The sequence below is a fragment of the Methanomassiliicoccus luminyensis B10 genome (assembly GCF_000308215.1).
Taxonomy (GTDB): Archaea; Thermoplasmatota; Thermoplasmata; order Methanomassiliicoccales; family Methanomassiliicoccaceae; genus Methanomassiliicoccus; species Methanomassiliicoccus luminyensis.
Genome location: NZ_CAJE01000014.1, coordinates 1 through 56930 on the forward strand (window position 1 = coordinate 1; position 56930 = coordinate 56930).

Consider the following 56930-nt stretch of genomic DNA (forward strand, 5'->3'; position numbering starts at 1 on the left):
CACCAGGTTCTTGGCGCCGAGGTCGTTCACGATGATCACGGCCTTTCCATATTTCTGATTGAAATATTCGGCGAACGCGATCATGCTCGTGGTCTTTCCAGCGCCGAGGAAGCCGCTCACTACCATGAATTTGCGCGCTTTCATTGTTTGACCTCTGAATATAATATTTGATATAGAAATCAAACTATATGTATATAGCCATAACGATTGATGACAAAGGGGAGCCCGCTCGCTTGCTCCGTTGATGATCTGCGAGTTGCAGTAAGAACCATCGCCGGCTCGATGGATGGGGCGGGCCCTGTGATGTTGAAAAATGGCTGCCCCGGCAGAGCATTGCGCAGAGCGCACCAGAGGTTGGCCGATACTGTTGGGACCTGCCTGCCGATCGAGCATGGCGCTCTGGACTGATTGAGAGTTCTGGATGCTCCTTCCAGAAGTAAGGGGGGGGGAGGCCCCTCGTTAGACTCACTTCTTCCGCAGTAACAGCACGCCGAGCAGCGCGGCGATGGCTATTGCCACCCCGGCTCCGACGTACAGCAGGGTATTGTCCCCTGGCACATCATCCTTGTCGGTGGTGCCGTCTCCGCCGGGTGTGTCTGAGGGGTCGTCATCTCCAGGATCGGTGGGATCGTCGGTTTCCACGGCCCCTAGGCTCATTGGGTCCAAGGTCTTGTCCTCTCCCGGCGCGAGGGTCACGCTTTGCTCCATGGGGCGGTAGCCTTCCTTGGTCACGTTGAGCGAGTACGTTCCAACGATGACGTTATCGAACTCGAAATATCCGGTGGCGTTGGTCGTCGTTGACACGGTGCTGTTCAGCCTTACCGTGGCGCCGGAGATGGGGTTGCCGTCAGCGTCCTTGACCGTTCCAACGATGGAGCCGGGTTCGGCCTCCAAGCTCGCCCCGAACACCGAGTACCCGCCCGGGAGGCTCGGCAGAGGGTACCATGAGATGGTCACGTAGCCCTCCTTCGCCATGGTGATGGTGTAGTCACCTGAGGGGACCTTGTCGAACTCGAAGTAGCCAGTCTCGTTGGTCGTGGTGGTCATGCCGTTGCTGAGCGTGACGGTGACGCCTGGGAGGGGGTTATACTCATGATCTGTGATCTCGCCATAGATGAGGCCCTCGTCCTTCAGGGTGGTGAACTGCCAATCGGGCTCTGCGAGATCGTTGCCCGCCATGTCCTTCCCGGTCACCGTCACCGTGTAGACGGTGTCGTAATCCAGTGCGGAGTCAGGGGTGAAGATCGCAGTGTTGCCGTTCCAAGAAATAACTCCGGGGATCGAGGTGGCCCCGTTGCTGACGACGATGTTCACCGAGTTCTGGCTCATAGCTTCCGAGAAGGTGACGCTTATCACGTCCTCGATCCAGACATCATCCTCTACGGGGCAGCGGTCCGTCACGGTCGGCGCGATGTCATCTACAGTGAACGATATTGTGTCCACCGCCCAGTTCCCCGCGGCGTCGGTAACGTTGATGTATACTGTGTTGAGGCCGTCAGGATAGCTGGAGGTGTTGCTCGTTCCCGTTATCGGCGTCCAGTTCTCCCCGTCGGTGCTGATGCGGACGGCGGTGACGTCAGAGCTGCTGGCCCATGTCACCGTAACTGAGGAGATGGCGAACACGGTGCCGGGTCCCGGAGAGATTATGCTCACGCTGGGGGGCGCGGTGTCATGCAGCTCTGGGTTCACAATGTTGGCCCCCGAGGTCGCCTGCACGTTTTGCTCCCAGGGCGCATATCCATCTTTGCTGACCGCCATGGCGTACGTTCCAGGCGCGACGCCACTGATCGTGAAGGCCCCGTTCTCGTCCGTTGTATCGATCTGGCCGCCGAACGATATTGTGGCCCCGGCGATCGGGAGACCGGTGGCGTCGTCGGTGACCACGCCGGAGATGACGGCGCCATCAACAGTGGTGAAAGTCCAAGAGGTCGTTCCGAGAGGGTTCCCGGCGACGTCCTTCCCGGTCACGCTGATGGCATAAGCGGTGCCATATGCCAGCGCCGGGTTCGGAGTGTACGTCGCGGTATTGCCGTTCCAGGCGAGCTCGACCTCTTCACCGTTCAGGGTCATGACCACCGAGGTCTGGTTCATGGCCTCGTCAAATGTCACGCCTATCGTGCCGCCGACGGCAACTTCGGCTCCCTCGGGCGACCTGGCCGTCACCGTGGGAGCGACGGTGTCCACGGTGAAGGAGACCGTGTCCGTCCCGAAGTGATAATCGTTGTCGCGCACCCACACCTGCACCCTGTAGGTGCCGTCAGGGAGGTCATTGAAGGCATAGCTTGTAGTGGGCATCTCACCCAGGTACACGCCGTCGCGAGACACCTGGTAAGCGAGCTCCCCGGCCGCCTCTACGCCCCAGTGGACGACGACGTCATTGGTTTTAACGCGCGAGCCGTCGGCGGGGGACGTGATCGTGAGGCCGAACAACCTGACCGACACGGTGGCGCCCTGGCCGTTGCTGTATTCATTGCAGGCCGTTACGCTAAAGGTGTAGATCGAACCATAGGCCAGGTCGGTCACGGCGTAGGTAGGGGGGCCGTCCGCGCTGACAGTGGCGATCGGCGCCCCGTTCTGAGAGATCGCATAGTGGGTGATGTCCGCGCCGCCGGTGTAGACCGGGGCGGACCAGTTCAGGACAACACTGGTGCCGTCGACGGTGGCCGTCAGGCCGTTGGGCGCGGTGGCCCCGACACCCAGCATGGTCGTGGGCGCTCCGCCATACGTGGCGCCGAAGCCGGTAGCGCCATCGTGGCAGAAGACCTTAAGATCTGGGCTAGTGCCGTAGAACTCCACATAATCGTCCAAAAGCGACGGGGCGTTGCCCTCGAACACCATCGCGATGAGGGAAGAGCACCCATAGAACGTATAGTACAGCGAGGGCACGCCGCTGCCCACGATCACACTGGTCAGGGCGGTGCATTCATAGAACGCTCCTTCTCCCAGGTGGGTGACGCTGTTCGGTATCACGATGGAGGTCAGAGCGTTGCACCCATAGAACGCGTAGTCCTCGATCGTTACCACGCCCTCGGGAATAGTGATGGAGCTGAGGTCGCTGTCACTGAACGCAGTGGACGAGATCGTTCGGACATTCGGGGAGATATCGTATGCACCGATCTTGCCCGAGGGGCACATCCAGAGAGTAAGGGTTCCTCCTGAACCGCGGATGTGCAGGACGCCATCGATGTCCACGTACTTTTCATTGCCATCATCGACGAAAATGTTGTCAAGAGAGGGGTTGGACCCAAACGCCGCTCTCGGGAGGGTGTCCACGCCGCTGCCCAGGGTCACGGACACCAGGGCGGTGCAGAAGGAAAAGGCGTTCACGCCGATGGTGATTACGCCGCTGCCCATGGAGATAGAAACAAGGGAAGCGCCCCTGAACGCGTCGGCATGGATAGTGGAAACACTGCCCGGCACCTCAAATGAAGCCCCCGCCCTCGCGAGGGGGTACTTCAATAGAACGGTCATGCCCTTGCTGTACAGGACGCCACCCTCGCTCTCGTAGACCATATTGCCGGCGGCGACATTGATCGCGGTCAGGGCGGTGCAGCCGTCGAACGCGTTGTCCCAGATGACGTTGACGCTGGCCGGTATGTCGACAGAGGTCAGGGCGGCATTCCCGTTGAACACATTCAAGAGGAGAGCGGTCACAGGCTTTCCGTCGATCTCACTGGGTATCTCCACGGCACCGCCCAGACCGTTATATTTTGTTATCTGGACCTCGGCACCCCCATTGATGAGGACATACTCGAAGTCATCCTCCGGCGCGGCGGACGCCACGCCCACCGGCCCTACGGTCACTACGGTCGCGGACAATACCATCAGAACAGCTAGCATCAGGCCTGACAACTTTTGATCCATCTCAGCACCAACTTGACTCCTCGAAATCCCGAAAAGTGGGTTCGGATGTTCTCGCGGAATATTATACTTGATTATTCCATAGATATGACGGACACCGATACATCGGCCCTCAGAAATCGGACCTTCGGAGCTCAGGCCGCGGGTTTTTGTATATGCATTATCAAGAACAACATCATCCTTAAACAATACATTGGAAGAGCGGCGGCCCACGCTCCCGGGCATTACCTTCCCAGCATGGCAGGTAAGTGAATGCTGATCAATATCTTCTGATAATTGAACAGTGCCCTTGCTCTGGGAGCAAGGTGGACCCCTGCAATAACAATGATGATCTTGTGGGCGGCCCCAGGGGGGGTCTTGCGGCGACCGTCACAGGCGGTCTGTACCTCCCATGAATACCTGCCGGATCCCACATTCAACTCGGGGCCATTGATCTTTCCGCCACCCTAAATTTGGCCTCAGTCCCGGAGCATGAACTCCTCGACCTTGTCCTTGGCCGCCTCCCTCTTGACCTGGTGGTCCTCGATGAAGGTGACCATGCTGTCGGCCAGGGACTTCTTGCACTCCCCGCACAGGATCTCGCCCCTGCGGCACTTCTCGTACAGCTCGTCCAGCTTCTTGTCGTTCTTCTCGAAGAGGTAGAACTTGTACTTAAAGACGGAACAGACCTCCGGCTTCCCGCCGCACTTGCGCTGCTCCTCCACAGAGACGCAGCCCCCGGTGAAGGCGGACATGATCTTCTTCCTGACCAGCTTGGGGGGGTCGGTGGTGTAGATGGTGCTGTTCGGCTGCGACGAGGACATCTTGTCGGTGCCCTGCAACCCGGGGAACATCTTGTTGTGCAGCAGCGCCGGCTTATAGTAGCCGAGGACCGGGGCGATGTCGCGGGCGACCCTGAAGTGGGGGTCCTGGTCGATGCCGCAGGGGATGAGGCAGGGGACGTTCTTCCCGGCCAGCTCGGAGCCCAGGAAGGCCGGGGCGGCCTGGACGCTGGTAAAGAAGATCGTGCCGATGTTATTGGAGTTCTCGAACCCGAACACTGCCCGGGCGGTGGAGAAGGTGATCCTCTTGGCCACCTTCAGCGCGATGGGGTAGAGGTGGTGGATGTACTCGGTGTCCACCATGATCTTCGTCAGCTTGGGATCGAAGTCCAGGGCGATGACGTCCAGCAGGTTCTGGTACGCCATGTCGGTGGTGTCCTTCAGGGTGAGGTTCTCGTTGAACAGGAACTTCTCGTCGTTGGTAAGCTGGAAGTACAGAGGGACCTTGAAGGTGTCCTGCAGGTACTTGGTGAAGATCCAGGGCATCAGGTGGCCCAGATGGGTGTGGCCCGACGGCCCGCGCCCGGTGTACAGGTAGAACTTCTCCCCGGCGTCGTAGCGGTCCAGGATCCACTCCATGTCCCGGTGGGAGTACACCACCCCGCGCCTGAGGAGGGGGTGGAGCTCGCCGTACTTGGACATGCGCTCCAGCAAAGCGTTGTCGATCCTCTTGGTCCCGAACTTCTCCACCAGGAGGTCGTAGTCCACTTCGCCGCTGACCTCCCATGGGGTGACCTTGAACTCCGCGTTCATCTTACCGCGCCTAGAGTGCTTGAAGCGATTAATACCTTTTCACATCGTCCAGACGGTGCCGGCGCGGCCATGTGTGCAAACGCTTCCAGCTCAAAAAAGTCGACCGTTAACTTCTCCGCATCCCGCCAGGGCCCGATTTCGTTGTTGATATCAACAATGTCCGATTATATATTGGATAATTAATATCTTTCTCTTCCTGGACCGCCGCCTACCCGGCGGCCAGGCCGTGGGGGTCGGATCGTGCTGCGGGCCGGGCAAGTGGACGAGGACCGCTGGGAGCGGGAGAGGCGCATCAAGTGGCTGGACCTTGAGAAGCTGCGGGGTTCGCGAGTCCTGGTGATCGGCGCCGGGGCGCTGGGCAACGAGGCGGTGAAGGACCTGGTGCTGGCGGGCATCGGGCACATCACCCTCGTGGACATGGACCACGTGGTCCGCTCCAACCTGAGCCGGTGCGTGCTGTTCAGGGAGAGGGACCATGCGGAGAGGAGGCTCAAGGCCGAGGCGGTGGCGGAGCGGGCCGTCGACCTCGATCCCGGTGCGTCGGTGACCCCCGTGGCGGGGAGGGTGGAGGACCTCCCGCCCGAAGTATGGAAGGAGCACCGTCTGGTCCTGGGATGCCTGGACAACGTGGCCGCCCGCCTGCACGTGAACTCCCACGCCTACTTTCACGGCGTCCCTTACGTCGACGGCGGCACTGACGGGTTCTCCGGCCGGGTGCAGGTGGTGGTCCCCCCGGCCACGCCGTGCCTGCAGTGCGGGCTGAACCGCACCCACTACAAGATACTGGAGAAGCGGTACTCCTGCACCGGCGCGGAGGTGGCGTTCTACCAGCCCAAGGTGGCCGCGGAGATAACCACCACCTCGATCGTCGCGGCGGTGCAGGTGAGGGAGGCCATCAAGCTGCTGTGCGGCCTGGAGGACCGCACGATCAAGAACGTGCTGCACTACGACGGGCTGCGGGGAAGATGGGACGAGCTGGAGCTCTCCTTCGACCCCGAGTGCCCCATGCATTCGCTCTGATTACTGTAGCCTACATGTAGGCCCACAAGCTTTTTACGTCACTGAATAATTTTGACGACTGGATATTATGCCTCTCAGAGTAAAGGTCAGGAACGCCGAGTCAGGCGCCAGCGTGGACATGGAGCTGGAGGCGGAGAACACCGTTGTGGAGATCATCGAGGGCGCCGCGGGGTACTGGGAGAAGGACGCCGGCGCGTACGTCCTCAGGAGGGGCAAGAAGCTGCTTCGGGGCCAGCAGACCGTGGCCGAGGCCATGCTCATGAACAACGATGAGCTGGAGCTTATCCCCGACCCCGAAGGCGGTGCCCATGCCCCTTCCCGCTGATATCCTCGTCATCAGGCTGAGGAACGAGCTGTCGGCCTGCCGCAGCTATATCAGGGACATGCCGGACCTGTCGGCGCCGTCCAGGGTGCGGTTCCCCGTGGAGGTGGAGGTCGAGCTCGCCAAGGTCCCCGGGCCCATTATCGAGGAGGGCAAGGTCGGGAGCACCTACCTGCACCGGTTCAGCATCAGCATCGGGAAGAACTACCCGTTCGAGAAACCGACGGTGAGGTGGATGTCCCCCATCTTCCACCCCAACATCATGATGCCCGACGACGGCGGGCACGTCTGCACCAAGCTCCTGGAGGAGTGGGGGTTCAACTCCACCCTGATATCGTTCATTAAAGGGGTGGAGTCCCTGGTCATGAACCCCAACCCCGCCAGCCCGTTCGGCACCGACAGCTGCACCGCCGCGGCGGAGCACTTCAACTGCGCCGAGGTCAAGCTGCCGCCGATGCTCAAGCCTCCCGCCCCCAGGGTGGTGAGGCCCTGAGCGCCCCCACCATCACCGGCGTCCAGGATGTCGAGGTCAAGGAATCGCCGCCCCCGCCGACGGAGAGGACGAAAGCGCATGGGTGGCTGAACGCCAACCGCCTCAGCGCCTACGAGGAGGCGCGCAAGGAGGGGCTGGAACTGTACATATCCAAGGTGGCCGAAGAGAAGATGCGCAATCATGCCCTGGCGCACGTGAACGAGCGCAAGGAGGTCATGGGTCTCATGCTCGGAGGGGTGTACCGCCACAACGGGAGGGAGTACGCGCTGGTGCGCGACGTGGTCACCACTGACCTCGACGCCACCGAGGTGAGCGTGCGCTTCGACCGCGACGCCTTCGAGAAGCTGTTCGCCTCGCTCGACGAATCGGGGTTCCGGTACATCATCGTGGGATGGTACCACTCCCACCCGTCCTATGGCTGCTTCCTCTCATCCACCGACATCCAGACCCAGAGGGCCATGTTCAACCGGAGCTTCCACTCCGCCCTGGTCATCGACCCGGTGAACCGCGAGATCGACGTGTTCCGCCTCCGGGACGGGCGCGTCGAGTCGCGGCCGTTCGCAGTGTACTGGGACCCCTACCAGGAGCCCTATGCCAGCAAGGTGGTGCGCTTCAGAAAGCAGGTGAAGGGCCCGGAAACGGCGATCCCTTAGACCCAGATAGCGTGCCGGCGCCGCAGGGAGGCTTCGTTCTGCGAGGTCCGCTCCATTATAATGGGGACGAGGGAATCGAACAGCACCAGCGCGGTGTCCTCGAAGATCGTCCCCAGCGGCGCGTACTTCCTCTTCTGCTCGTCTTTCACCAGGGGTATCTCCAGTATCAGATTGGAGGCGTGCCCCAGCTTGGAGTTGGGGTTCGACGTCACGGAGATTACGGTCGCGCCGACCCGGCGCACGATGTTGGCGGTCTGCACCGCCGACATGGTCTCCCCGGTGTTAGATACTATAATAACGAGGTCCTCCGCATCCACGATCGGCGTGGTCATGTCGCCGACGAAGTGCACGTTGAAGCCCAGCTGAACGAGGCGAACGGCGAAGGCCTGCCCCACCAGCCCGGAGCGTCCGACGCCGTAGATGAAGATCTTCTTCGACCCCACTATGGCAGCGATGGCGCCGTCCAGGGCGGAGGGGTCCATCTTCTCCAATGCTTCCTGCATCTCCCGAAGGATGTAGCGGAGCGGCTCCTGCATTCCCGCCTCACTTCTTTTTCTTGGCCGGGGGTTTGGGGGTCGGCTTCTTCTCCGGCTTCTCCGCCTTGGGCCGGGGAGCGGGCTTGCGCTCCGGACGCTCCCTTGTGGTGATGGACTGGAATTCCTCGAGGTCGGGGGTCTCTATCTCCACCTCCTCCTCTTCGTCCTCCTCGTCCCCATCCTTGGCGCCCTTCTTGTCGCTCTTCTTGCCCTTGATCTCCTTGGCCACCCTCTTGGTCAGCACGCGCTCGTAGATGACCTTCATGTACATGGCGTCGTGCTCCAACAATGGAGAGGAGGAGATGACGGTGATATTGGGGTTCTCTTCCGCCAAGAACTCGGCCAGAGGCTCGAACTTGAGATCACCCTTCTTGATGGGGGTGATCCGTTTCTCGTTCCCGCCCTCGTGCTCCACGCCAGAGAAATGAGTATAGAAGTGCCCGTTGACGTAGTCCTTGACCTTGTCAAGCAAGGCGCCGAAGTCCTGCGGCTCCCTGAGCCCACCTGATTCTCGGGCATGCACGTGGGCGAAGTTGATCACCGGCACGGTGCCCTTGACCTCGTCGCACAGCTCGAGAACTTCCTCCAGCGAGCCGAAGACCTCCTGGCGCCCCGACATCTCCAGCCCCAGCTTGGGCCTGAGCTTGTTGTCCTCCCACCATTCCATGACCGCGGCGATGTTGTCGGTGATGTTCTTCTTGGCCTGCTTCTTGCTGCCTTCGCCATACAGGCCGAGGTGCGTCACCACCATGGTACCGTCCATCTGGTCGGTCATCGTCCCCGCCCACCGGATGTTGTCGATGCACCGCTCGGTGAGCTCGGAATTGCTTGACAGGTCCATGTAATAGGGGGTGTGCATGGACAGCTGGACGTCCATCTCCTTGCCCATCTCCCCCAGCTCCTGCAGCTCCAGGAAGTTCTGCGCGAGCCCTGAGGCCAAGGTGATGAGGGTGTCGTCCTCCTTGATCTTCTCGGTCGGCTTGGTCAGCCGGACCTCCTTCTTTCCTTTGACCCGGTTGATCTCCATGATGAGGTCGCTCTCCACCTCCAGGGGGGTGAGTCCTACCTCCTCCTCATCGGGGAAGCGGTCTATGACGTTGACGCGCACCATCTGGACCTCCATGGCGTTAAGGCCGAGGCTGTGCACGTCCTCTATGCCGTCGCGCAAGGTCCTGCCTTTGCATGAAAGTGGAATACCGGCCGGGCCAAATCTTATCATAACGACACCACCATAACAACCCCCCTAATCCATTTTTCCCCTAGGATATAGTGATTAAGCTATAGTGATAATAATATGTATCGCTGGAAAAAGTACCTTTTGAAGAAAAATATTACACGTAGCTAGATGTATCAAATCGCTAAATCAGCGATTCCTAATCCGATGTTCCGCACCGTCAAGATACTATTGGAGCACACCGTCGAGCTCGTTGAGACGGTCAGCCTATTTAATCAGGCGTGCCAGCGTGTCTTGGATTGGGGCCAGGCAAACAAGCAGCATAATAAATACAAGCTGGACCGCGCGACATACTATGATGCGAGAGAAGAATTCCCCTCGCTACCTTCACCACTAGTGCAAACGGCCAGAGATCAGGCAAGCGACATGCTCAAGCGCGATAAGTTCAAGCATAAGATCAGGAAGAAACCATCCAGTTCGATTCGTTACGATAAGAGAACGTTAAGGGTCTTCCTGCAATCCGGATACCTCAGCATAAGCACAGTATCCGGAAGAAAGCGGTACGACTTCATTCTACCCGACTACTATCGGCAATACCAATCATGGATGGTGCAGAACGCACAGCTTATCATCGGTCGGTACGCTTGCTTCCTCAACGTCCAGGTAGAGGGCGAAACTCCGCCGTTCAACTGCGGGAATCGTCGCTTAGGAATCGATCTGGGCATCAACAACATCGCGGTGTGCTCAGACAACACTTTCTACAGCTCCAAACATCTCAAGAACGTCAAAGGCCAGTATCGCCATCTCAAGGCTGAACTGCAGTCCATAGGCACTCGCTCCGCTAGACGAAAACTTCGTGAAGTAAGCGGGCGAGAGAGACGGTTCGTTCGGGACTCGAACCATTGTGTGGCCAAAGAGGTAGTGAGCAAGCCGTATGACGTTTTCGTGTTCGAGGATTTGAAAAGTACCAGGGAAATCAAGAGGAGCAGGGAGTTCAACCCCAAGCTGGGTAGCTGGTCGTTCGGCGAATTAATTCGGTTTGTTAGGTACAAAGCTGAAGCTCTGGGAAAACGAGTAGAGGTGATCGATCCTCACTATACTTCTCAAACCTGCTCTCGATGCGGTCACGTGTCCTCAAGTAACAGAACAGGAAGGCAGTTCGAATGCGTTCAGTGCAGGTTCACGCTGGACGCCGACTTGAACGCCAGCAGGAACATCGCCGCCTTCTCTACATGGGAAGGCGGCAGGCTGTCTGTCAGCCAGCCAAATGCAGCGAGTGGTGAAGCCAAAGGCCATATGGCACTTGAGGCTGAGTTTAGCTGCAAGCCCGTGAGCATGCTCGTGGGCAGCTGACATAATTGCTGTCGCTGGTTTTCTTGTCTAGACTGACCGGGGTCGGGGCCCCGCCCGGCTTACTGTTATCGTTTCAGCGAGAAGAAAATCATATAGCAAACTATATCCCCCGTCCGACCCGTGTCTGACATATTCGGGTTGGGATAGGGATGTTCACTCTAGACGACAAGACATTAGATGCCCGTATAGAGAGATGGAGAAAGAACCTCATCGACACCAGCTTGAGGAACAGCCTGCTGAACCTCCGGGAGGGGAGGCAGGGCTGCCTGAAGCTGATGAGGCCCCATCCGCAAGCGATCTACGACCGCCTGGTCAAGAACAAGAGCGATTTTGAGCTGTACTTCGGCGCCGATGACGGGACCGAGCAGTACGAGAACAAGGTGCTACCAGATCTCGGACGCGACCGGGCGGAACGCTCCCTGCTGAGCATGCGCACCAAGGCCCGCGCGGCGGTGAGGGAGCAGGGCACCAACATCTTGTTCCTTACGGTCGGCGCGCTGGAGTGGTCCCATGCCGTCACCGATGGAGAGCGCATCCGTTCCCCCCTGGTCCTGATCCCGGTGGAGCTGGTCAGGGAAGGTCCGCTCCGCCCCTACCGCCTGGTGCACACCGGCGACGACATCTCCGTCAACCCCACCCTCGCCCAGAAGCTCAAGCTGGAGCTGCGTCTGACGCTCCCCCAACTCCCCGAGGGGGACCTGGACATCCAGAAGTACCTCGATGCGGTCGCCGATTCGGTCGCTCCGCTGAAGGACTGGAAGATCACCAGCGAGGTGCGCCTGGGGCTGTTCAACTTCCCCAAGATGTGCATGTACGACGAGCTTGCCACTTACCGTTCCGTGGCCGCCGCCCATCCTGTCATCAGGTCCATGGCCGGCGACACCGGGGCGTCGCACGCCACCCTGCTGGAGGAACCTACCTCCCCTCTGGACAGGGACCTGCCGGCTGGATCGTTCCAGATCCTGGACGCCGACTCCAGCCAGCAGGAGGCGGTCGCGCTCGCCGCCGAGGGAGCGAGCTTCGTGCTGCAGGGCCCCCCCGGGACGGGCAAGTCGCAGACCATCACCAACATAATATCCGAATCGCTGGCCAAGGGCCGCACCGTGCTGTTCGTCTCGGAGAAGATGGCCGCCCTGGAGGTGGTGAAGAGGCGCCTGGACGAGAACGGCTTGGGCGACTATTGCCTGGAGCTTCACAGCCACAAGGCCTCCCGTCAGACGGTGGCGAACGAGCTGTCCAAGTCCCTGACCCCGGTCCCGGTGCAGCCGCAGCAGGTGCAGGCACTTCACGAGCTCGAGGGGTCGAGGGCCCGCCTGGACAGCTATGTCGACGCCCTGCACCGGACCCGGGACGGCCTGGGCATGCCGGTGTTCCAGCTCCTGGAGGAACTGGTCCGCCTGAAGGACGCTCCCGAGCTGGTCATCTCGCTCCCCAACATCGAGAAGCTCAGCTGGAAGGAGCTGGAGGCCATGGCCCCGCTGGTCCGCGACCTTCAGAGATACGCGCCGGTGCTGGCGCAGAGGTCCGACCACCCCTGGACCGACTGCCTGGTGGACTCCTGGAAGCTGGGCGCCCAGTCGGAGATGGTGCACCGCCTGTCGGACCTCAAGTTCGCCCGCACCCGCCTGAACGAGACATCATCGCGGTTCGCCCAGGACCACGGGCTCCCCGAGCCGGCCGCCCTGGGGGACGTGGAGCAGATGGTGGGGCAGTTCAGGCACATCCTGCTGACCACCTACCCCCTCCCGAGATGGATCGAGAAGGACCCTGTCCCCCTGCTCAGGGCGATGGACAACATGAAGGAATCCTACTCCCAGCTCAATGAGAGGATGACCTGGCTCCGCGCCCGGTTCAACGAGGACGTCCTCGCCCTGGACCTGGCGTCCATGCAGGAGCGGTTCACCGAGAAGTACAGCTCATTCACCAGGTCATTCAACTCCCGCTACCGCCACGACCTGGACCTCCTGCGTTCGATGTGGCGCGGGGACCGGAAGCTCACCTACGACGAGGTCATGGCCGAGCTGCCGGAAGTGATCAACATCGCGCACCTCGCCGACCGGGTCCGGTCGATGGAAGCGGAGTGCACCTACGCCTTCGGCAAGTACTTCCAGGGCCAGAGGACCGACTGGGAGGCGCTGCACCGCTCCGTGGAGTGGGCCAGGCAGTACTACGAGAAGTTCGGGGAGCCGGCCAGCGACGAAGTGCGCTCCCTGCTGTGCGACGGGCCGGAGAAGCTCATCGGCCTGAAGGGCCGAATCGACGAGCTGGAGACCTCCTGCCTCAGATTCCAGGAGGCCCTCTCGGCGCTGTCTCAGTATTTCACTCTCGACAAGCTCGCCGGCGGGCGGCCTCTCCACGAGGTGCCGTTCGAGGAGCTGGGGCAGTGGGCCCAGTACCACCTCGACACCGCCTCCTCCTTCCGGGAGTGGGCCGAGTCGAACCGCGTCAGGAGGCAGCTGGAGCAGGCCGGCCTGGGAGACCTCGTCATCCTGGCGGAGCGCTCCGCTCTGCCTGGGGACCTGTGGAACGGCATCCGCAAGCGGCACCTCACGCTGTGGTACGACCTGCTGGTGTCCCGCGACCGCCTGCTCCGCGACTTCAACCGCGAGGAGCAGGAGAGCGAGGTGGCGAGGTTCGAACGCCTGGACGGGGAGATGCTCCGCACCGCCGCCTCCAGGACCCGCGCCGTTCTCGACGAGAGGAGGAGGGAACTGTGCGAGGACGCCTCCCCCGCCCACGGCAGCGGCCTGTGGGTGCTGAAGCACGAGGTCAACCGTAAGAAGAACATCCGCCCCCTGAGGGAGCTGTTCCAGCAGGCCTGGGAGCCCATCCTGGCCCTGCGCCCCTGCCTGCTCATGAGCCCGCTGTCGGTCTCCATGTTCCTAGACCCGTCCAAGATCAAGTTCGACCTGGTCATCTTCGACGAGGCGTCGCAGATCCGCCCGGAGGACGCCATCGGCTCCATCATGAGGGGAAAGCAGGTCATCGTGGTGGGCGACGCCAAGCAGCTGCCCCCTACTGACTTCTTCCGCGAGGTCAGCTACGACGACGAGGACGACATCCCCGACCTGGAGAGCGTGCTGGACGAGTGCTCGTCCTCCATGCCCCAGAGGATGCTGCGGTGGCACTACCGGAGCAGGCACGAGTCGCTCATCGCGTTCTCCAACCACTACTTCTACAACGATCGGCTGAGCACTTTCCCGTCATCGGTCAGCCATGAAGGCCTGGGCGTTTCGTTCGTCCATGTGCCCGAGGGCGAGTACGACCGCGGCAGGAGCCGCCGGAACCCCGTGGAAGCGGCCAAGGTCGTGGAGCTGGTGTTCCAGCACTTCCGGAGCGAGGCGCCCGGCTCCATTGGCGTGGTGGCGTTCTCGGAGGCCCAGCAGATGGCCATCCTGGAGGAGGTGGAGAAGCGGCTGAAGATCGAGCCGGACATGGCCCCGTTCTTCAACGAGGGGAAGGAAGAGGAGTTCTTCGTCAAGAACCTGGAGAACGTGCAAGGTGACGAGAGGGACGTCATGATCTTCAGCGTCGGCTACGGCAAGGACGCCCAGGGCCGCATGCACCAGGGCTTCGGCCCCCTGAACCGCCCCGGCGGGGAGAGGAGGCTCAACGTCGCCATCACCCGCGCCAGGAGGCAGGTGGTGCTGGTATCGTCCCTGCTTCCGGAGGATATCGAGGGCACCGCCCCCGGCGCGGAGATGCTGCGCAACTACATTGAGTACGCCATGAAGGGCGGCGACAAGGGTTCGCTGCCCAACAGGGAGGACGCGTTCTCGTACCCCATCGAGGAGGATATCCGCAACGCCCTGGTGGCCAAGGGGCTGAAGGTCGACCGTAGGGTCGGCTGCTCGGAGTTCCGCATCGACCTGGCCGTCCAGGACGGCGACCGGGAGGGCAACTACCTCCTGGGGATCATGTGCGACGGCGCTTCGTACCGCTCCGGCAAGACCACCAGGGACCGCGAGCGCCTCCGCCGGGAGGTGCTGGAGGGCCTGGGCTGGAACGTCATGAGGATGTGGTCGCAGGACTGGATCCACGACCCCGAGAAGGAGGTGGAGAGGGTCATGGAGGCCCTCAAGAAAGCGAGGGAGAATGCTGCCTGGGAGGAGGGCAAGAGGGCGCTGATCAAAGCGTCCAGGAGCCTGGAGGCCACCGCCCCCGCCGTCCCGCTTCCTGCAGCCCCCGAAGCGCCCGCTGCTCTTCCCGCCGCTGCCCCGGCCAAGGAGGTCATGGTGGCCGCCCTGTCCGACGGCCCCGCCGCCAGGAGCGCGGCGGACGCCTGCCCCCTGTACCAGGCGGTGGACTTCCGGGAAAGGGAGGACCTGTTGGAGAAGTATGCCGACGACCCGGCCGAGGGGCTGAGGGACGCGCTCCTGCTGGTGGTCAATGAGGAGGGGCCGGTCCACGCATCGGTGGCCAAGGCCCGCATCAAGGACTACATCCGCCTGGCCGGCGGGAAGATGGCCGCCCTGGACCGCCGCTTCGACGAGGCGGTCAAGTCCCTGGACGGCTACTCCGTCACCATGGACGGGGAGTTCCTGTGGCCGTGCGGCATGACCGCCCCGGCGGTGCGCCGGTTCCCCGACCGCCACAGCCTGGACCTCGTTTGCCCCCGAGAGCTGGAGGAGGCGGTCCTGTACTGCCTCAGGGAGGGAGCGTGCCCGGAGAAGGAGGTGGTCATGAGGACCTCCGCCCTGTACGGGTACAAGCGCCCCACCCCGGCCATGAAGGAGAGGATCCTCTCGGCCGCCTGCGATCTCGTGAACAGGGGCATGGCGTACAAGGACACCGAGGGGCTCCGCAGGGCCGAGGAGGAAAAGGCCGCCCCGGAGGAGGATGCTGGAGAGGCGCCCCTCGCCGGGACCCCCTGAACATTTTTCCCAAATCTCTTGAGACCAATCCCTTTTTGTGCTAGCTCGGCCCTTAGCTACCGAAATGGGGACGAACGCTACCACGCTGGACGAGCGCATCGAACGCTGGCAGCAGAACCTTCTGGACCTTACTTTACGCAACAGGCTGCTGAACTTCAAGCCCTCCTCGGCGATACGTGTGGCCGCTCCCGGTCCGCCGCGGGTCTTCGACATGATGACCGCCGACAACGCCACCCTAACCATCAGGGAGCTGGGGCCGAAGGAGGACATCTCGGCGGCAGCGAAGGCCGTGGCCGGCAGCGAGGTGCTGGTGGAGCCGGACCCCACGTCGGGACGGCTGCGGCACATGCGGCTCAAGGCCCGCTCCGCGGTCCGCGAGCAGGGAGTGAACATCCTGTTCCTGTCGTTCGGCCTGCTGCGGTGGTCCGAGAAGGATGATCCCTCGACGGAGCTGCTCGCTCCCCTCATCCTCGTCCCGGTGGAACTGGTGAAGCAGGGGCCCATGCAGCCCTTCCAGCTCAGGATGGCGGAGGAGGATGTGGTCATCAACCCCACCCTGATACACAAGCTCTCCACCACCTTCGGGCTCAAGCTCCCGGAGTGGGCGGAGGGCGACGCTCCCGCCGGGTACCTGAGCAGGGCGAGGGACGCGATCGCGCCTAACGAGGGCTGGAAGATCGATGACTGGATGTACCTATCCCTGCTGTCGTTCTCCAAGCTCTCCATGTACCAGGAGATGCGCGCCTGCCGCGACGATATCGTCCGGCATCCTTTGCTGAGGGCCATCTCCGGCGACCCGTCCCTCCTCCCCCCGGTGCCGGACCATCCGGCCTCGGACAGGCTGGACAGCGAGGTTCGACCGGCCCAGTCGTTCCAGATCCTGGACGCCGACTCCAGCCAGCAGGAGGCGGTGGAGATGGCCAAGAGGGGCATGACCTTCGTTCTGCAAGGGCCGCCGGGCACGGGAAAATCGCAGACCATCGCCAACATCATCGCCGAGTCGCTGGCGTCCGGCAAGAAGGTCCTGTTCGTCTCGGAGAAGATGGCCGCCCTGGAGGTGGTGAAGAGGCGGCTGGACGAGAGCGGGCTGGGGACGTATCTCCTCGAGCTGCACAGCCACAAGACCGCCAGGTCCGAGGTCATCGAGGAGCTGCGCGAATGCATGGCCCCGTTGACGCTGGAAAAGGTCAGGGGGCACGACCTGGAGAAGCTGGAGGAGCTGAGGAACCGACTGAACGAGTACGTGCAGGCGCTGCACGCCGCCAGGGAGCCGCTGGGCCGGTCGGTGTTCTGCGTGCACGGGCGGCTGGCCGCGCTGGAGGACGCCCCTGTGCTGGCGGTCCCGGTGCAGGGCGCCTCGTCCATGACCATGGACGACCTGGAGACCCGGGCGCGGCTTGCCAAGCAGGTGCAGCTGCTGAAGGAGCCGGTGGGGCGGGTGGACGTCCACCCCTGGCGCGATCTCAGGATGGAGGGTTGGGAGCCGGAGCACCAGGTCATGGTGGAAGCCTCCCTTCGCGACCTGGAGGACGGCACCCGGAAGGTGAGGGAGCGGGTGGCCCGCCTCAGCTCGATGGCCGGACGGGAGGCGCCCTCGGACCTTCACGAGATAAGATCGCTGCTGGAGCAGATGGGGCGGTCCGTCTCCACGCCCCTGCCGCTGCGGGACTGGCTGGTGGCCGGTACGCCGGACCGCCTGCTGAAGGACCTGGAAGATGCTCGCACATACTACGAGCGGAGGGCGAAGAACGAGGCGTGGGCCCTGGAGAACTACGACCGCGGAGTGCTGGCCCTTGACCTGGAGGCAGTGCTGGAGCGAGTCAGGGGGGCGAAGTACCTGGGCCCCCTGAGCGAGAGGTACCGCATCGACCGGTCCATCCTCCGGGAGTTCGCCAGGGACAAGGGGAAGAGGCGGTACAGGGAGGTGGTCGGCGACCTGGAGCGGCTCATCGAGATCAAGAAGGACGATGCCCGGTTCGAGGAGTTGGCGAAGCTGTCAGCGGAGCGGTTCGGCCCCCGGTTCAAGGGGGACCGCACCGACTGGGGAGAAGCGCGCACCGCCCTGATGTGGACCTCGTTCTACCTCAAGGACTTCGGCGAGCATATCACCCCGAAGCTGATGGACCTGCTGTGCGATCCCCGGGCAGCGGCCCGCCTCTCCGGGCCGGTCAGGGACGCCGAGGCGGAGGTGTCCCGCCTCAAGGACGTCCTGAGGAACCTGCAGGCCCGGTTCTGGTCCAAGGGGGCGGCGTCGCCGGCGCACGCCACCGACCTGGCGTTGCTGGAGAAGTTCGCCTCCGACCATCTGTCGGAGCTGCCGTCCCTGAAGGAGTGGGTGCGCATCTGCGCCCTGGAGCAGGACTGCCGGGAGAACGGGCTGGAGGCGCTGTTCGCGCTCGCCCGGAGGAAGGGCTTGCCAGAGGGGGACCTGGGGGATGCGTACCGCAAGAGGGCCCTGCAGGCCTGGCTTGAGACCATGCGGGCCACCGACGGGCGGCTCCGCTCGTTCCGCTCCGACGAGCACCGCCACGCCATAGAGCAGTTCCGGAAGCTGGACCAGGAGCAGATGGCCATCGCCCGCCGGAGGCTGGTAGGGCTGCTGAACGACGCCCGGGCCAGGAGCCTGGACCCCGATTCCGCCAACGCCGTCGAGATCGGCATCCTGAAGCGCGAGCTGGAGAGGAAGCGGCACAAGCAGGTGCGCCAGCTGTTCTCGGAGTGCCCCAACCTGATAACGCAGCTGAAGCCCTGCCTGCTGATGTCCCCGCTGTCGGTCTCCATGTTCCTAGACCCGTCCAAGATCAAGTTCGACCTGGTCATCTTCGACGAGGCGTCGCAGATCCACCCAGAGGACGCGGTGGGCTCAATCATGAGGGGGACGCAGGCCATCATCGTGGGCGACTCGAGGCAGCTGCCCCCCGCCTCGTTCTTCCAGGCCGCGATGGGGGAGGAGGACGAGGACTACGGGCCCGAGGACCTGGAGAGCATCCTGGACGAGTGCTCCGCATCGGCGATCAAGCAGCACATGCTGCTGTGGCACTACCGGAGCAGGCACGAGTCGCTCATCGCGTTCTCCAACCGGCACATCTACGGCAACCGCCTGTTCACCTTCCCCTCGGCCGCCCCGGGCGGGGGCGTGAGCCACGTCAGGGTCGACGGCGTCTACGACCGGGGAGGATCGAGGACCAACCCCGTGGAGGCGGAGAAGGTCGCCTCCCTCGTCTTCGACCACTTCGCCAAGAGCCCCCAGAGATCACTGGGCGTGATCGCGTTCTCCGAAGCGCAGCAGATGGCCATCCTGGACCGCATAGAGAAGCTGAGAATGAAGCACCCCGAGTTCGAGAGGTTCTTCGAGGAAGGGGCCTCGGACGAGTTCTTCGTGAAGAACCTGGAGAACGTGCAGGGGGACGAGAGGGACGTCATCATACTGGACGTGGGGTACGCGAGGGACGCCCGGGGCCGCATGACCCAGAACTTCGGGCCGCTGAACCAGCTGGGCGGGGAGAGGAGGCTCAACGTCGCCATCACCAGGGCGAAGCAGCAGGTCATGGTGGTCTCTTCCATCGGCGCCGATGATGTGGAGGGAGGGTCGGCCGGTCCGAAACTCCTCAGGGACTACCTCGCCTACGCCGCCTCCGGCGGGGACGAGGGGATGCTGGCGGGCGCGAGGGAGCGCCGGGCCGAGGAGCCCCTGGACTTCCAGTTCGAGGAGGAGGTGTTCAAGGCCCTGACCGTCGAAGGCCTCATCCTGCGCAAGAGGGTGGGGTGTTCCGGCTACCGGGTCGACCTGGCGGTGGAGGACCCCAACGCCCCCGGCTCGTTCGTCCTGGGAATCGAATGCGACGGCGCTTCGTACCGCTCCGGGAAAACGGCCCGGGACCGGGACCGCACCAGGGAGCAGGTGCTGCGCGGACTGGGGTGGAGGCTGCACCGCATATGGTCCGCCGATTGGGTGGATGACCGGGACCGGGAGGTCGTGAAGGTGAGGCGCATCCTGAAGGAGGCGGGCTATCCCCTCGCGGCGGCGAAGAACGGCGGCATGCGGGTCATCATCAGAGCGGCGAGGCCGCCGGTGAAGGCAGAAGAGCGTCCAGACAGGCCGGCGGAGAAAGCGTGAGCTTGGGAAATGTTTATTAAAGACATCTCCATTAGCGCATTTTACCAATGTCGAGGGAGTCAGTATGAAGAATACACTCAAGACGGACCCCAACCTGGTCGCCCTCATCTCCGATCTGAAGAGGGAGACCCGGGATGGGAATGCCGCCATCTGGCGAGACATTGCTCTGAGACTGGAGAAGCCCAGCCGAAACTGGGCCGAGGTCAACCTGAGCAAGTTGGAAAGGAACTTGAAGGACGGGGACATCGTTATCGTCCCCGGCAAGGTGCTTGGCGCCGGCAGCCTGAACAAGAAGGTCACCGTCGCCGCGTTCCGCTTCTCGGAGAGCGCCGCCAAGGCCATCGAGGCTGCCGGCGGGAAGAAGCTGACCATCGCCGAGCTGGTGAAGGAGAACCCTTCCGGCAGCGGCGTGAAGATCATGGGGTGAACTAGATGGCTGTTGTTATCAATGCGGAAGGGCACATCCTGGGACGCCTCAGCACCAATGTCGCGAAGCGGCTCGTCAACGGGGAGCAGGTCATCGTTGTCAACGCCGAGAAGGCGATCATCACCGGCAACAGGGACGTCATCCTGGACCGGTACCACCAGAAGTACAAGAGAGGCAAGATCATCAACGGGCCGTTCTTCCCCAAGAGGGCCGACCTCATTCTGAAGAGGACCGTCCGGGGAATGATCCCGTTCAAGAACGCCCGCGGCCAGGACATCTACCGGAACCTGACCGTGTATGTCGGGGTCCCGAAGGAGCTGGCCTCCTCCCAGATGGAGAAGGTGGAGCACGCTACGAACCTGTGGACCAACAAGTACGTCACCCTCGGCGAGGTCGCGGAGTGGCTCGGAAGCAGGCTGAGGTGAGCAAATGGCAAACGTAGTCAACACCAGCGGCAAGAGGAAAGAGGCCGTGGCCAGGGCCGTCGTGAGCGAGGGTTCTGGCAAAGTCAGGGTGAACAATGTTCCTATCGAGATCTACAACCCTGAGCTCGCCCGCCTCAAGATGATGGAGCCAATGGCCCTGGCCGGCGACAAGGCCGCCAAGGTCGATGTCAGCGTGAACGTTGAAGGCGGCGGGTTCATGGGTCAGGCCGAGGCCACCAGGACCGCCATCGCCAAGGGTCTCGTGGAGTTCCTAAAGGACAACGAGCTTGAGGCAATGTTCAAGCAGTACGACCGCTCTCTGCTTATCAGCGACCCCCGCAGGAAGCTTCCCAAGAAGCCCCAGGGACGTGGCGCTCGCAAGAAGAGGCAGAAGTCCTACAGGTGATGCTGAAATGATAATCCCAGTAAGATGCTTTACGTGCGGCAAGGTGATCGGTGGAGTTTACCAGACGTACCTCAAGAGGGTGCAGCTGGGAGAGGACCCCCAGCAGGTCCTCGATGATCTCGGCCTGCAGCGCTACTGCTGCCGCCGCATGATCGTCGCGCACGCCGACCTGGTCGACGAAGTTATCCCTCTGGGATGAAGGGCTAAACTCTTTAAACCCCTTCCTCAATCCCCCTTTTACCACATGGGTCTGTGGGGTAGCTTGGTATCCTTCCAGCTTGGGGTGCTGGTGACTCCGATTCAAATTCGGACAGACCCACCATAATTCTCATAACTCCCCCATAATGCATTCATACGTTCTAATTATCTCTGATATCAAATACGATTCTTCTAGCAAAAGCAATAAGTTGAGCGGGCACGTGAGAAAGCCCGTTCATGGAAGAGAAGCCCCAGCGCAACGAGTTCGAGATCAGGATGTGCTTCGACTATGTCAACCAAATCAGGGACAGGGAGCAGAGGGCGAAGCAGCATAACGTCACCATCCTAGTGCTGTTCTTGGGTGCTATCTCTTGGGCGCTGTTCTCCAGCGTCAACCTCGATCTTCCCCTCAGGCTGCTGCTGGTCGCCCTGCTCATCCTCCCCGTCGTCATCATTCTCTATACGAGCCTAAAGATGAGCAGGACCGACCTGCAATGCCAGACGCTGCAGGCCATGATACTCAACGGCACCATAACGAACGCCAAGGAGTTCATCGAGGCGTTCGACCGGACGGTCGCGAAGGAGCGGACCAGAATCAACCAGTGGATCGAGTCGGCGGTCGAGCTCGTCGATGAACGGAAGACTGAGGAATGAGCGAGGCGAGTCGACCCTCAGTATCTCTCGACGGGGTCTCGCAAGGCCTGCCTGCATCCCTGAGTTGTACAATTCGATGAGATATATTATGAACTCCTCCCAGGCGATTTCTGGCATGAATCCCCCCATAATAACGATTATTGAACTCTACGTGGGTAGGCTCCAATGAATGTTGGAACAGATAGGAATTATTGTATTACCAACCATGATTCCAATCATGGAAATGATAAGTATGCAGATATTTTTTCCATCAGCATGAAGCAGCTCTATCCATCGTACGAGCTTTCGTGGAGAACAGAGGAAGATGAAAAATTCCGAGGGAGCGCTGCCTGGAAAAAGATACGCCTCCGCATCCTGGAGCGAGATGACTTCACCTGCGCATACTGTGGTTATCGCTCTGAGAAGAGACAGCAGGTCAATCATATCGATGGTGATCCAAAGAACAACGAAGATGAGAACCTCGAAACGATCTGTCCAGACTGCCACAGGGTAATGCATTCCGGGCTTTGGTGCACCAAGATGCATACCATGAGGTTGTATAGCCGATCAAATTATTCTCAAAACGACATCATCAGGATAACCAGGGAAATGCGTTCCCAGGGGCACAGCGACGAGGGGATTGTCAAGCATCTTGGCCTCGAAGGACCATTGCCTTGGATGCAAGACCTGGAGTATCTAAGATCATTGTACGCGTTCAACGCCTCAGGTGTGCCGATGCCGACGCCCAAGCGGTTCTTGACCGAGGAAGAGCAGAAGGCCCGCCTGAAGAATCGCGATAAATGGTGATTTGAGCCCTCCGCCTCACGGTTAATCGGTTGATAGCGAGTGCATTCCTCCCAACCCCTCAACCGCCCCACCGATCGTCCCCGAACCATTTATAGCTATTCAGCGGCATAGGCCCTCCGGAGGGATAGTGGGGGCATGCCGCGGCTCGCTAGCATACGTACCAATAGGGCTCTGAAGTTCGCGGCCCTGTCGCTGTTCTTCCTCGCCCTCACATTATTCCTGTTCCGCAACCTCATCGACGGCGAGTACATCACCGGCACCGATGCCATGTCCACGGTGCTGTGGCCAAAAATGCAGGCTGCCGGCGATTCCTTCTTCTCAACCTGGGACTACTTCGTTTCCGCCGGCATGCTCTCATACCAGTCGCCCGCCTACGCCGCCTCCAACGCCATAATGCTCGGCCTGCTACAGATCCCCGCTGTCGTCTACGCCAAGCTCCAGTTCACGGTGTCATTCTGGCTCGCCGGCATGCTCTCGTTCTACGTCCTCCGCGCCATGACCTCCTCCGACAGGGCGGCCTTCCTAGGCTCGCTGGTCTATATCGGCAACGGCGCGTTCATAGGCCAGATCGTAGAAGGCCACCTGGGCTTCGTCACCGCCTATCCCTTCCTGATCCTCATCTTCTACCTCTTCTACGACGCCTACATCAACGGCATATCGAAGAAGACCATCGCCCTGCCGGCCATCTTGCTGCTGTACGGAGGGTTCGCAGCGCCGCACATGGTCTTCCTGGCGGCGGTGATGATGATCGCCTACGCCGCGTCAGACCTGATATTCCGCTTCCTCGCCCGTCGGAGGGAACGGTTCATTTACAAGATCGCTCTCACCGCCTCCCTCTCCTTTGTGCTGGTCCTCCCCGTCGCCTACGCCATCCTGGTGCTGGGCGGCTCCAGCGCCTACGGGGCCTCTTACACTATCGAGGATGCCGCCAACGGCTCCAACTGGCTCCTCGGCGCGCTGACATTGGGGGGCGCCGAGCTCACCAACACCTACGCTGTTTACGGGGTCCGCCCGGGAGCGGCCCTGATGGGGGCGACCCAGCTCCTGGCGCTGCCGTTGTTCTTCCTGGCCCTCCTCAGCCTACTGGTCGAGAAGCGCAGGAAGCTTACCGTCCCCTTGTGGGTGGCCGCGGCGTTCACCATACTGCTGTCCATGGGGCCGAACTCGCCCCTGGGCTTCCTGTTCACTCTGGCATATGATAACATTCCCCTCATCGACTCGTTCCGCGCGCTGTCCCGCTTCTCCATGGTGACTGCGGTGTTCTACTCCGTGCTGATCGCCGTCCTGGTGGCCAACCTGGGCGAGGTATCGCAGAAGCTCCGCAGGATGGCAGCGGGCCTGGCTCCCCGGTTCCAGATCTGGATCTGGAAAGTGTCGGGAAGGCCTCAGTCCATTCTGGTGGCGGTGCTGTTGATCTCCTCGCTCAGCGGGCTCGCCGTCCTCGCCGACGGCAATGCCGTCAGGGCGTTCCACATGCCTTCAGAGTACACGGAGCCGTTCGAGTACATCGAGACCGAGGACGGGAACGGCTACTACAAGATATACACCCTGCCGATGCTCGGCGACCTCTACAACCACCCCGATCGGCCCAATCCAACCAGCTACGGCTATCCGAAAGGGACTACTCTAGATCCTGGCGCGTACCTGCCGGTGACCATCAACGAAAGGGGGATGTCCCATTTCGTCACGAGCTCCAACTATTGGGCAGGCATGCGCGATATCATGGACGTCCGGCAGTTCGGTTACCAGTCCACTCTTCAGCTCCTCGGTTCCTCGGCGGCAGTGAAGTACGTGGTCGACCAGTGGTACGCTCCGGACGAGGAGAAGGGGTACTTCGCGAGCATGAACGGGGGAATCGTGGTTGCTGAGTTCGACAGCGGGGCCAGGGTCATCATGATCGACTCGTTCTCCTCGCCGCTCAAGGCCCAGAGCGGTCTGATCGTCGGTTCCGGAGGCATCGACACCATGTACCTGCTGATTGGTGCCGGCGTCTTTGATCCATCGAACGATGCGTACGCCTCGTTCCAGTGGGCCGATGGCTCCAATGTCGAGAACATCCTCGGTGCTAGTGAGCTGATCGTGCTCCGCAACGGGGACCTCCTCGAGCTCGGGTACGAGCTCGGGTACATGGACGATATTCTGTTCGATCTCCCTAGTGCGGTGAACGAGCACCGCAGCAACGATACGGTTAGGTGGGTGCAGTACGTCGATTCCGGCGCGGGAGAGGTGGGTGTCACCACCAATGGAACGAACTCTTTAACTGTTGAACCGAACAAGGACGTTGACTACGGATCGAACCTGAAGTTCAGGGCGCTGTTCGGCCCGGACCAGGGCGTGCTTGAGGTGAGGATCAACGGGCAGGTGGTCAGCTACGTTGACACGAGCGCTCCGTTCACCGGGTGGGAGTGGTTCACCGTCGACGTGCCTAGCGACGTCGAGCGCATCGACTCCGTCACCTTCACCGGTTCGGACGACGGGAAGGCGGTAACGATCTCCGACGCGGCCATATTCGCCGGCGATACTGAGGAGGAATTGGGATCGAAGGTGAAGGAGCTCCTTTCACCGTACCGCTCCAAGATCGGTTACGTCTACACCCCGCTGTACCTGTACCTGCACGATCCGTCGATCGAGGTAGGCAACTGGGATCAGGGGAACGGCGTGATGTCGTTCGGCAGCTCCCTCAACGTTCCGGTGAGCACCGTCTTCGACAGCGATCTCCGACTGTCGGTGTACGCCCCGGACTGGGGAGCGAGGAGCATAGAGTTCAACGGTGTTTCCAGTTCTGGCTCGTGGAACTCATCAGGCGCATATCACTACGAGCTAGGCACCGTCGCCGCCGGAACTCATGATCTACGAGTGTTCGGCGACGGAACGTACGGTCTCACGTTGCTGCCGGAGTATGAGTCTGCCATGATCGCGCCGACCATAAGTTATGAACAAGTTTCGTCGACGGAGTGGCGCGTGTCGGTCACGAACGCATCGGGGCCGTTCATCCTCAAGTTCTCCGAAGGAACGAGCGAGTTCTGGACGATAGATGGTGCCGATGCCACGTGGTTCCGATCGGACTACCTGGCCAACGCGTTCATTGTTAACGGGTCTGGGGATCTGCAGCTTACATTGCTGTTCTCGAAGCAGGCCGGCTACGACGCGTTCCTGCAGCTGTACGTGCTGGCCATCATCGCTTCGACCGGAGTGGTGGCAGCGGCGTACGCCTATGCGCGGTGGGGGGCGCGGGAAGAGGAGAATAGAGCGTTAGGGTGAAGTGAAATCAGTATCTGAGAGAAAGATAAAAGTGTACTCTCAGCAAGCTAAGCTAGGAAGGGCGCTAATAAAATCCTTATATGCACTATCTCAATATGCAAATTTCAGAGGGGGAAAGCGTCGGCCGAGTCCTCAGCAAACAAGGTTGACAATGCGCATATTAAGGGATTTGTATCTGATATGATTTTATATTAGTAAATATTGGCCACCCACCCCACTACCCCAGGGGAGGTTTGTGTAGGGACATATTCTAGGGGTGGGGGGGGGGGGTCGATATATCCTCCCCTCACAGGGTTAAAAAGTAATAGCAAGCAGGGGAATCAACAGACCCTTATTCCCTTCATGCAAAGGTCAAGAAAAGGGGGGGGGCGCCCCCTCATCCTTGCCGATCATCACATCGGACGATTTGATGCCATGACCTCATCACCAGGCTCATCCCAAGGTCCGCGATTGATTCCTTGGTAATTTTAGAGATTTTTTTGCCGCTTCACGAGGGGCGTTGGCCCCCCCCCCTGAGGTGCTCTACTATAGGCAAATTTATCTTCTCCGATACTATCGATGTCCGAGCCTGGGGCCCATCATCGATCCGAAAGGTCGGCCGCAGGAACAAGAACAACAATCGGTGCGGACCACATGGACAATCTGACCGTCGAGCTGCTGATCTCACTTGCCGAGATAATGTGCGTAATCATCGTCATCGCGTACGTGGTCACCCGCACCAAGATGTTCAATGACGTCCTGGACGGCAAGCGCCGCTGGAAGAATCTGCTCTTCCTCATGGTGACGTTCGGCCTCCTCTCCATCTTCGGCACCTATGCCGGAACTGATGTAATGGGCGCCAAGGTCAACGTCCGCGACCTCGGCCCCATGATCGCCGGGCTGGTGGGCGGCCCGGTGGCGGGCATCGGGGCCGGGCTGATCGGAGGATTCCACAGGCTGCTCTTCGTGGGCGGGGACACCACCCTCTCCTGCTCCCTGGCCACCATGTTCGCCGGCCTCTTCGGGAGCATCATATGGTACCTGGCGGGCAAGAAGTTCCCCGGCATACTGGTAGCCGTCTCCTTCGCCGTTCTGCAGGAGTCGTTCCACATGGGTCTGACCCTGCTCATAGTAACGCCGTACCCCTACGCCGTGGAGGTGGTCCAGCAGGTCGGCCCGGCCATGATCATCATCAACAGCCTGGGCATGCTGATATTTGCCTACATCATCAACAACCTCATACGGGAGAAGGCCACCAAGGAGGAGCGCGACCGCTTCCACGACACCCTGGAGAAGGAGAAGTTCGAGATGGAGGTGGCCAAGAGCATCCAGCAGGACTTCCTGCCCAAGAACGGACCGGCCGTCAGGGGGTTCGACACCTACGCCCTCAACGTCCCCGCCAAGGAGGTGGGCGGGGACTTCTACGACTTCATAGACCTGGGGGACGGGCGGTCCGGCCTGGTCATCGCCGACGTCTCCGGCAAGGGAGTTCCCGGCGCGATTTACATGGTGCTGTCCCGCACGGTCCTGAGGGCGACCTCCGTCAAGGCGTCCAGCCCCGCCCAGGCGGTGGCTGAGGCCAACCGCCTGATCTACGAGACCTCCGATTCAGGAATGTTCGTGACCCTGTTCTACGCCATCCTGGACCCGGCCACGGGGAAGCTGACCTACGCCAACGCCGGCCACAACCCGCCCATGCTCCTCCGCGGCGGGGCCATTGCCGAGCTGGGAGGGAAGGGCATCGCCCTAGGGGCGACGGACGACACCACGCCGGAAGAGAAGGACCTGGTCCTGAACGCAGGGGACATCATACTGTTCTACACCGACGGGGTCACCGAGGCCAACGGCCTCGGCGGGGAGCTGTACGGGGAGGAGCGGCTCCGGACGACCCTGAACCGGCTGGCGGGGTCGTCGGCCATGGAGATCGTGGAAGGGATCAAGAAGGACGTCCTGGAGTTCACCAAGGGCGAGGTCCAGTTCGACGACATCACCCTCATGGTCCTGAAGGTGGGGGCGAGATCGTGAGCGTTCGTGAGCGGAAGCGCTTCGAGGCCGAGCTCGGCCGCCTGGACGAGATCCTGGAGTTCGTCGGGTCAGGGGCGGAACATTTGGAGGATACGGAGCGGAGGTCGGACCTGCTGGTGGCGGCGGAGGAAGCGTTCACCAATATCGCCAAGCACGCCTACGAGGATGGGGGCGAGGTCGAGATAGAGATGGAAGCAGGACCGAACGGCGTCCTCCTCACCTTCTGCGATGGGGGAAAACCGTTCGACCCCCGCAGCGTGCCCCCGCCGGACCTGGACATCGAAGCCGAGGAGCGGGCAGTAGGAGGCCTGGGGGTGCACCTCATGATGAATCTGGTGGACGAGGTCCGCTACCGGCGCGAGGAAGGGAGGAACGTGCTCACCCTGGTGGTGGGCACCGATAGTAACGATCCGAAGAGCAAGGGAGAGGAGAGCTGAGCGCAATGGAGATCACAGAGAGCTTGAGCAACGGGACCAAGATAATCCGCACCGCGGGGCGGATCGACGCCTACTCGGCCAAGACCCTGGAGGACTGCCTCAAGAAGGCTATCGACGGGGGCGACCGCAGCATACTGGTGAGCCTGAAGGACACCGACTACATCAGCAGCGGGGGCCTGAGGGTGTTCCTGGCGACCCTGAAGGAGCTCCGCAAGAGCGGCGGCTCCCTCAAGCTGTGCTGCCTCTCCCCCGGCGTGCTGAAGATATTCAAGCTGGCCGGGTTCACCACCATATTCAGCATCTTCGGGACGGAGCAGGAAGCGCTGGCGGTCTGACCATGCCTTCGCTGGAGAACGGCAAGTGGCAGCCCATACCGGGGCTCCCCGGAGCGGAGATGTTCCCGTTCATCCGGAAGCCGGACATCGTGTCCTGCAACTCCTACCTCATCAGGACGCCGTCCGAGCTGGTGGTCATCGACCCGGGCGCCGACGCCGAGCAGATGGCCCGCATCCTGGACATGGTGCGCGAGGAGGCCGGCAACGGCCGGAGCATCACGTTCTACCTCACCCATTGCCACGTGGACCACTGCTTCCAGATCGCATCGGCCTACCGCGACGGCACCATCGGCCCCATAGATCTGGTGGTCCAGCAGGCCGGGGCGGAGGCCCTGAGGGAGCTGGACGCCGATCTCACCCAGGCCCGCATCATGGGCTGGACCTTCCCGCCGTCGTTCCTGGAGGTCCGCTACTCCTCGCTGCTATCAAAAAGCAGCCTCACCGGGGAGCTGTCCCTTGGGACCAGGATGGACGTGCTGCCGACCGAGGAGGGCATGACCGTGAACCGACAGGTCGTCCCGCTGGACGGCGGGGAGATGGAGGTGTTCCACACCCCCGGCCACAGCCCCGACAGCGTCTGCTACCTGGTCGGGAAATACCTGTTGTCCGGCGACCTTCTGTTCGCCGCTGAGCCGGGAGTGGCCGGCCAGGTTGGCTGGGACCGCGACGCCCTGGTGACCTCGGTGAGGAACGCGCTGTGGCTGCTGAGGGCCAGGGACATCGAGCTGTGCTGCCCTGGCCACGGCCGCCCGGTGGACAAGAAGACCGCTCAGGCTATACTAGAGAGCATGCTGAAGAGGGCGGGCGAGCTCGGCTCCATCCACACCTACGACCTGGACAGGGTCCGCTTCACCTCCGACTACGCGCTGGACATACTGATGGAGGCGAACGAGGCGTTCACCGTCCTGGCGGGGCGGCTATACTACCTGTCGTACTACCTGGAGGAGCTGGAGGAGTCCGAGGAGGCCCGCCGGTGCATGGAGGCCATCCAGGCCGACAAGATCGACGAGCTGCTGGCCTCATTCCACAGCTTCGTGGAGGAGTTCAAGGAGGGCCGCAAGGTCCAGCTCCAGGTCGTCCTGAAGGCCGTCCAGACCATCCAGTCCATCGAGCGCCTGTTCACCGGCACCCATTTGGAGGAGCTCATGGAAGCGTCCCTGCTGCGGAAAACCTCCCGGCTCCTGGTCGACTTCACCAACGCCATCAAGGGGGTGGAGTTCCAGACTGACCCCGTCCGCTCCAGCCTGGACGACCTGGTGGAGAGGACCGTGGAAGCATTGGCCTCTCCCCCGCCCCCAGAGGACGAGATACTGAACGCGGTGGGCGACGACCGGGCCTACCTGGCAGCGCTGGCGAAGAGGATAGCTCATCTACCAATCTACGATGACGTCAGCTTCGCCGTGGGGAGAGGAGACGCGAACGTCCTCGCCGACGAGGGGCGGTTCATCGACGCCCTGTGCAGCCTCCTCGAGGAGTACGTGGGAGTGGAGGCGAGGACCATATCGCTGGAGGTCCGAGACGGGGACAAGCCCGTACTGTTGGTCTCCAGCGAGAGAGACGTGAGCATGCTGAGCACGGAGAAGCGGAGGGCCCATCGCCGGCGCTTCGAGCTCGCCGGAGCGAAGATGTGGGAGGAGGACGAGCCCGCTTCCTTCGTCATCGAGTTCGAGAGGGCGGGATCTTAGGCATGGCGGGGGGCCCGCCGCGCGGACCGACGGACCGTTACCGTCCCGCTAGTATCTCCGCCAGAAGGCGGCGCTCCCCTCGCCTTAGGTGCTCCACCACCGTGGCCTTGGTCAGCCCCATCTTCGCGGCCAGCTCGTTGGCGTTTATCTTCCGCGGATACTCATAATAGCCGCTGCGGTACGCCTCGCACAGCACCTCCCTCTGCCGCTTGGGCAGCGCGGACAGCAGGCTCTCGTCCTTGAAGTGGGGAACTACAAAATTAACGTCCTCTATTGTCCCGATGTCCTTGACCCGGTCGAGCACCGCCTTCAGGTCCTTCCCGTTCCCTATGCACCCGAAGACGATCCGCTCCCTCGACCGCGTCAGAGGGGTGGTCCACACCAGGTCCTGGCTTAGGGACAGTGTCGGCATTATGTCCTCGCTCCCGACCCTGAAGTCCCCCAGCACTAGGTAGGTGTTCCCGTCACTCCTGAGGACCTCGGCGATCTCCAGCTTGTCAGGGAAGCTCACGTCCTCGATGCGGGTCCCCGGCCGGAGGCGCAGCTCCATCAGGGCGAGGCGAAGCTCCATGCGGTGGCTGATGCCCAGGAACTCCAGCACCGCCATGCTCTCGATGCTGCCGTAAAAATCCTCCATCAGCTCCTGAAGCTCGGGACCAGGCCTGAGCTGGACGATCATTTTTCTCATGAAGACCCTCGATGTACAGTATATGTACTGTCGTACATGAATGGGGCTTTTCTTGAATATATCCATCACCTTGACAGAAGGGTCGGAGAACTGGACTCATGGAAGTTACGAGCACGGCATGGATCGTATTCATCATCACCATAGTAGCGCTCCTGGCGCTGGACTTGGGAGTCTTCAACCGCAAGGCTCACGTGATCAAGCCTAAAGAGGCCATGATCCAGGTGGTCGTGTTCATCTCCGCCGCGGTGGTGTTCAACCTCGGCATATACTGGTTCATGGGTCCCCAGACTGGATTGGAGTTCACCACCGGCTACATCATGGAGCTCATGCTGAGCGTCGACAATCTCTTCGTGTTCGTCCTGGTGTTCGCATCGTTCTGCGTACCGGAGAAGGACCAGCACAAGGTGCTGTTCTACGGCATCATAGGCGCTTTGGTGTTCCGGTTCGCGTTCATCCTCGCCGGCGTCACCCTGGTGGAAGCGTTCGACTGGGTCCTGTACATCTTCGGGGCCTTCCTGATCTTCACCGGCATAAGGATGGTGGTCAAGAAGGAGAAGGAGGTCGAACCGGACAAGAACTTCATGGTGCGGGCGTTCCGGAAGATCATGCCTGTAACCTCTGGCTACGAGGGCGACAAGTTCTTCGTGCGGAAGAGGGACGAGGCGGGGAACCTTGCCCTCTGGGCCACCCCCATGTTCGTAGCCTTGCTGGTGGTGGAGACGACCGATATCATGTTCGCCGTCGATTCCATCCCGGCGATCCTGGGCATCACCACGAACACCTTCATAGTGTTCAGCTCCAATGCGTTCGCCATCCTCGGCCTGAGGTCGATGTACTTCGCTCTGTCACACATCATGAACGCCTTCTGCTACCTGAAGTACGGGCTGGCCGGCATCCTCAGCTTCGTCGGCGTCAAGATGCTGATCGCCGAGTTCTACCACGTTCCGGTGGAGATCTCGCTGCTCATCATCGTCCTGATACTAGGCGTGGCGATCATCGCGTCCTGGCTGAAGACCAGGAAGACCGGCACCTGCCCGGTGGTGGAAGAGATCGAGGAGGATACCTGCCCCGCCCTGAAGCGCAAGGAGTGATGAGGGCAACGATGGCCAGAGTGCTGCTGTCCATCAACGCGGAGCACCTCGAGAAGCTCTTCAATGGGGGCCAAAGGATATGAATTTAGAGTGATAAGATGCAAAAATGTGACCGGTCTCATCATCAGGAAGGCTTCAGCATAAATTAGTGTTCTCGGAGCAGGCTAGCTACAGCAATTTCCTGTGCCCGTACGTGCTCGCTATCGTCGCTTCCACGACATAGTCGCCACGGCGTACGTCTCCCTGTGGGAGGAGGAGACACGGGAAGAGAAGAAGAGAGCAGCAGAGGCGAAGTGAGATCAATAAGTGTGTGAGAGCTTGTCGCAAGACTTTGACGGCGAGGCCAGGATAATTATTATATTTTAATATAACAATGTCGAAATCAATCAGAGGAATGCTGGTGTCTATCTTCAAACTCCGTCCGTTCAATGAATGCGACATCAACGATCCTTTTTTTGACAGTCTGAGAGCGGACTATCATCCTGACTTTAACAATTGGTTTGAAAAGAAGTCCGAATCAAATGAACAGGCATATGTGTATCTGGATGGTGGCATACAAGCGTTTCTTTACATTAAGGACGTGGATGATGAGGAGGTTCCAGATGCGCTCCCAAAAGCCCCAAGGATTAAAATCGGGACTCTCAAAATATCAGAAGACTCACGAGGACAACGCATAGGGGAGGGTGCAATAGGTATCGCACTGTGGAAATGGCAACAATCCAATCTAAACGAGATTTATATTACGGCTTTTAAGAAACATGACAGGCTGATTGCTATCCTCGAGTCATTTGGTTTTGTTTATGCAGGGAAGAAGAGAGCGACTGGTGAAAATGTCTATGTCAAAGACAAACGCAAATTGCAATATGCAGATGCAAAACGTTCCTTCCCATACATTAATCCAGATTTTAAGCGTGGCAAGTACATCCCCATCAATGATGATTTTCACGACAGGCTATTTCAATACTCTGAATTAAAGGGCGTAAGGCGTAGTGATGACGACGCTACAGCCGCTTCCAACGGCATTAGTAAAGTATTTATTGCCACACCATTCAGCTATATCGACTACCGTCCAGGTGATGTTGCATTGATCTATCGCAGGCACACTGGAGATGGAGTAAGGAGATATAAATCTGCAGTAACTTCATTTTGCACCATTATGAAGCAGACGCCAGTAAAGCAAAACGATAGGCATGTCAAGACCATGAGTGACTACATGAGTATCGTTGGAAACAAAAGCGTCTACAGCCCGGATGAGCTGAAAAACATTTATAAAAACAGTTATCACAAGAACATAATCATCATTGAGATGGCATATAATGGCTATTTCGGTGCTGGCAAGAATGTCAACTACGACACTCTAGAGACAGGCGGACTCTTCAATAGGCATCCTTATGAAGTCGTGCTAACAAGAGACGATGTGTTGAGAGTACTTAGGATGGGCGGTAAAGGTGAGCAAGATATTGATATCAATAAATCCAGAGCATGTTGAGAAGATACTTGATGGGACGAAAACATATGAATTCAGGAAGGTAAGATGCAAAAAAGAAATCACTACAATCGTTATCTATTGCACGAGCCCGGTTATGAAGGTCGTGGGCGAAGCAGTCGTATTTGATGTGCTCGAGAGCACCCCCGATGAAATTTGGGAAATGACATGCGACACTGCTGGCATAGACAGGGAATTTTTTGACAGCTATTACTCTGGAAGAGATAGAGCAATAGCATTTAGGATTGGGCAGGCAGTTAGATTCGAAGAGCCAAAAGAGCTTTCGGACTATGGGCTGTCATGGGCCCCGCAATCCTTTGCATACCTGAGTGGCTGATGATAATCCTCCTCGTCAAGGGTGATGCCAAGAATCGCATAGTCCTCGTCAAGGCCTTGAAATCGCCTTAGAATATACGTAACATTACAGACTATGGACCTGCCGGAATAGGCTACGCCGTCCCACTCGCGAAGCCATAGCTTGTCTCCAATCTCATATCCTCTGTCATCCCTACGAAGCTCGAATGTTTTTTTCCTTTCGGAGACAGCCAGGAAGTACTCTGGTAGCACTTTCAGTTCGTGGACCTTTGTCATCTTCTGCCTTCGTGGGGATGCCCATCAGACCTATAAAATCTGACTCTACACACCCAGCCTAACTATGATTTATGAGGGCCGCTTGCATTTTAATCAATCTATAAGCCTGGGTATCAAACAATGAGGGGATTCTTTTCAACATTCTTCATTAGAAGCAATACTGCTTGATAGAATTCCTACTTAGTCTGAACCTACTTAACCGATCGGCCCATCATTAAATCCTCCTGGAACGTTTAATGAGAGAATTCCTATGGTAGAAGCGAAGAAACCAAAGGCAAAAGCGCCGGTAATCAAGAAATCGACCAAGAGCACAACGTCCCGACTAGGCAGTTCCAAGGTCCGGAGCGTGGAGAAGCGGAACATGGTCGCGTTGAACGAGAAGGTGATTGCCCACATGAAGCTCAAGGTCGGCGACGTCGTCAGCTACGCCGCCAACGAGGACGGCACCGTCACCATCAGGAAGGCCGCCAAGGGAAAGAAGAAAAAGACCGTGACATTAAGCCTGCGGTGAGGCCGGGGGCGCTCAGCACCCCTCCTCCCCGCCGGTGAGCTGCAGCCCCACGATACCGACCACTATCAGTAGCACGAAGCCCATGCGCAGCAGGTCGGAGGGCTCGTCGAACAGTATGATGCCGGCGATCAGGGAGCCGATGGCGCCGATGCCGACCCATATGGAGTAGGCGGTGCCGACCGGGATCTTGCACTTCATCGCCAGCGCCAGCAGGTACATGCTCAGCGCCAGGAAGATGACGGTCACGACGGCCCAGAAGAGGTCAGTGAAGCCTTCCGACAGCTTCATCGCCACCACCCACAGGGGCTCCATGGTGCCGGCCACCGTCAGGAGGGCCCAGCCCTTTCCGGCGGAGGCGCCGTTCTTGTTCAAGTAGTCACCCCCCATTCTCAGGCCCCCGCGGTCATCTGCACGCCCACGATGCCGGCGATGATCAGGCATATGAACAGTATCCTGACGGGGGACGCCTTCTCCTTGAACAGCACTATTCCCCCGACCAGCGCTCCCACCGCCCCGATGCCGGTCCACACCGCGTACGCCGTGCCGACCGGCAGGTCCATGTCGATGCCCAGGGCCAGCAGGTACGTGCTGAGTGAAAGGAAGATCACCGTGACCACGGTCCACCCGAGATTCCTGAACCCATGGGACTTCTTCATCCCGATGACCCATATGGGCTCCATCAACCCCGCCACGAGAATGAGGACCCAGGCAATAGAAAGCATATGGTCTGGGTGCTATCCAGTAACGTGTTAAAAATCTATTGGCCAAGCATTAGCTGAACCAGAACGTCAGGAGCATTCAAGATGCCTTCGTAATGCGGGAGCTTTTGTTTTTCATTATGGGTGTGCCACAAACGCTCAAACTTTCTTTTGCGGATCGGAGCGCTCACTGCGCCACGTTGGGGGACTGAAAAACAGAATAAAGATTATTTTATGCTCAAGTGAAAAAGCGACAATTTTTATTATCTATTCACAAATTATATGTATCAGATTGCATTCCGGGCGACATGAGCAGTGGGTTCAGGCCGACGAGGGCATCGCTGTTGTTAATCCTCGCGGCATCCATGCTCACGCTGATGGGGGGCGCGGCCGTCGCGCCCGCTCTTCCACTAATCAGCGAGGCGTTCCCGAGGGCATCGGATACGGACATCTCGCTCATCATCACCCTTCCCTCGCTCGCCATTGCGCTCACCGGATTCGCCATCGGGCACCTTGCCGACAAGTACGGCAAGGTGAAGGTGCTCATTCTGTCCCTCGCAATATTCACCGTCGCGGGCTCTTCAGGATACTACCTGGGGACCGTCCAGTCCATCCTCGCCGGCCGGTTCGTCCTGGGGATGGGGATCGCGGGAATGAGCGCCGCCTCCACCGCCCTCGTCGCCGCGTACTACACGGGGGTGTCCAGGACCAGGGTGATAAGCTACCAGTCCGCGGCCATCGGCCTCGGCGTGCTGGTGCTGGAAACATCAGGGGGCGGCCTGGCCACTTTCGGGTGGAGGGAGCCGTTCCTCATTTACCTCATCGGGGCTGTCATCCTGGTCGGGGTGGTGCTCACCCTCAAGGAGCCGGCGCGCGAGGACCGGGCGGAAGCTCAGGAGAAGGAGGGGGCGCGGGCGCGGTCGGGAAGGTCATTGCGCTCAGCTACCTGACGGTCTTCCTGATGATGTTCATGGGGTTCCTGCTCCCCACCAAGCTTCCGTACTACCTGTCCGAGATGGGGGCGAGCGCGCTTGTCAGCGGCCTGATGCTGGGGTGGCACGGCATCTGCAACGCGGGGACCTGCCTCATGTACCGCCGCATAGCAAGCAGATGCGGTAGGAGCGCCATCCTCACCTTTTCCTTCCTGCTGATGGGCATCGGGTTCGGCATGCTCTACTTCACCGGCTCCTACCTGGTGGTATTTGTCAGCGTGGCCCTCGTCGGCGCGGGAATGGGGATGATAATGCCGGCCATGATAAACTGGCTCGCCACGACCGCCACGTCGAGGAACTCCGGGAAGATCATGGGAGGGTTCTATGTGGCCAACAACATCGGGCAGTTCTCCTGCTCCATATTGGCGGCGCCTATCCTCCTGTACGTAGTTTCGTACAGCAACCTCTTCCTGGCGATAGGGCTCCTTGCTTTCGCGGCGTGCGCCCTGTGCCTTTTTGCCACAATGGTTTCGCGGAAGAACGCGGATGATCCCGTAGGCGGATCGTGCCATCTCTGATCATTTCCCGAACTAAAGGGTCTGGACCCTAGACCGCTAACAGTATGCTGGTAAAGAAAGAGGCTAAAAGGTTTTCGGCCCCAGTCCAGATCGGGCCGGGCGGCATACGTTCTGATCTAGAGATTGAGGTCCCAATCCAGGGACGAAACGCTAGATTGTCGTCACCGACATTTGTAATTAAACAAATATAATTTGTTATTTTCTCCATAATATGGAATATTAATTTGAATAATAAACAATTATTCATAATATTTTTTATATCAAGTGTAATTTACACGCCGATAACGGAATGGGACCGTCCTCCACCCGACGGGTGAAAAACAGGCAGTGGAGTCAGGCATTCGCGCTCAGGGCGCTGCGTCCTCTCATGGCTGGGACCGAATAATATTAAAAAGATTATGCTATTCACGTGAGTTATCATGCCTCGGGTGTCTAAAAAGCAGAACAGGATGGATGTGGACAAGGTCACCAAGCTGTTGCTCTCCCATCCCGAGCTCGAAGTGGAGGCCATAGTTCAGCAGACCGGCCTGTCCAACCAGCAGGTGTACAAGATCCTGCGCGACCTGGAGAACGAAGGGATCATCTTCGGGAACACCCGGCTGCTGGACCTTTCGAAGATCAACAGGAAAAGGTTCCTGATCCTGGCCAAGAGGAGCGGGGTGATCCCCAACCCAAACACCGTGGAGATGGCGCTGTACGGCAAGGAGTTCATGAGCCGTTTGGCCGAAGAGAAGATCGACATCATCCCCGAGGACGATTTTACCTGCAACGGCGAATGGGACATGATAACCGTCATCGTCGCCGAGAACGCGCTCCAGGCGAACAAATACGTTGATTTCCTGAGGGCCGTATCACAGGACCAGTTCTCGAAGTTCTCCATGGTCGAGGTCCTGTTCACGACGAAGAAGAACACCGTGGGGACGCCGGACATCGAGGATTTCGCCCAATACATCTCCGAGGTATCGTCGTACCGGAAGAAGTATGGGCTGACCCCATGAACGCCTCTCGATGACGGATGACAAATGCGCAGCCCCCTTATCCACAAAAGCCTAAGGGGCCGGTTCCTGCTGCTCCTGGCATGCGTCGTCAACGGCATCGATGCGCTGGGCATCCTTAGACTGGGAGGGGGCTTCTTTTCTGCACTGTCGGGGAACACGGTACTGCTCGGCATCACCGCAATCTAGGGTCGATACGAGGAACAATCCTGTGCCCCATGGTGTTCCTGGGCTTCGTCCCAGGGGCGGTGGCCGGAGCGCTTCTTCTCCGTCGAATCCCCCAGAAACTCACAGTGAGTCGGCCAGAATATCAGGCGACGACGAGCTCCCTGTTTATCGTCGTGCATTCATGCTAGGGTGTTCATCCGGCACAGCGTTCGATAGCCAGCAAGCTCGATCCGTGAGATCCGCTCAGATAATAACCGGCGCCGCGGTCCTGATGCTTGCGTGTTACAATTCATAAATTCTTAATACTCTGACCTCTCTCCCTGTGTCAGTCCCGATGAGATGATCCCCGGATGATCGTCAGCTCAGCGTCATTATTGGCAGGGCAAATCCATTCCGCGCACTGTCGGCCCACCGGGAGGCCAAGGGAGAAGACCCTCGCATACAAAGGACGCATATCATCCATGATCGAGCATCGTGCCGCTAGAGGGGCATTTCCGCCACGAACAGGGCGCGTCCGACTCGTGCCGCGTCATATGCCCGCGGCTACGCCGAGAAGGCCGGGAACTGAGAGGCAAACAACATGTTAGAAGTAAGCGGCATCGAGTTCTCGTACGATGAAAGGAGGATAATCGAAGATGTCTCATTCCAGGCAAAGGGCAACCGGATCGTGTCCATACTTGGCCCGAACGGGGTGGGAAAAACAACGCTTCTCAAGTGCATATGCAATTTCCTGAAGCCTCAGAAAGGTAAGATCACCATCGACGGGAATGATGTTTCCCAGCTATCGAGCAGGGACCTCGCGAAGTACATCGGGTACGTTCCTCAGAGGGTTTCCACCACGAAGTCCACGGTGTTCGACTCGGCGCTCATCGGGCGCAGACCATACATCGAGTGGTCCACCACGAAGCGCGATCTGGAGATCACGTGGAACGCCCTGGACGCATTAGGCGTCTCCGATCTGTCCCTGAGATATGTCGACGAGATCAGCGGAGGGGAGCTGCAGAAGGTGCAGATCGCACGGGCCATCGTCCAGGAGCCGGAGGTCCTGGTCCTCGACGAACCGACCAACAACCTGGACATCGCCAACCAGCACATCATGATGCGCACGATCATCGGAGCGGTGCGTTCGAGAGGGATGTGCACCATCATGACCATGCACGACATCAACCTGGCGGTCCACTATTCCAATGACCTCATGTTCATAAAGGATGGCAAGGTCCACGCCTACGGCGGCAGGGAGATTGTCACTGAGGACCTGATCCGCGAAGTGTACGGGATAGAGGCTGATGTCATCGTTCACAAGGGGGTCCCGTTCGTCATCCCTCACGCCATGGACCTCGATGCCCCCTGCGCCGGGGAGGATGGCCCGAGCCCCTTCGTCATGTCGGACCCCGCCCCCGAGGCATTGGAGCCGGCAGGGGAGATTGCCGGGGCTAGAGGTTCCAGGTGACCAGCCTCAACCTGTTGGTCCGCGCGTAATGGACCGTACCGTCATCCGTCATTGGTTCGAGCACTTTCCGTATCGCCGGATCCAGCTCGGGCCCGAGACCGTAGGGTTGGAAATCGTTGGCAATTTTGAGCAGGGCCTCGTCGAATGACAGGCTCAGTTCGATCCTCGCGCTGAACTCCCGGGCCTGGGGGCTCCGGCCCATGGTCCTGAGGTTATCCAGCGTCGCGGTTGATCTCCGGGAATCGAACGAGTAGTTCCTCCCGAGCGCCTTCCATACTTCCGCGCAAAGATCGTCCCATCCGTTCTCGATCCACGATATGCTCGCGCATGAACGCTCGGCACATCGTTCCATCCTCCCGAGGAATTCCATGGACCCGGCGCCGGGGCACAGTGCCGACATGACAACGGAGTGCTTTTCCTTGGGCACATAGTCCTTGAAATCCATCTGGAGACGCTTCAGGTTGTGCAGTCCCAGTTCCCGCGCGGAGGAGAACAGCCGGTCTAGCATCTTCGGCGACGTGTCGAGGCAGGTGACGGACCTCACCATCGGGGCGATCCTGAGGCTATACGTGCCCGGTCCGCTTCCCAGTTCCAGAACGGTCCTCCCGCGGTCCAGCGTCCCGTTGGCGCGGAGGTGCTCTACAATCTCGTCGACCATCGTCCCCTGCTGGACGCTGGAGTATGAATCCGCGATGCCGTCCCAGAACCGGAGGGTCTTCTCGTAGCTGAACCCTTCTCCCGAGAAGGGGTGGGAAGCGGGGGGCCGGCCGTTCATGCTTCGACCTTCTTTCGCCTGTAGCCTCTGATAAGAAGGTACAGGAACAGCGGGCCTCCCAGGAACGACGTGATGATGCCCACTGGCAGCGTGAAGGCCATCAGGTTCTGCCCGATGCAATCGGACAGCAGGAGGATCATGGCGCCAAGCATCATCGATCCCGGAAGGACGTACCGATGATCGTTGCCGAGGAACATCCTCACGATGTGCGGACCGAGCAGGCCTACGAACGCGATTATCCCCATGAACGAAACGACCACCGAGGTCAACAGCGCGGCCAGGAAGAGCGTGATTATCCTGAGCCAGTTGACGTCGATGCCCAGAGACCTTGCCACGTCATCCCCGGCGTCGAGCGCGTTGTAGTCCCACCTCTTCCAAAGAAAATACAAGATGGTCGCCGATGATACCACGGCGAGTATCGTGAGCTCATTCCATGGCGCCTTTCCGAGGGAGCCGAACTGCCAGAACACGATGGCCGAGAGCGCATAATCGTTGTAGATGTACTGGAGCATGCTGATCCCGGCAGAGAAGATCGAGCTCAGCGCGACCCCCGCGAGGACCATGGTCTCGGGGCTGACCTTTGTGATCTTAACGAGCAGGATGATTATCCCCGTCGCTATCAGCGACCAGGAGAACGCGCTTATCGTGACCAGGTAGGGGTTGTTTATGACTATGGAGGCGTGGCTCTGGCCTACGATCATCCCACCGCCCAGAGCCACGATGCCCAGGGACGCGCCGAACGCGGCCGCGTTCGATATCCCGAGGGTGTACGGGGACCCCAGGGGGTTCCTCAGGACACATTGCATCACCGCTCCGGCGATGCCTAGCACGAAACCCGCGAGCAGGCCCGATATGATCCTGGGCAGGTACAGGTTCCAAACGAGGATGACGTCGACCTTTTCGTTCAGAGGGCTTTCCTTGTCAAACACTATCCTGGCCAATTCGGAGAAGGTTATCGTCCCCACGTCGATCTTGAGGACCGCGATGGACGTTACGACCAGTAACACCAAGAGCACGGCTAGGAACAGGGACTTCCTCTTGGAGTGGGCGATATAGCCATCGATCCCGATCTTCGACCTGATCACGACTTTGTCCAGAACGTCGTTCATGTGGCATCCTCTTGGAAATAAGAACGCTGGCCGAAGCCAGCGAAAGGGTTTATGCAGGCACTCCGAAGGTCATGCTTCCGTCGCTACCGATGGTTATCTCCCCGTAGACAGGGTTCGCGCGCCGCCCCATGTAGGCATTGTTCATGTCCTCATAGATAGTGGTCGGCGTGGTAGGCGCAGGAACACCAGAAGAGGCCATGTCACGGTTGGACATGTGGCTTCCGAGGAAACCGTCCAGCACCGCATTGACCTTCGCTTCGAACTGTTCTTCGGTAAGCAGCCCGTACGCATCCTTGAGGATCTGGTAGGCCGAGATCAGGATGTTCTCGTAGTTGATGCCGGTCCAGATGTACGGGAACGCCACGTACGCATCGTGTTCCTCGAACAGCTGCAGGATGCCTTTGGAGGTCATGTCGCCGCACATGTACAGCCCGGTAGCATCAAGGAACAGCATCACTTCGGAGCCGGTTTTTTCGGCGGCATCTACCGATTCCTTGATCTTGGTGGCGGAGTACGTGCTGACCCCCGATCCCTCCATGTCCATCTCCTCGCCGGCCAGGATGTTGTTGACACCCGCTAGCGCGAATGGCATGTAGTAGGCGATGGAGGAGTCGGCACCGTGGGCCCCGTTGTACGCTAGCGCGCCGATGTAGGCGCTCTTCTTTTCGGTCACCGTCGCCGCGATGCTCCTGATGTCTGCGACATAGAAGCTGATGGCGTCGAGCAGCTCCTCTCCCCTCTCCTCCATATTCAGCGCCTTGGAGATCAGGCTGATCTGGGCCTTGAGGGAGTCTACCACCTCGAAGGTCTCCGGTTCGAGGAAGGTGTAGATGTAGCCGATGGACAGGACGTTGAGGCCCCCGTCCACGAGCGACTTGTATTCATTGGGGTAGTCGGTGATGAACCCTTCTGGGACGATCACGATGGACGGCTGCGCCTTCAGTATGTTCGCCACGTCCGCGGGGGTGATCCCGCAGTTGGTGTGGGAGAAGTCATTTTCATCTGACTCGTCTACATCGGCAAGGGCGCGGCCGTAGTACATGAACGTTTTCCCCATGAAGTTGGTCCGGTCATTGATATCGATCATTATGCACTTGTCAGCAAGCCCAAAGTAGGTCATCCATCTGAACGAGTCTTGACCGATGGCCACTATGCCGTTGTCGAGATTCTCCACCACTTGGATCTCGCGCCCGACGAAATCGACGTTCTCGCCAACCACATCTTCGGCTTTCCCCCCATCCCCCAGCAAAGTTATCGCGGCAATCCCCGCGACCAGCAGGACCGCTACGACAATAACCGCAAAAATCTTTTTCTGCTCCATGCCCACCGTTAATGAATTGCCCTTGATAATACTTTTTGAAATTTCGTGTTACTGACATATCGGGCTTGATCGATACCCACGCCACGTTCCTTCGGCCACCCCACCGCAACACTTTTCTAGCGTTCGAAAGTCGTTCGCAGGTGTTCGTAAATCATCCCCTGATCAAGCCGAACTCGGTGCGGGAAAGAAGCTACCAGAGAGAGCTGGCCGACGCCTGCCTGCGCTCTTCCACTCTCGTCGTCCTGCCCACCGGGCTGGGGAAGACCGTCATCGCGCTCCTGGTCATTGCCGACGTACTCCGCGACAATGGCGGCAAGGTGCTGTTCCTCGCCCCGACCAAGCCGCTGGTGGAGCAGCATGCCTCGTTCCTCCGGGCCAACCTGATGAGCAGGGACGTCATTATGATGACCGGAGAGGTCGAGCCGGCGGGGAGGCGGGCGCTGTGGGACGAGAACGACGTCATCGTCTCCACCCCGCAGGTCATCGCCAACGACCTCCGGAACGGGCTGGACCTGGGAAACGTCCGCCTGATCATATTCGATGAAGCGCACCGGGGCGTGGGCGACTACGCCTACGTGAAGGTCGCGGAGGCCTACAAGGCCTCCAAAGGAAGGACCATGGCCATCACCGCCTCCCCGGGAGTCACCAAGAAGAAGATCCTGGCGGTGTGCGAGAATTTGGGCCTCGATAACATCGAAGCGAGGTCAGAGGAGGATGACAACGTCTCCGACTACGTGTTCGACATCGGCCTGGAGCGGGTGGAGGTGGAAGTGCCCGAACGCCTGAAGGAGGTTATCGGAACGCTCCGCCCCCTGCACGAGTCGTACATCAAGCAGCTGGTGAAGATGAGGGCGATGAGTTCGAAGAGGCCCCCGACCACCATGTACCTGCTGGAGGTGAGCCGCTCGCTCCAAGCCAGGCTCCGCTCCGGCGGCAATAAGGGATACCTCTTCAGAGCGCTGAGCCTGCAGGCCATGGCCATAAAGGTAGGGCATGCCATCGAGCTTGCCGAGACCCAGGGGACCGATGCGGTCCGCGCGTACCTCGGCTCGGTCAAGAGGGAGGCGGGGTCATCGAAGGGGTCCAAAGCATCCCGGGCGGTGGCCACTTCCGATGAGTTTGCCAAGGCGTGGGAGCTGCTGGAGGGCATGGAGGACGAGCACCCCAAGATGCCCTTGCTCGCCGATCTCATCTCCCGTCAGATCGCTTCGAAACCGAGCTCGCGGATCATGGTCTTCACCAACTACCGCGGCAGCTGCGAGACGGTGGTGGGACGATTGTCCGAGCTAGATGGAGCAAAAGTGCATAAGCTGGTCGGGCAGACCGACAAGGGCGGGGACAAGGGCCTCCGCCAAAAGGAGCAGGTGGAGGTGCTCTCCCGCCTGCGCGGGGGAGAGATCAACGTCGTGGTCGCCACCTGCGTGGGGGAGGAAGGCCTCGACGTCGCCGACACCGACCTGGTGGTGTTCTACGAGCCGGTGCCGTCGGCCATCCGGAGCATACAGAGAAGGGGGAGGACCGGCCGCACCGCGCCGGGCAGGGTGGTCATCTTCATCACTAAAGGCACCAGGGACGAGATGTCCATGAGCACCAGCACGGCCAAGGAGGGCACCATGAAGAGGAACCTCGCCAGGATCAAGAAGCAGATGGACGCCAGGAGGGCGATGGGGGAAGTGCCGATCGAGCGGGCGCTGGCCCGATGCGCCGCCAATAGCCCCATCGACGAGGAGGTGGACTGCTAAGAATGATGCATTGTGGAAAACATTATTTCATTAATTATTAGCTATTTTGCTTATATCTTAGAAAATAAGTTAATTTGATAATAAGACAATAGGGGGTCAAATTGTATCGCCTCAGCGATACAGCCGTGATACAAATGGCGAAGCAGGAAATAATAGGCGTCATCACTGGCGATCTCATCCGCTATTCCCGATACCCCGCCGAGGCCCGCGAGTTCCTCGCGCAGGCGCTGGGATGCGTCAAGGAACACTACCACGCCGATTTCCAGGTGTACCGGGGGGACAGTTTCCAGGGCATCGTGCCAGACCCCCAGGACGCGCTCAGGGTCACGCTGCTCATCCGCTCGTTCCTCATCGCCTCCCCCGTCATCCTGTACATATTGGAGAGAGAGGACGGCAAGAAAAGGATGAGCTCACCGGGCAGCTTCTTCAAGCTCAAGGAGGGGCAGGCTCCCGACCGGGATGTGGTGAGATACCTGTCCAAGAGGCTCCGGCATCCCTATCGGATCGACGCCAGGGTGTCGGTCGGGATAGGAAAGGCGGACCACATCTCCGTGGCTATCGGGGACAGCGATGGGGAGGCGTTCCGGCTTTCGGGCGAGCGCTTGGATGTCATGAAGAAGCTGAAGCAGGACCTCTCCGTCCTGACACCGTGGGATGATCTGAACAAGGAGATGGAGATCGAGACGGCGTTCCTGGATAGCCTCATGCTGCGGTGGACGCGAGCTCAAGCAATAGCCGTCTTCTTCGCGCTTCAAGGCAGGACCCAGGACGAACTCGTGGAGATGCTCGGCATATCCCAGAGTGCGGTGTCCCAGAGCCTGGGGCGGTCGAACTACCGCACGCTCAACCTTATGCTGGAAAGGTTCGAAGGGATTGTCGCGCGAGGAGAATGAGGGGATAACATCCTCCGACCAACCACCTGAGAATCTAGTAAGTCTGGATGTAGTGTCAAACCCCATAAGTTCCAACGCTCTCGCAACCTCGACTTGAACGCAAACGAGGGCAGTAATGGTAACAATCATTCGTACAGCTCCGCGAATATCATGCTGGACGAGAGCGGGGACCTTGGGTTCTCCCCCCATAGCTCACGCCATTTCGTCGTCGCGGCCACGATCATTTATGATCCAGATGCCATCGGTCGTCTGGCTAAAAGGGTCCGAAATAAGTCGATGAGAAGGGAATGGAGAGAAGAGCTAAAGTTCAACAATTCGGAGGAACCGACGAGGATCCTGATGCTCAATGGCGTGGCAAAGATGAATTGCCAGATCATATGGATCTCGTTCGACAAGGGCCGAATCTCACTGAGCTTGAGAGAGGATAAGTATCTCTTATACCGGATGGCCTGCGAGATAGTTCTTCGAGAGGCCGTTAGGCGCACACCGGCCAAGAAGGTCCACGTAATAATTGACAAGCGTTATTCGAAGAAAAGGGACCGTGATAGACTAGACCAACACTTAATGTCAATAATCACAGAGAACCATGCCGGCAATTTTTTACCCAAGGTTCAGATGAGTCAGTACGACTCCTTCATGAGCAGCGAGCTGCAGGTTCACGATTTTGTTGTGGGGGCCATCTACCAGCATCTTGAAAGAGACGTGGACGAATACATGAACTTGATTAAGAGCAAAATTGTCTTCGGACAACGAGGTGGTAATAAAAACGGCAGCCCCTGACGGAGTGTTGCGCAGAGGTACCATGCGGTACCCAATACCGTCAGGACTTACCTGCCGACCTATCATGAGCGTTGAGGATATTTTACTTTTTCTGCTAACTACAGCTTACAGTACCAGTACCCCACTGGACGAAATGATGAGCGGACGTCGCCAGAGGAGGTTGTGCTCACGAACTCCCGCGGGAGCTACGCGGCCTAGACATTCAAGATGTCATTTTGAAACAAAGGTTCAAGAGCTGCCCGTTGGTTCCTAACCCGATGGGAGCGGGGTATCCGGAGCTCGTGGTCCTGCTGCACCTGGTCATCGCCCACCTGCTGGTGGACTTCGTCCTCCAGCCGAAAAGCTGGGTGGAGGTCGAAGTATCTGCTGGCGCATGCCGCCCTGGCCGGCGCCATCTCCTACCTTTTCGTCATGGACTGGGGCGCGTGGTATGTCCCCGTCATCATCGGCGTCTCGCACTTCGCCATCGATGCTCTGAAGACCAACCACACCGACGGGGCGAGGACATTCACCCTCGACCAGCTGGCCCATTTCGCGGTCATCGTCCTGGTGTGGCTCGCCCTGATACAGCCGGTGGCGGATCTGGGGAGCGTGGCCGATCAGCTGCGGGGGATATGGGAGAGCAACAACGTCGCGCTGCTCATCACCGGCCTCATCTTTGTCATCTGGCCAGCCGGCATCCTCATCGGCAAGGTCACCAAGGGGCTGAGGGACAAGATATCGGCGCTGGAGGGCAACGACCTCCTGGACCTCAACGGCAGGTACATCGGCTACGCCGAGCGCATCATGATCTTCCTGTTCGTCATGGTGGACCAGTACATCGCCATAGGGTTCATAGTGGCGACGAAGTCCATCTTCCGGCTGGACGAGAGGAGGAGCCCCGCATATATCGAATACCACCTGCTCGGCTCGCTGCTGTCCTTTGCTGCCGCCATCGTGGTGGGCCTAATCGTCCGGTACCTCATGTTGGTTTAGGACCCCGATGATTATCACGAACACGCCGATCAGCACGAGCCCAGCTCCCACTATGGCGAACGCGATGTCCCAGTAGAAGTCCGTCGCGTACGTATTCGCCAGCTGTATGTCCCATGAGGTCCTGGAACCGATGAACAGCACCACGATCCCAATAAACGCGGTTACCAGGCCGGTCAGATTGTACCGTGTTCCACCAGTCAGTGCCATGGGCGCGTGAGCACCATATGCGAATATAATATTTTTGTAACAATAAATCGGCGAAGCGCAGCATATCTTTTTGGCGACGGCAATAGGTTCTTTACTGATTCGCACCCCTCTAAACATCGATCTCGGGGGCCATTGCATGAGGGGTCTGATGAGCACAAAGGCATCTTTCGGGAGGTCGGAGCGGGTACTGGCGGCCTTGTTCGTACTGGGAGCCGTTCTGGGCTTCCTGCTGAGCCCGCTGGGTTTCGAGCCCCGAATGAACGAACTGCGGAGCCTGGCCTTTGCCGCATTCTTCATCATCGTGGGAATGCTGCTCCCGATCGCCGGGCTGGTACTGCTGTGGTCCCGAAGGCCCCAGATCGCTGGCATTCTGGCGGTGATCAACGCCGCTCTCTATTTCCTCATCGCGCCCGCCGACCAGGCGTTGTTCTTCTTCACGGTGCCCCCTCCGCTCGCCGTGACAGTGGGTGAGTACATCCTCATCCTGGTGGGGATCGGGTACATGCTGTACGGACCCAGAGTATATTCAAGGGGCTGAGCGGGGGAGCTGGACGGCGTCGAAGCGCTGGTAACGATCTAGAACGCCGTAAGACGCTTCTTCAACGCGCGGCCTCCGGCGTGGCCAGCCTCACCCCGAGATCGTACGCTTTCTGCAGGTCCTGCGGGAACACCTCGGCCCTGCGCTTCGCTTTTAGCTCTGGGTCCCACGCCGATGAGACGTACTTGGAGTAGTCATCGAACTGGTATGTGTCGGTGACCGCGAGGTATGGCTCCGACGGCCCGAGGGTCCGGGAGGCCATCCCCTCAAGGTTCCGGAAAAGCTTCATATAGCCCCACTTTTCCAGATTGGCCTCCGCTATGTTCATGGTGAATATCCACGCGGACCTCGTCCTCCCTGGATATATGGTGGAGTGCTCCTTGTCGTAGACCAGGAAGGGGAATATCAGACGCTCCCAGAACGACCTCATCTCCCCAGTGACATCGCTCAGGTAGATGGGCGAGCCGAATAAGATCGCGTCGGCCCCGGCTATCCGCTCCAGGACCGGCGTGAGATCATCCTTCACCGCGCACCGGCCGTAGCTCTTGCCACCCTTGAGCTTGCAGGCGAAGCAGCTGATGCACCCCTTGAAGTCCAGATCGTAGAGGTTCACCAGCTCCGTTTCCGCACCCTGAGAGGCGGCGCCCTCCAGGGCCTTGTTCAGCATGCTGGCGGTGTTCCACCGCTTTCGCGGACTGCCGTTGATGGCGATGACTTTCATGACCTCACCGTTCAAGGAATGATGTTGGTCAGCCACCCGGATATCTCTTTCTGCGCGTTCCCGGCGTTCCCGCCCCGGACGGCCAGGCCGTGGAGGACCATCGACCGCGGGCACAGCTCCCTGACCTCTGCCACGCTCCGTCCCAGCCCGGTCCCCTCGTGCGTGCAGAACGGTGCGACCCTCTTTCCCGAAATGTCGTGCCGTGCCAGGAACGCTGCCACCGGCCTCGGCATGGCATCGCACCAGTTGGGGTAGCCGAGAAAGACCGTGCCGTAACGCGTCATGTCCTCGACCCCCTCCTTCAATTCAGGGAGGCGCTTCTCCGCGAGTTCCTTCTTCGCCCTCTCCACCACCGCGCCGTAATCTCTCGGGTAGCTCTCCGCGGCCACGATCTCGAAGAGGTCGCCGCCGGTCATCTCCTTCACCTGCTTGGCCGCCTCGCGCGTGGTCCCTGAGTGCGAAAAGTAGGCCACCAGTACGCTGCTGTTCGCGCTGCTCATTGAATCATCTTCCTTTTCCCGAGCATCTTGCGGGAACTCGGCCCCGCGGCCGCAATGCCCGGGCGACCGCATGCGGTATGCACTCACGACTTTAATAGGCGGCATAGGCGCCCTGCCCGGGAGGCGCATCCGCATATGTCTCCTCTTGACCTGTCGCTCGAATGGAAAAGAGGAGGTCCCGGGCGTCCTCGCTCTACCTCCGGGACGACGTCCGGCCACTGGAGTTGCGATGCTACATCATGGCACCTGCCGGGTCTGCCAGCGCAGCCACCACAGCCCCGCGATGAGCGCGGGGATGCCGAACACGATGAGCACCGACACGAGCACCCAGACGACCGAGTCGATCAGGTAGTCGAAGGTCCAGCCGGCCAGGGGCAGGCCCCAGTTCCCATCGAGGTACACTTTCAGGAGGAACACCAGGAACAGGAGGAACGAGAACCCGTTGCCCGCGTCGGACCGGTGGTCCTTCTTCTTTTCTCCGCGCTCGTACTCCGCCCTCTCCGCGGCGGGCAGTCTCTTCCACCAGGCCCACCCGATCACCCCCAGCACGATCACCGGGATGCCGACGAGGACTGCCTCCCAGAACACCAGGCGCAGCAGGAAGTCGACCACGGTCCCTATCGACCACGCCCCCAGCCCCGCGGGGACTAGGCCGCTCGCCTGCGCCTCCCCGGCATACCACAGGAACACAAGGATGGACCATACGGCCACCCCCGCCACGGCGATGCCGGCCAGGGCCACAGCCCCCCAGTGCCGCTTCAGGAACATCTTCCACGCCATCGGATCTTCGACTGACACGCTCTCCGTCATTTCTAACCCTCTTTGCCCTATTAGAAGTGAATAGTGTGGCCATGGTGCTTATGCAGTTTGAGCACAAGTGACCGCGAATGAGCGCGAAGCTCGGGACGCTCACCTCATCGTTCTGCTAGTCACTGATTTGTCAATAGGCGTTAAAAATTTACAAAATAGTAGATGTAAATAGGAATATGATAAATTTTATAACCGTATTTGTGCATATACCCACCTACGTCTACAAGATTGGAGCTTAATATGGAGAATAAAAAAAGAAAGAGCGGCGGCCAAAAAGAAATCTACATATCTGCCCTGAAGAACAAAGTCATCACTGTAAGTGAGGCCAGGCAGATCGTTAAGAACGACAACACCGCACGGATGGCCCTTTGGCGGCTCACCAAGGACGGCCATCTGGTGCGGGCCAAAGAGGGGGTGTACGCGGCGATTCCGCCAGAGGTGTCACCTGACGACTATGAAATCAACAGATATTTGCTGTTCGACAAGGTCATGAACTCCTCGGGCGCATTTGCGTTCCACAGCGCCCTGGAACTCCACGGTGCAGCATATTCAGCTTTTTCGACGGTTTACTACATCACCGTGGCGAAGAAACCATCTTTCAAATTTCTCGAAGATGTATATCGCCCCGTATGGGTACCAACGTTGTTCGGCATCACCACCGCTCGAATCGATGAGTTCCGGATCCCTGTAACAGATAAGGAGAGGACGTTCCTGGATTGTCTCCGGAGACCGGACCTTAGCGGTGGGACCGAAGAGTATCTCAAAAGCGTAGAGGCGTTCACGCTGATGAGCTCCACGAAGCTATTGGATTACCTGCGTCGCTTCGGTGAACAGAGCTTGTACCAGAGGGCGGGGTTCGTGCTTTCCTATCTGCAAAGCAAAATCAGAGTCCCCGATGAGCTTCTGGACGTTCTGCGCTCGCACGTAGGGTCCAATGTCTACTATCTGACGCCAAAGAAGACAAATGGCAGATTGAACAAGGAGTGGAACATCATGGTCCCGCGTAACCTGGAGGAGCTGGTCAGATATGTCTGAAGTTCCGGGAAAGGCTTACTTCTCACGATCGTCTCGTCAAACTGGATTCAAATCGGATGTGCTGGAGAAGGTTTACCGCCTCGCCACCATTCTTGACCAAATGCAATCCATCCCTGAACTTTCTGAAAAGCTTGCTCTCAAGGGAGGGACGGCCATCCAGGGCACAATCTTTGGATTTAAGCGACTGTCGATCGATATCGACCTTAACTATGTTGGAAGCAGTGAGAAAGAGGTCATGCAGAAAGATAGATCCCAGCTCCGCAATTTGCTTACATTCATGTTCAAAGACCTTGGATACGATGTCGATCCTCCGTTTAAAGAGTATGCAGAGGAGCAATTCGACCTCCATTTCATCAACTGCCATGGAGGCCGAGATCACTTGAAGTTGGAGATCAATTACCTGGAGCGCCTTCCGGTAGCTGGAACCTTGAGAAGCGAGCTCAGGCACCCATTTGGGGAAGATATTGGCAGCGTGGAGGTCCTCTCATATAGGGCGGAGGAACTTTTCGCGGGGAAGATGCGTGCCTTGACGACCAGAGGTACTCCCAGGGATATCTACGATGCTTATCAGATAACGGACTATAAAAAGCTCGATCAACGCCTACTGAGGAAGGTCGCTCTGTTTTATATCTCACCGAAAGAAGATGCACGAAAAATGAATACAGGTTTTATCGAGGCCGTCACCAATAAGGAAATGCAAGACCACCTCGTTCCGATGTTATCCTCCAATGATGAGGTTGACACCGAACTGATGAAGAGGCGAGCGTTGATAGCTGCCCAGGAATTATTAGCATTGACCGATTCGGAGAGCAGGTACTTCGAGTCCATATATACCAAGCGCTCTCCCGATTTCACCCTCCTTTTCGAAGATCCATCATTGTATGAATCCCTGGCAAAACACCCAGGGATTCTTTGGAGACTGCAGCAACTCAAGAGGCAATAAACCAACCTCCCCTCACCATCTTTTATCGACCTATGCTCCGATATTCTTCCTCATGAACTCTTCCAAGACCGGGGCCAAGAATGCCGCGGCGAAGTTCACGGAGTTCCCGCTCTCCAGGGCGTTCCAGCTCCTGGAGCCGGGCCCGGCCGTGCTGGTGACGACGGAGCTGGAGGGAAAAAAGAACGTCATGACGATGTCGTGGCACATGCTGCTGGAGTTCACTCCCCTGATCGGGGTGTGCATAGGTCCCTGGGACCACAGCTACCACGCTCTGAAGGAGACGAGGGAGTGCGTCATTGCCATTCCCACCGTCGACCTCGCCACGAAGGTAGTGGAGATCGGCAACACCTCTGGCCGCGACATCGACAAGTTCGAGAAGTTCGGCCTCACCCCGGTAAAAGCGGAGAAGGTCTCGCCGCCGCTCATAGCCGAGTGCCTCGCCCACATCGAGTGCAGGGTCTCCGACGATACGCTCGTAGACAAGTACGGCATGTGGGTCCTGGAGGGGGTGAAGGCCTGGATCGATGATGATAGAAAGGAGCGGCGCACCATCCACCACGTGGGGGACGGCACCTTCGTCGTCGACGGCAGGATTGTCGACCTAAAGAAGAAGATGACCAAGTGGTCGGAGTTCGCGTGATCTCACTCGGGCACGCAGGTGCGTGCGCACACCGGGTCCGAAGGGGTCACGAAGATACAGTCGGCGATGTCGCCGGAGATGGACAGCCGGTTCTTCGCCACCGACAGCTCCACCTCCCCGTCCTGGGAAGCCTTCCTTATGAGCTTTACTCTGGTATCCAGAGAGAGGCCTTTGTCCGACAGGGTCTGTACGACCTTCTCCCCTCCCCTGATGAACGCTATCTCCCCCTCCTGGTCCGGCTCCAGCTCGGTGATGGGGATTATGGGGTTCTCGCCGCAGTTCCTGGCGATGTCGATGAGATTGCTGCCCTCGCACTCCTCGCACGAGCCGATGGGCTTGTCGCAGGGGGTGATGAACTTGCCGTGGGGCGAGCGGGAAGGCGCCTCCAGCCACCGGCACAGCGCGTCGGCCGTCTCGTCGGAGAGGTAATGCTCGATCCTGCAGGCCTCGGAATGTACCTTGTCCGGGTTGATCTTCAGAACGTCGGAAAGGAAGACCTCCAGAAGCCTATGGCGCCGCTTGAGCCGCTTGACGATCTCCAGGCCCGCGGGGGTGAGCTTCGCTCCCACGTACGGTTCGTACTTCACGTACTCCTTGTCCCCCAGGCTCCTGATGTATTCCGTAACGCTTGCCGGCGATACGCTGAGCTTGTTGGCGATCGCCGTGGTCTTGGCGAACCCATCCTTCCCGGCAAGGTCGAAGATGGTCTCCAAGTACATCTCTAGCTGTTCCCGCGCCATCTGTTCTCAGCAGGTCTAGGTCCACTTTCATACTTTATGATTTCTGACGTAAGCTGTGTTTTTCTGAAGTTTTTTCCTCACATATCATGCCCGCAGAGGGGGCGGGACCCAGGCTGGCCTTGATGCGTACCCTGCCAGCACCCCGCCCTGGATGATATGCTAGCGACCTCATTCCGCGCCCGCGGCGACGGCGGCCGACCTTTTCGCCCCGTCGAGATGTCGTGGGCTGGGCGCATCAGCCAGGTATCAAGATTATTTAGGATATCCTAAATTTTAAATATCGAGTATCATTTAGGTCATCCTAAACCATTCGAGGAGACTTACGGATGAACGCTTCAAAGACCAGAGCGCTTGCCTTGATGTGCCTGCTTGTGGCAGGCCTGTTTATCGTGAACATCTGCCAGCCGGTTTCCGGCGCCCAGACCTCCGGCGATGCCGAGGGGGCGTGGGCCCCGGGAATGTATTGGACATTCGAGTACGCCGAGGGGACGGCCACCGAAGAGGTGAACATGACCGTCCTGGGGACCCAGGTGCTCACCAACCTCACCGGGGTGCAGATCAACACGTACAAAATCAAGGAGGACCACTCCTCCGACCCTGAGGGGAGATACTATTCCTGGTACGACGTCGACAATCTGGACGTCATCGCCAAGTATCAGAGCAACGACGACGGCATAATGGCCGTGAACAGCAGCTGGACCTATGATGGGGAACCGCGTCCCTACGAGGTCGGCAGCAGCATGTTCGTCGGCTACAAGCGGGTCAGCGACATAAGCGCCATGCCCATGCCGGTCACCCGAAGCTATCCTAGCACCTTCGAGGTCGCGGGCATGGAGTGGGTCACCGTTCCCGCCGGGACCTTCTACTGCTACAACATCACCATCACCGACAACGGCAACGGGAACGTCAACTGGAACTACTACTACAATGACACCGTGAAGCACTGGGTGAAGTTCATCGACAACCGGCCCACGGCCATGGGCGTAAGCCAGGTGACGTACGATCTCACCTCGTACGGCGCGGCGGAAGAGCCAGTGTTCATCACTGAGAGCGGGGAGAGGAACATCAGGAGTTATGACATCGAGTGGGCCGACTATGCTGACACCGTCGAGTATGTCCTGTACGAGAACGGCGAGGAAGTGTACCGCGGCACCGCCACGTCGTATGCGGCCGGCTCAATGGAGGACGGCAGCTACGAGTATGTGGTGGAAGCGGTGCTGCCGGACGGACTGCGGATCTCCAGCGGGACCCTGACCATCGTCGTGGACTATGTCGTTCCGGTGCCCGGCTTCACTACCGAGGCGGGGACCGTGGACGGCGGCGAGCTGACCATCGAATGGACCGCCGTTGACGGAGCGGACCGCTATGTCCTCCTGGTGGAGAGCGAAGATGAATGGGAGGAGGCCTACAACGGAACGGAGACCTCGTTCACCTTCACCGACCTCTCCGACGGGACCTACCGCTATCGCGTGCAGGCCTGGGACGGGGATAAGTCCTCGCAGCTCTCGTCATCCCTGGTCATGACCGTGGAAGGGACCGGCAAGAGCATTACCGGGGAAGAGGCCGGGGTGCTCGTACTCTCCATGGCGATCGGCATCGTGGTCATCGTCGGCCTGGTGTTCCTGCTCAAGAGAAGGTCCTGAGGTGGGGATGTGAAGCGGGCTCATCTCGCATTGATCACGGTCGCGGTGGCCGCGGTAGTGCTCCTTCCCACGGCTTACAATATTCTGCAGGCGGGCGGGAAGGATGGCGGCAACGGCTACGTGACCATCACAGACTCGGCCGGGAGGACCGTGAACGTCCCCGAGAGCCCCACCCGCATCGCGGTGGTCAATACCTACACCGCCGAGGTGCTGAGGGCGCTGGGGGTCGATCCCTCGATCATCGTGGGGATCTCCGAGGACTTCGCCGATGAGGCACTGTGGTCCGACATGGCCGGAAAGAGGGTGGTCCAGACCTCCGCCCACGGGGAGCCGGACGTGGAGGCCATGCTGGACATGAAGATCCAGGTCCTGTTCACCTTCGGAACGCATCAGTTCGTGAACATCAAGACCCTGGAGAGCTCGCTCGCTCCCGCGGGCATTGCGGTGGTGGGCCTGGACTTCTTCCGGTACGGGACCCTGTACTCGGACATCGCCACCATGGGCAAGATATTCAACAAGGAGGAGCGGGCCGCCGAGCTTATTGAGGGAATGCGGGAGGTGGAGCAGACCATCGAGACCAGGATCGGGACCGTTCCGGAGAGCGAGCGGCCTACCGTGGTCATAGAGCACCACAGTTCCTCGGCCAGGGAGCCGGTGGTGCAGAGCTCCACATCCCAGTGGGGCCAGCTCGTCGAGCTCGCCGGAGGGGTCAACATCTTCGGCGACCTTATCGGCACCACCGCCCGCGTGGACCCCGTGGACATCCTGAGGGCCAACCCGGACTACTATTTCCTGGACGGGATGGCCGTGGACATAGGGTACGGGAGGAGCAATGTCGGGCAGTACGAGGCGGCCATATCCGCCCTCGGGAACAGGGACGGCTTCTCGGACATCCAGGCGGTAACCGAGGAACACGTCTACATCTTCGCCGGGGAGTTCGCCGGCCCCATGATGATCTACGGGGCCGGGGTGATCGCCAGCATCCTCTATCCCGACCTCTTCGACGACGTGGGGGCGGACTGGTTCATCACCACGTACTTCAGCACCTTCCACGGGGTGGAGGTACAGGGCGTCATGTACTACCCGGAGAGCTGAGCGGCCCATGACCACTGAGAGCGCGAGCGGGCAGCTTCGGTCGAGGTACGATCTCCTCCACGGCAGGCGGGTGCTGTTCATCCTGGCCCTGGTGCTGGGATGCCTGGTCCTGTCGGTGGTCTCCATCGGCGTGGGGTCAGTGGGGATAGGGTACGGCGACGTGATAAGGACGCTTTTCGGCGACGCGCCGGACGTCTTCGTCAACAGCATCATCTGGAACTATCGCTTCCCCAGGGTGCTGATGGCCCTGGTGGCCGGGGTGGGCCTGGCGGTGGCGGGGGCGTCCATGCAGGGCGTCCTGAGGAACCCCCTGGTGGACCCGTTCACCCTGGGCATCGCCAGCGGGGCCTCCCTGGGCGCTTCCATGGCCATAGTGCTCCACTTCACCCTGCCGGGGCTGGAGGACTACATGATCATCGGGAATGCCTTCGTGTTCTCCCTGATGTCGTCGTTCCTGATACTGGGCCTCGGAAGGATGCGGGGGGTGTCCCCGGAAACGTTCATCCTGGTGGGGATAGCGCTCACCTTCGTGTTCAGCGCGCTGACCGGGGTGCTGCAGTACATCGCCTCGGACGCCCAGATCGCCGAACTGGTCAGCTGGAGCTTCGGCTCGCTGTCCCGTCCGACCACCTACCAGACCATCATCTCCCTGGTAGTGGTGGGGGTGTGCGTCCCCCTCC

The 56930-nt window shown here is 59.6% G+C and carries 55 protein-coding genes and 1 tRNA gene (1 of these 56 running past the window's edge); 39 read left to right on the plus strand and 17 right to left on the minus strand.

The window, feature by feature from the left end:
* From WYS_RS16655 to WYS_RS08565, 3 genes are all read right to left on the minus strand, one after another.
* Positions 1-393 (minus strand): GTP-binding protein (locus WYS_RS16655; protein ID WP_394296331.1); only part of this gene is annotated, 393 nt, incomplete at its 3' end.
* Between the two features lie 72 nt (positions 394-465).
* Positions 466-3840 (minus strand): carboxypeptidase regulatory-like domain-containing protein, encoded by a 3375-nt coding sequence (locus WYS_RS08555; protein ID WP_238540776.1) that lies wholly within the window; start codon positions 3838-3840, stop codon positions 466-468.
* Positions 3841-4319: 479 nt separating this feature from the next.
* On the minus strand, positions 4320-5435 hold the full coding sequence (locus tag WYS_RS08565; protein ID WP_019177754.1) for a tryptophan--tRNA ligase: 1116 nt from the start codon (positions 5433-5435) through the stop codon (positions 4320-4322).
* 240 nt (positions 5436-5675) lie between these two features.
* Here WYS_RS08565 and WYS_RS14810 point away from each other — a divergent pair, with 240 nt between their 5' ends.
* The 4 genes from WYS_RS14810 to WYS_RS08585 all read left to right on the plus strand — a co-directional run bounded on the left by WYS_RS14810 (position 5676) and on the right by WYS_RS08585 (position 7923).
* The gene (locus tag WYS_RS14810) at positions 5676-6455 is read left to right on the plus strand and encodes a HesA/MoeB/ThiF family protein (RefSeq protein WP_162137724.1); all 780 of its coding nucleotides are present in this window, start codon (positions 5676-5678) and stop codon (positions 6453-6455) included.
* A gap of 67 nt (positions 6456-6522) precedes the next feature.
* Positions 6523-6780: a hypothetical protein gene (locus WYS_RS08575; protein WP_019177756.1), complete on the plus strand. Its 258-nt coding sequence runs from the start codon at positions 6523-6525 to the stop codon at positions 6778-6780.
* Entirely contained in the window at positions 6764-7270 is a 507-nt protein-coding gene (locus WYS_RS08580) for a ubiquitin-conjugating enzyme E2 (protein ID WP_019177757.1), read from the plus strand. Before WYS_RS08575 ends, WYS_RS08580 begins: the two co-directional genes overlap by 17 nt.
* Before the next feature lie 146 nt (positions 7271-7416).
* The gene (locus tag WYS_RS08585; protein WP_272898436.1) at positions 7417-7923 is read left to right on the plus strand and encodes a Mov34/MPN/PAD-1 family protein; all 507 of its coding nucleotides are present in this window, start codon (positions 7417-7419) and stop codon (positions 7921-7923) included.
* On the opposite strand, the gene WYS_RS08590 is transcribed toward WYS_RS08585, so the two are convergent.
* Both WYS_RS08590 and WYS_RS08595 read right to left on the minus strand, forming a co-directional pair.
* Positions 7920-8459, minus strand: coding sequence for an SIS domain-containing protein (locus WYS_RS08590; RefSeq protein WP_026068964.1), 540 nt, complete (start codon positions 8457-8459; stop codon positions 7920-7922). The genes WYS_RS08585 and WYS_RS08590 overlap by 4 nt on opposite strands.
* Before the next feature lie 7 nt (positions 8460-8466).
* Positions 8467-9627 (minus strand): TIM barrel protein, encoded by a 1161-nt coding sequence (locus WYS_RS08595; protein WP_019177760.1) that lies wholly within the window; start codon positions 9625-9627, stop codon positions 8467-8469.
* Between the two features lie 213 nt (positions 9628-9840).
* On the opposite strand from WYS_RS08595, the gene WYS_RS14815 reads away from it, so the two are divergent.
* The 15 genes from WYS_RS14815 (at position 9841) to WYS_RS08670 (ending at position 30595) form a co-directional block, all read left to right on the plus strand.
* The gene (locus WYS_RS14815) at positions 9841-10986 is read left to right on the plus strand and encodes an RNA-guided endonuclease InsQ/TnpB family protein (protein ID WP_049796311.1); all 1146 of its coding nucleotides are present in this window, start codon (positions 9841-9843) and stop codon (positions 10984-10986) included.
* A gap of 149 nt (positions 10987-11135) precedes the next feature.
* Positions 11136-15860, plus strand: coding sequence for a DUF4011 domain-containing protein (locus tag WYS_RS08605; RefSeq protein ID WP_019177762.1), 4725 nt, complete (start codon positions 11136-11138; stop codon positions 15858-15860).
* Positions 15861-15924: 64 nt separating this feature from the next.
* Positions 15925-19977, plus strand: coding sequence for a DUF4011 domain-containing protein (locus WYS_RS08610; protein ID WP_019177763.1), 4053 nt, complete (start codon positions 15925-15927; stop codon positions 19975-19977).
* A gap of 64 nt (positions 19978-20041) precedes the next feature.
* Positions 20042-20404, plus strand: coding sequence for a 50S ribosomal protein L18e (locus WYS_RS08615; protein WP_019177764.1), 363 nt, complete (start codon positions 20042-20044; stop codon positions 20402-20404).
* 5 nt (positions 20405-20409) lie between these two features.
* Positions 20410-20829 carry a 50S ribosomal protein L13 gene (locus WYS_RS08620; protein WP_019177765.1) on the plus strand — a complete coding sequence of 140 codons (420 nt, stop codon included), beginning with the start codon at positions 20410-20412 and terminating at the stop codon, positions 20827-20829.
* A 4-nt stretch (positions 20830-20833) separates the two neighbouring features.
* Positions 20834-21235 (plus strand): 30S ribosomal protein S9, encoded by a 402-nt coding sequence (locus tag WYS_RS08625; protein ID WP_019177766.1) that lies wholly within the window; start codon positions 20834-20836, stop codon positions 21233-21235.
* Positions 21236-21242: 7 nt separating this feature from the next.
* Positions 21243-21434, plus strand: coding sequence for a DNA-directed RNA polymerase subunit N (locus WYS_RS08630; protein WP_026068966.1), 192 nt, complete (start codon positions 21243-21245; stop codon positions 21432-21434).
* A 47-nt stretch (positions 21435-21481) separates the two neighbouring features.
* A tRNA-Pro gene (locus WYS_RS08635) sits at positions 21482-21557 on the plus strand.
* Between the two features lie 113 nt (positions 21558-21670).
* Entirely contained in the window at positions 21671-22087 is a 417-nt protein-coding gene (locus WYS_RS08640) for a hypothetical protein (RefSeq protein ID WP_019177768.1), read from the plus strand.
* A gap of 165 nt (positions 22088-22252) precedes the next feature.
* The gene (locus WYS_RS08645; RefSeq protein WP_081579918.1) at positions 22253-22873 is read left to right on the plus strand and encodes an HNH endonuclease; all 621 of its coding nucleotides are present in this window, start codon (positions 22253-22255) and stop codon (positions 22871-22873) included.
* Positions 22874-23008: 135 nt separating this feature from the next.
* On the plus strand, positions 23009-26134 hold the full coding sequence (locus WYS_RS08650; RefSeq protein WP_019177770.1) for a hypothetical protein: 3126 nt from the start codon (positions 23009-23011) through the stop codon (positions 26132-26134).
* Between the two features lie 633 nt (positions 26135-26767).
* A complete protein-coding gene (locus tag WYS_RS08655; RefSeq protein ID WP_019177771.1) occupies positions 26768-28138 on the plus strand; it encodes a PP2C family protein-serine/threonine phosphatase in 1371 nt (456 codons plus the stop codon).
* Entirely contained in the window at positions 28135-28575 is a 441-nt protein-coding gene (locus WYS_RS14820; protein WP_019177772.1) for an ATP-binding protein, read from the plus strand. Before WYS_RS08655 ends, WYS_RS14820 begins: the two co-directional genes overlap by 4 nt.
* 5 nt (positions 28576-28580) lie before the next feature.
* The gene (locus tag WYS_RS08665) at positions 28581-28910 is read left to right on the plus strand and encodes an STAS domain-containing protein (RefSeq protein WP_019177773.1); all 330 of its coding nucleotides are present in this window, start codon (positions 28581-28583) and stop codon (positions 28908-28910) included.
* A 2-nt stretch (positions 28911-28912) separates the two neighbouring features.
* Complete coding sequence (locus WYS_RS08670) at positions 28913-30595, plus strand: MBL fold metallo-hydrolase (RefSeq protein WP_019177774.1); 1683 nt, start codon at positions 28913-28915, stop codon at positions 30593-30595.
* A gap of 37 nt (positions 30596-30632) precedes the next feature.
* On the opposite strand, the gene WYS_RS08675 is transcribed toward WYS_RS08670, so the two are convergent.
* Positions 30633-31283 carry a helix-turn-helix domain-containing protein gene (locus WYS_RS08675; protein ID WP_162137725.1) on the minus strand — a complete coding sequence of 217 codons (651 nt, stop codon included), beginning with the start codon at positions 31281-31283 and terminating at the stop codon, positions 30633-30635.
* 98 nt (positions 31284-31381) lie between these two features.
* Here WYS_RS08675 and WYS_RS08680 point away from each other — a divergent pair, with 98 nt between their 5' ends.
* From WYS_RS08680 to WYS_RS15685, 3 genes are all read left to right on the plus strand, one after another.
* Positions 31382-32374 carry a TerC family protein gene (locus WYS_RS08680; RefSeq protein ID WP_019177776.1) on the plus strand — a complete coding sequence of 331 codons (993 nt, stop codon included), beginning with the start codon at positions 31382-31384 and terminating at the stop codon, positions 32372-32374.
* 394 nt (positions 32375-32768) lie between these two features.
* Entirely contained in the window at positions 32769-33863 is a 1095-nt protein-coding gene (locus tag WYS_RS14825; protein ID WP_019177777.1) for a hypothetical protein, read from the plus strand.
* Complete coding sequence (locus tag WYS_RS15685; RefSeq protein ID WP_019177778.1) at positions 33823-34197, plus strand: hypothetical protein; 375 nt, start codon at positions 33823-33825, stop codon at positions 34195-34197. The genes WYS_RS14825 and WYS_RS15685 overlap by 41 nt, the downstream gene beginning before the upstream one ends.
* On the opposite strand, the gene WYS_RS14830 is transcribed toward WYS_RS15685, so the two are convergent.
* Complete coding sequence (locus WYS_RS14830; protein WP_019177779.1) at positions 34149-34451, minus strand: DUF3850 domain-containing protein; 303 nt, start codon at positions 34449-34451, stop codon at positions 34149-34151. The two genes, WYS_RS15685 and WYS_RS14830, sit on opposite strands and share 49 nt — an antisense overlap.
* Positions 34452-34701: 250 nt before the next feature.
* Here WYS_RS14830 and WYS_RS08700 point away from each other — a divergent pair, with 250 nt between their 5' ends.
* A complete protein-coding gene (locus WYS_RS08700) occupies positions 34702-34962 on the plus strand; it encodes a hypothetical protein (protein ID WP_019177780.1) in 261 nt (86 codons plus the stop codon).
* 12 nt (positions 34963-34974) lie between these two features.
* Here WYS_RS08700 and WYS_RS08705 read toward each other — a convergent pair whose 3' ends face one another.
* Entirely contained in the window at positions 34975-35334 is a 360-nt protein-coding gene (locus WYS_RS08705) for a DMT family transporter (RefSeq protein WP_236993860.1), read from the minus strand.
* Positions 35335-35351: 17 nt separating this feature from the next.
* Complete coding sequence (locus WYS_RS08710) at positions 35352-35684, minus strand: DMT family transporter (RefSeq protein WP_081579921.1); 333 nt, start codon at positions 35682-35684, stop codon at positions 35352-35354.
* A gap of 284 nt (positions 35685-35968) precedes the next feature.
* Between WYS_RS08710 and WYS_RS14835 the strand changes: the two genes are divergently transcribed.
* From WYS_RS14835 to WYS_RS08730, 5 genes are all read left to right on the plus strand, one after another.
* Complete coding sequence (locus tag WYS_RS14835; protein ID WP_049796312.1) at positions 35969-36610, plus strand: MFS transporter; 642 nt, start codon at positions 35969-35971, stop codon at positions 36608-36610.
* Positions 36611-36621: 11 nt separating this feature from the next.
* Positions 36622-37170, plus strand: coding sequence for an MFS transporter (locus tag WYS_RS14840; RefSeq protein ID WP_049796313.1), 549 nt, complete (start codon positions 36622-36624; stop codon positions 37168-37170).
* Between the two features lie 419 nt (positions 37171-37589).
* Positions 37590-38168, plus strand: coding sequence for a helix-turn-helix domain-containing protein (locus WYS_RS08720; RefSeq protein WP_049796314.1), 579 nt, complete (start codon positions 37590-37592; stop codon positions 38166-38168).
* A gap of 24 nt (positions 38169-38192) precedes the next feature.
* Positions 38193-38354 (plus strand): hypothetical protein, encoded by a 162-nt coding sequence (locus WYS_RS16085; protein WP_019177784.1) that lies wholly within the window; start codon positions 38193-38195, stop codon positions 38352-38354.
* A gap of 559 nt (positions 38355-38913) precedes the next feature.
* Entirely contained in the window at positions 38914-39783 is an 870-nt protein-coding gene (locus tag WYS_RS08730) for an ABC transporter ATP-binding protein (protein ID WP_019177785.1), read from the plus strand.
* Here the strand turns inward: WYS_RS08730 and WYS_RS08735 are convergent.
* The 3 genes from WYS_RS08735 to WYS_RS08760 are packed head-to-tail and all read right to left on the minus strand — an operon-like array spanning position 39767 to position 42988.
* Entirely contained in the window at positions 39767-40558 is a 792-nt protein-coding gene (locus tag WYS_RS08735) for a class I SAM-dependent methyltransferase (protein WP_019177786.1), read from the minus strand. The two genes, WYS_RS08730 and WYS_RS08735, sit on opposite strands and share 17 nt — an antisense overlap.
* Entirely contained in the window at positions 40555-41667 is a 1113-nt protein-coding gene (locus WYS_RS14845) for a FecCD family ABC transporter permease (protein ID WP_019177787.1), read from the minus strand. Before WYS_RS14845 ends, WYS_RS08735 begins: the two co-directional genes overlap by 4 nt.
* Positions 41668-41716: 49 nt before the next feature.
* Complete coding sequence (locus WYS_RS08760; protein ID WP_019177788.1) at positions 41717-42988, minus strand: hypothetical protein; 1272 nt, start codon at positions 42986-42988, stop codon at positions 41717-41719.
* Between the two features lie 140 nt (positions 42989-43128).
* Between WYS_RS08760 and WYS_RS14850 the strand changes: the two genes are divergently transcribed.
* The 4 genes from WYS_RS14850 to WYS_RS08785 all read left to right on the plus strand — a co-directional run bounded on the left by WYS_RS14850 (position 43129) and on the right by WYS_RS08785 (position 47378).
* Positions 43129-44730: a helicase-related protein gene (locus WYS_RS14850; protein WP_019177789.1), complete on the plus strand. Its 1602-nt coding sequence runs from the start codon at positions 43129-43131 to the stop codon at positions 44728-44730.
* A gap of 134 nt (positions 44731-44864) precedes the next feature.
* On the plus strand, positions 44865-45623 hold the full coding sequence (locus tag WYS_RS08770; protein WP_019177790.1) for a hypothetical protein: 759 nt from the start codon (positions 44865-44867) through the stop codon (positions 45621-45623).
* Between the two features lie 150 nt (positions 45624-45773).
* Entirely contained in the window at positions 45774-46403 is a 630-nt protein-coding gene (locus WYS_RS08775; RefSeq protein WP_019177791.1) for a DUF3800 domain-containing protein, read from the plus strand.
* 270 nt (positions 46404-46673) lie between these two features.
* The gene (locus WYS_RS08785) at positions 46674-47378 is read left to right on the plus strand and encodes a DUF3307 domain-containing protein (protein ID WP_081579922.1); all 705 of its coding nucleotides are present in this window, start codon (positions 46674-46676) and stop codon (positions 47376-47378) included.
* On the opposite strand, the gene WYS_RS08790 is transcribed toward WYS_RS08785, so the two are convergent.
* Entirely contained in the window at positions 47349-47585 is a 237-nt protein-coding gene (locus WYS_RS08790; RefSeq protein ID WP_019177794.1) for a hypothetical protein, read from the minus strand. The genes WYS_RS08785 and WYS_RS08790 overlap by 30 nt on opposite strands.
* A gap of 148 nt (positions 47586-47733) precedes the next feature.
* Here WYS_RS08790 and WYS_RS08795 point away from each other — a divergent pair, with 148 nt between their 5' ends.
* A complete protein-coding gene (locus WYS_RS08795) occupies positions 47734-48123 on the plus strand; it encodes a hypothetical protein (protein ID WP_019177795.1) in 390 nt (129 codons plus the stop codon).
* Between the two features lie 61 nt (positions 48124-48184).
* On the opposite strand, the gene WYS_RS08800 is transcribed toward WYS_RS08795, so the two are convergent.
* The 3 genes from WYS_RS08800 to WYS_RS08810 all read right to left on the minus strand — a co-directional run bounded on the left by WYS_RS08800 (position 48185) and on the right by WYS_RS08810 (position 50154).
* A complete protein-coding gene (locus WYS_RS08800; protein WP_026068969.1) occupies positions 48185-48844 on the minus strand; it encodes a flavodoxin family protein in 660 nt (219 codons plus the stop codon).
* Positions 48845-48855: 11 nt separating this feature from the next.
* The gene (locus tag WYS_RS08805; RefSeq protein WP_019177797.1) at positions 48856-49344 is read right to left on the minus strand and encodes a flavodoxin; all 489 of its coding nucleotides are present in this window, start codon (positions 49342-49344) and stop codon (positions 48856-48858) included.
* Between the two features lie 237 nt (positions 49345-49581).
* Entirely contained in the window at positions 49582-50154 is a 573-nt protein-coding gene (locus WYS_RS08810) for a hypothetical protein (protein WP_019177798.1), read from the minus strand.
* Between the two features lie 240 nt (positions 50155-50394).
* Here WYS_RS08810 and WYS_RS08815 point away from each other — a divergent pair, with 240 nt between their 5' ends.
* From WYS_RS08815 to WYS_RS08825, 3 genes are read left to right on the plus strand one after another with little or no spacing between them, the layout of a single operon-like run.
* Positions 50395-51189, plus strand: a complete 795-nt coding sequence (locus WYS_RS08815; protein WP_019177799.1) for a type IV toxin-antitoxin system AbiEi family antitoxin domain-containing protein — start codon at positions 50395-50397, stop codon at positions 51187-51189.
* Positions 51182-52132, plus strand: a complete 951-nt coding sequence (locus tag WYS_RS08820; RefSeq protein WP_019177800.1) for a nucleotidyl transferase AbiEii/AbiGii toxin family protein — start codon at positions 51182-51184, stop codon at positions 52130-52132. Before WYS_RS08815 ends, WYS_RS08820 begins: the two co-directional genes overlap by 8 nt.
* Positions 52133-52184: 52 nt before the next feature.
* Positions 52185-52772 (plus strand): flavin reductase family protein, encoded by a 588-nt coding sequence (locus WYS_RS08825; protein WP_019177801.1) that lies wholly within the window; start codon positions 52185-52187, stop codon positions 52770-52772.
* A gap of 2 nt (positions 52773-52774) precedes the next feature.
* On the opposite strand, the gene WYS_RS08830 is transcribed toward WYS_RS08825, so the two are convergent.
* Positions 52775-53512, minus strand: a complete 738-nt coding sequence (locus tag WYS_RS08830) for a metal-dependent transcriptional regulator (protein WP_019177802.1) — start codon at positions 53510-53512, stop codon at positions 52775-52777.
* Between the two features lie 326 nt (positions 53513-53838).
* Between WYS_RS08830 and WYS_RS08835 the strand changes: the two genes are divergently transcribed.
* The 3 genes in view from WYS_RS08835 to WYS_RS08845 are tightly spaced (at most 9 nt apart) and all read left to right on the plus strand, a layout consistent with a single transcriptional unit that may run on beyond the window.
* Complete coding sequence (locus WYS_RS08835) at positions 53839-55155, plus strand: fibronectin type III domain-containing protein (protein ID WP_020424289.1); 1317 nt, start codon at positions 53839-53841, stop codon at positions 55153-55155.
* 9 nt (positions 55156-55164) lie between these two features.
* A complete protein-coding gene (locus WYS_RS08840) occupies positions 55165-56250 on the plus strand; it encodes an ABC transporter substrate-binding protein (protein WP_081579923.1) in 1086 nt (361 codons plus the stop codon).
* Between the two features lie 7 nt (positions 56251-56257).
* Positions 56258-56930, plus strand: the 5' portion of a protein-coding gene (locus WYS_RS08845; RefSeq protein ID WP_019177804.1) for a FecCD family ABC transporter permease. 386 nt of this gene lie beyond the right edge of the window; the window shows 673 of its 1059 coding nt (coding positions 1-673); it begins with the start codon at positions 56258-56260; its stop codon lies beyond the right edge, outside the window.

What these genes read in the sequence shown, in the direction of transcription:
- WYS_RS08620 (WP_019177765.1), top strand. Translation starts at nt 20,410, where the DNA reads ATGGCTGTTGTTATCAATGCGGAAGGGCACATCCTGGGACGCCTCAGC.
- WYS_RS08675 (WP_162137725.1), bottom strand. Translation starts at nt 31,283, where the DNA reads ATGAGAAAAATGATCGTCCAGCTCAGGCCTGGTCCCGAGCTTCAGGAG.
- WYS_RS14825 (WP_019177777.1), top strand. Translation starts at nt 32,769, where the DNA reads ATGCTGGTGTCTATCTTCAAACTCCGTCCGTTCAATGAATGCGACATC.
- WYS_RS08575 (WP_019177756.1), top strand. Translation starts at nt 6,523, where the DNA reads ATGCCTCTCAGAGTAAAGGTCAGGAACGCCGAGTCAGGCGCCAGCGTG.
- WYS_RS08590 (WP_026068964.1), bottom strand. Translation starts at nt 8,459, where the DNA reads ATGCAGGAGCCGCTCCGCTACATCCTTCGGGAGATGCAGGAAGCATTG.
- WYS_RS08655 (WP_019177771.1), top strand. Translation starts at nt 26,768, where the DNA reads ATGGACAATCTGACCGTCGAGCTGCTGATCTCACTTGCCGAGATAATG.
- WYS_RS08720 (WP_049796314.1), top strand. Translation starts at nt 37,590, where the DNA reads ATGCCTCGGGTGTCTAAAAAGCAGAACAGGATGGATGTGGACAAGGTC.
- WYS_RS14840 (WP_049796313.1), top strand. Translation starts at nt 36,622, where the DNA reads ATGATGTTCATGGGGTTCCTGCTCCCCACCAAGCTTCCGTACTACCTG.
- WYS_RS08800 (WP_026068969.1), bottom strand. Translation starts at nt 48,844, where the DNA reads ATGAAAGTCATCGCCATCAACGGCAGTCCGCGAAAGCGGTGGAACACC.
- WYS_RS08795 (WP_019177795.1), top strand. Translation starts at nt 47,734, where the DNA reads ATGAGCACAAAGGCATCTTTCGGGAGGTCGGAGCGGGTACTGGCGGCC.
- WYS_RS08615 (WP_019177764.1), top strand. Translation starts at nt 20,042, where the DNA reads ATGAAGAATACACTCAAGACGGACCCCAACCTGGTCGCCCTCATCTCC.
- WYS_RS14830 (WP_019177779.1), bottom strand. Translation starts at nt 34,451, where the DNA reads ATGACAAAGGTCCACGAACTGAAAGTGCTACCAGAGTACTTCCTGGCT.
- WYS_RS08665 (WP_019177773.1), top strand. Translation starts at nt 28,581, where the DNA reads ATGGAGATCACAGAGAGCTTGAGCAACGGGACCAAGATAATCCGCACC.
- WYS_RS08630 (WP_026068966.1), top strand. Translation starts at nt 21,243, where the DNA reads ATGATAATCCCAGTAAGATGCTTTACGTGCGGCAAGGTGATCGGTGGA.
- WYS_RS08605 (WP_019177762.1), top strand. Translation starts at nt 11,136, where the DNA reads ATGTTCACTCTAGACGACAAGACATTAGATGCCCGTATAGAGAGATGG.
- WYS_RS14845 (WP_019177787.1), bottom strand. Translation starts at nt 41,667, where the DNA reads ATGAACGACGTTCTGGACAAAGTCGTGATCAGGTCGAAGATCGGGATC.
- WYS_RS08830 (WP_019177802.1), bottom strand. Translation starts at nt 53,512, where the DNA reads ATGGCGCGGGAACAGCTAGAGATGTACTTGGAGACCATCTTCGACCTT.
- WYS_RS08650 (WP_019177770.1), top strand. Translation starts at nt 23,009, where the DNA reads ATGCCGCGGCTCGCTAGCATACGTACCAATAGGGCTCTGAAGTTCGCG.
- WYS_RS08640 (WP_019177768.1), top strand. Translation starts at nt 21,671, where the DNA reads ATGGAAGAGAAGCCCCAGCGCAACGAGTTCGAGATCAGGATGTGCTTC.
- WYS_RS08565 (WP_019177754.1), bottom strand. Translation starts at nt 5,435, where the DNA reads ATGAACGCGGAGTTCAAGGTCACCCCATGGGAGGTCAGCGGCGAAGTG.
- WYS_RS08770 (WP_019177790.1), top strand. Translation starts at nt 44,865, where the DNA reads ATGGCGAAGCAGGAAATAATAGGCGTCATCACTGGCGATCTCATCCGC.
- WYS_RS08670 (WP_019177774.1), top strand. Translation starts at nt 28,913, where the DNA reads ATGCCTTCGCTGGAGAACGGCAAGTGGCAGCCCATACCGGGGCTCCCC.
- WYS_RS08820 (WP_019177800.1), top strand. Translation starts at nt 51,182, where the DNA reads ATGTCTGAAGTTCCGGGAAAGGCTTACTTCTCACGATCGTCTCGTCAA.
- WYS_RS08580 (WP_019177757.1), top strand. Translation starts at nt 6,764, where the DNA reads ATGCCCCTTCCCGCTGATATCCTCGTCATCAGGCTGAGGAACGAGCTG.
- WYS_RS08680 (WP_019177776.1), top strand. Translation starts at nt 31,382, where the DNA reads ATGGAAGTTACGAGCACGGCATGGATCGTATTCATCATCACCATAGTA.
- WYS_RS08815 (WP_019177799.1), top strand. Translation starts at nt 50,395, where the DNA reads ATGGAGAATAAAAAAAGAAAGAGCGGCGGCCAAAAAGAAATCTACATA.
- WYS_RS08645 (WP_081579918.1), top strand. Translation starts at nt 22,253, where the DNA reads ATGAATGTTGGAACAGATAGGAATTATTGTATTACCAACCATGATTCC.
- WYS_RS08710 (WP_081579921.1), bottom strand. Translation starts at nt 35,684, where the DNA reads ATGCTTTCTATTGCCTGGGTCCTCATTCTCGTGGCGGGGTTGATGGAG.
- WYS_RS08555 (WP_238540776.1), bottom strand. Translation starts at nt 3,840, where the DNA reads ATGCTAGCTGTTCTGATGGTATTGTCCGCGACCGTAGTGACCGTAGGG.
- WYS_RS08735 (WP_019177786.1), bottom strand. Translation starts at nt 40,558, where the DNA reads ATGAACGGCCGGCCCCCCGCTTCCCACCCCTTCTCGGGAGAAGGGTTC.
- WYS_RS08700 (WP_019177780.1), top strand. Translation starts at nt 34,702, where the DNA reads ATGGTAGAAGCGAAGAAACCAAAGGCAAAAGCGCCGGTAATCAAGAAA.
- WYS_RS08730 (WP_019177785.1), top strand. Translation starts at nt 38,914, where the DNA reads ATGTTAGAAGTAAGCGGCATCGAGTTCTCGTACGATGAAAGGAGGATA.
- WYS_RS08835 (WP_020424289.1), top strand. Translation starts at nt 53,839, where the DNA reads ATGAACGCTTCAAAGACCAGAGCGCTTGCCTTGATGTGCCTGCTTGTG.
- WYS_RS08775 (WP_019177791.1), top strand. Translation starts at nt 45,774, where the DNA reads ATGCTGGACGAGAGCGGGGACCTTGGGTTCTCCCCCCATAGCTCACGC.
- WYS_RS08625 (WP_019177766.1), top strand. Translation starts at nt 20,834, where the DNA reads ATGGCAAACGTAGTCAACACCAGCGGCAAGAGGAAAGAGGCCGTGGCC.
- WYS_RS08790 (WP_019177794.1), bottom strand. Translation starts at nt 47,585, where the DNA reads ATGGCACTGACTGGTGGAACACGGTACAATCTGACCGGCCTGGTAACC.
- WYS_RS16085 (WP_019177784.1), top strand. Translation starts at nt 38,193, where the DNA reads ATGCGCAGCCCCCTTATCCACAAAAGCCTAAGGGGCCGGTTCCTGCTG.
- WYS_RS14815 (WP_049796311.1), top strand. Translation starts at nt 9,841, where the DNA reads ATGTTCCGCACCGTCAAGATACTATTGGAGCACACCGTCGAGCTCGTT.
- WYS_RS08810 (WP_019177798.1), bottom strand. Translation starts at nt 50,154, where the DNA reads ATGACGGAGAGCGTGTCAGTCGAAGATCCGATGGCGTGGAAGATGTTC.
- WYS_RS08805 (WP_019177797.1), bottom strand. Translation starts at nt 49,344, where the DNA reads ATGAGCAGCGCGAACAGCAGCGTACTGGTGGCCTACTTTTCGCACTCA.
- WYS_RS08825 (WP_019177801.1), top strand. Translation starts at nt 52,185, where the DNA reads ATGAACTCTTCCAAGACCGGGGCCAAGAATGCCGCGGCGAAGTTCACG.
- WYS_RS14835 (WP_049796312.1), top strand. Translation starts at nt 35,969, where the DNA reads ATGAGCAGTGGGTTCAGGCCGACGAGGGCATCGCTGTTGTTAATCCTC.
- WYS_RS08760 (WP_019177788.1), bottom strand. Translation starts at nt 42,988, where the DNA reads ATGGAGCAGAAAAAGATTTTTGCGGTTATTGTCGTAGCGGTCCTGCTG.
- WYS_RS08610 (WP_019177763.1), top strand. Translation starts at nt 15,925, where the DNA reads ATGGGGACGAACGCTACCACGCTGGACGAGCGCATCGAACGCTGGCAG.